The following is a 57,671-nucleotide window of genomic DNA, read 5'->3' on the forward strand; positions in this document are numbered from 1 at the left end:
TTATCTTCATCCTTCAGGTGACTGGAATAATAAGGAAAAAAACGGCTGATAGTAGGCACAGAACTCAGGGTACAGACAGGTACCAGGATCATGGCAATTTCAGGTAACAGACGGGTCAGTGCAAACTGTTCCTCACTGAATAAATGGGGAAATAAGAAAACAATATTAATACCGCCCACCGCAAACCCAATGTAAATCAGCAATGTCGAATTTATACTCTGTTGTTTTATGACTCCCATTTATATATAAATAAAATTAACTATTCCCTAATGTGCAATATTACACCAAATGGGAACATGATTCAACATTTTAAGTACCTTTGCGCCCGATGATCCAGTATTTCACAAATATAGATTCCAAAACTGTAGAAATAAAACAGCCGGAAAACGGTGTATGGGTAAATATTACCCCTCCCCTTAAACAGGCCGAATTTGAACAGTTATCAGAGGAGTTGGATATTCCCCTCGACTTCCTCACGGATTCCCTGGATATTGACGAAAAATCAAGGTTTGAGCTGGAAGACAATGTAAAGCTCATTGTACTGAAAACCCCCACCGAAAACAATTCGATCAACGAAAGTGAAGCCTTCTATATCACCATTCCGATTGTGATTATCCTGACCCATCACCAGATCATCACAGTCAATTCTTTCGATAATACCGCTATCAAAAAATTCCTGAACACCTTTCATAACCGCTCTCCGGAGAAAAGGAATATGATGGTACTGAAAATATTTGAAAAGGTAGTTATCAACTTCCTGGATTATCTGAAAGAAATTAACCAGCGCAGAAACATGCTGGAAGCTAAACTCTACGATTCCAACCGGAACGAAGAGCTGCTGGGTATTATGCGTATCCAGAAAAGCCTCGTATACTTCGTTACTGCCCTCCGCAGTAATGAACTCCTGCTCATGAAACTGGAACGTACCAATTTCCTCGGCCTCAACGAAGATGAAAAGGAATTCCTGCAGGATCTGATTGTAGATACTTCACAGGCACTGGAAATGGCCAACGTATATACCAACATTCTGAGTAGTACCATGGATGCCTTTGCCAGCATCATTTCCAATAACCTGAATGTGGTGATGAAGCGTTTGACCTCCATTACCATTATCCTTACATTTCCCATGCTGGTGGCCAGTATCTATGGCATGAACGTAGATATTCCCTATCAGCATACCATGCACGCTTTTTATATACCGGTCATTCTTTCTATCGCTATTTCCGTAGTGATCAGCTGGTATTTTATGAAGAAAAAATGGTTCTAACCCTCATCTATACTTGAATATGCAAACAGGATTTAACGTAAGAGTATACGGCATCATGATCAACGATCAGCAACAGGTGCTGGTGAGTGATGAGTATATCCGTGGCGGTTACTATACCAAATTCCCCGGCGGCGGATTGGAATTTGGAGAAGGTACTCTCGAATGTATTGTAAGAGAGTGGCAGGAAGAACTGGGACAGGATGTAAAAGTAGTAGAGCACATCTATACAACAGACTTCTTCCAGATTTCTGCTTTTGATAATGAAACACAGATCATCTCTATCTATTACCTGGTAACGCCCACCTCACCTTTTACCGCAAATGTAAGTACCGTTCCATTCGATTTTACCATACCGGAAGGTGTCGAAGAAGTAGAGCGCGCCCGCTGGATAGACTGGAATGAGTTTTCTGCAGCAGCCGTTACTTTACCTATTGATAAAGTAGTAGCGGATATTGTTAAAGAAAGATATTGATTAGAGCGAAAAGCTTTCAGCTTTTCGCTCTAATCATTCGTCATCGGATCCTCATAAGGATGTTCTTTCCCCATGGCGGCTGCCTTCATTTTCTTCGCTACATCATGTCCCAGGTACCGTTCTATCTGATGTTCCAGTAAATAGATCAACGGTGTAAGTGCCACGGCCAATACAAATTTATAGCTGTAGTTCACCATACAAATAGCCAGTACCCGCTGCCAGCTCCAGTTATTACCCAGCTTAAACGCAATGAATAACACAATGAAACTGTCTACCAGCTGTGATACAATCGTAGATCCGGTAGCTCTCAGCCAAACATGCTTGTCTCCCGTACGTTTTTTAATGCGGTGAAATACCGTTACATCCACAATCTGGCTCACCAGGAAAGCCGTTAAGCTACCCAGAATGATCCACATACCTTGTCCGAAAATACTGGTGAATGCCGTTTGCATATTCGGAACACCATCAGCAGCCTTACTCCCCAGCCACCAACTGTCTGCCGGCACACTCATGGCCACCAGGAACATAATGAAAGCATAGGAAATCAACGCTACTGCGATATAAGAAATACGTCGCACCGCTTTAGGCCCAAAATATTCATTCACAATATCTGTCATCACAAATTCTAACGGCCATAATAATACCCCTGCGGTTAAGGTGTAGGACAACCCACTTTCTCCAAACAAAGAGAACTTATGTGGCGTTAATCCAAATAATTGCTCCAGCGAAAACAGTTTACCGCCAATACATTCCGCGATGAGCGCGTTGGCCACAAAAAAACTGGTAAATATGACGAACAGTTTAGTGGGCTTGTCGTTTAACAGATTCCTGATCATTTAATAATTAACTATAAGTTGAAATATAAAAATGGCAATGTTGAGCAAATATAACCAGGGAGGCAATGTCTTCCATTGTATTTTTTTTAACAACAACAGCAAGCCTGTCAGCACACATACCAGCCCATTCAACGGGAAAGCTATCCCCACACCCAATACCAGCACGTGATTCACGATCGAATCTAACGCATGATCATATAAGGTAATACGCAGAATTTCACTGATCAGAAAGCACAGATTGCATATAAATGTAAATTTTAAGAGGAACCGGATCCAGCGCATATTGAAATTTCGGATAAATTACAGTTATTTTTGTTTCTTTAAAACTAAATCCAAAATATCCGATGAAGCAAAACTGGCTAAAAGCCATTCTTCCACACCTTGCAGCAATAGGTATCTTCCTCCTGCTGGCATTTGTGTATTGTTCTCCCGTCCTGGAAGGCAAAGTTGTAAACCAGGCCGACATGAAGAATGTGGAGGGAATGGCGAAAGAGGCAAAGGACTACTATGAAGCAACCGGTGAGCGCCCTTTATGGACCAACAGCATGTTCTCTGGTATGCCTTCCTATGTGATTTACACCGGTCCGGGTACCAACAAAATAGGAGCCATGAACTGGGTGATCACGTTGAAGACACCCTTCCCTGTTAATATGTTGTTCCTGGCCATGATGAGCATGTATCTGCTCTTATGCATACTGGACTTTAAATACTGGATCCGCGTCATGGGCGCCATTGCCTTTGCATTTTGCTCCTACAATGTCATCATCATAGACGTAGGTCACATCACCAAAATGTTCGACATTGCCCTGATGCCTGCTGTACTGGCTGGTATCATCCTCACCTACCGGGGCAAACTGCTCACCGGCGCGGCATTAACCGCATTGGCTACGGGCATGCTCATCTACAATAATCACCTGCAGATCATCTACTATACACTGATCATGGTGGTCTGTCTTGCTATAGGTGCCTTTATTCATGCCTTTAGGGAGAAGCAACTGCCACAGTTCTTTAAAGCATCCGGTCTGCTGGCCATTGCCGGCGCACTGGCTATCCTTACTTCCATGGATAGCCTGTTGATGCTCCGCGAGTATACCGACTATACAATGCGTGGCAGCAAATCAGAACTCACCCTGGACCAGGGCGATGTGGCTCAAAAAAAATCTACCGGCCTGGATATCGACTACGCATATGACTGGAGCTACGGTAAAGCGGAATCAGGCACCTTCCTCATTCCTGGTTATGTTGGTAACTCCTCTGCCCAGAAATTAAGCAGCAGCTCCAATTTCGGCCAGCAAATGATCAGTCTCGGAGTACCTGCTGCCCAGGTAGATCAGTTCCTGGAACAACAGAAATTACCGGTTTACTATGGCGCACAATCCAAAGGTACTTCCGGCCCTGTTTATGTAGGCGCTATCATCTGCTTCCTTTTCGTATTGTCTTTACTGTTAGTAAAGAGCTGGCATAAATGGTGGCTTCTTGCTGTCACTGTCATCGGCTTTATACTGGCATGGGGTAAAAACATGGCGTTCATCAACGATTTCCTGTTCTATCATCTCCCCCTCTACAATAAGTTCCGTGCACCTGCGCAGGCATTGGTGCTGCCTTCACTCACCTTTGTGATCCTGGGATGCTGGGGTCTGCAGGAAGTGGCAGCCAGCCAACTGACCAAAGAGGCCTTACTGAAAAAACTGAAAGAAGCATTACTGATCACCGGTGGTATACTGGTAGGCTTTGTGCTGATCAGCAATTTCTTTACAGGATTCAGCAGCGCCAGCGATGCCAGCATGCTCAACTACTTCGCTCAAATGATGGGAGGCGAGGAAAATGGTAAACTCCTGATCCGCGCCCTGGAAAAAGATCGCAGCAGCCTGCTGTTGAAAGATGCTTTCCGCTCCGTGATATTCATCCTCATCGCAGCAGCCGCCATCTGGGCTTTCCTGAAAACAAAAATAAAATGGCAGACAGCTGCACTGATTATCACCGCTGCTGTTGCCATTGACCTGTTACAGGTAGATAAAAATTATCTGAACAACGACAGCTTTGTAGATGATATGAGCTATATGCAGGTAATGCAACCTTCCGCTGCTGATCAGCAGATCAAACAGGATCCGGATCCGTACTACCGTGTATTCAATCTCACTACCTCACCGTTCGATGATGCATCTCCTTCCTATTTCCACAAAAACATCGGCGGCTACAGCCCTGCGAAATTGTGGGTCTACCAGGATCTCATCACCCATCAGATCTCCAAACAAAATATGCACGTGCTGAACATGCTCAACACGAAGTATTTTATTGTACCTGATCAGAAAAGCGGGCAACCGGTAGCACAACGCAATCCGGGCGCTTATGGAAACGCATGGTTTGTAAAAGATATCATCTGGGCACCGGATGCCAATACAGAAATGAAAACGCTGGATTACCTGAACTCCCGCGACTCTGCTGTTATTGATAAACGATTTGCCGCACAGCTGGGCAACTTCAAACCAAGCGCAGATAGCAGTGCTACCATCATGCTCACCAAATATGGTCTGAATAAACTGCAATATGTGTCACATAACCCACAGGAAGGTTTTGGGGTGTTCTCTGAAATATACTACCCTGCAGGCTGGAAAGCGTTCATCGATGGCAATCCTACTGACATCATCCGCACCGACTATGCACTGCGCGGCTTGAAAATACCCGCTGGTGATCATAAAATTGAAATGCGGTTTGAACCAACTGTAGTATTCACCGGTCTGAAGCTTTCCGGCATTTTTTCTATTTCGTTACTGTTACTGGTGATTGCCATCTTTGGATGGGAATTCTATCAGTACATCAAAAGTGACAAACAAAAAACAGCATAAAACAGGAAACTATAAAATGGAAGGCCTGAGCAAATCTGCTCAGGCCTTCCATTTTATAGCAAACGTTCGCTGCATTTCCTAAAAGCTAATAGCTAAAAGCTAACAGCTAAATCAATATCTCTTCGAAAAAATATAACGCAAGCCTATAAACAGATGATGGGCAAAATTGGGAATATGTCCATAATACCGGCTCAGTATTTTATACCGTTCCTTCCAGGCCAGCTGCTGATGCTGCTTGGAAGTGCCTCCCACCCTGAACCGCGCCACTACCTCATGTGTATTGCATATGTTGCGGGATGCTTTCAATGTACGGATCATCCAGTCTATATCTGCACAAACCTTATACTGCAAATCATATAACGGGCTTAAACTACGCCGAATCACATAGGCCTGATGCGACACTACCATGCCATGTTTTAAACTTTTCCACGTAAGCTGATCCGGCACTTTATGAGGTGTTTGCTCAGATCGCAAACCGATATCTGCGCCGTTTTCATCCATAAACATGGCCTCACCGTAATACACATCTGCATCGGCACAGGTAGCAAACATTTTATGGATCACCTCTTCATTTGCCAGTACATCGTCTGCATTCAGAAACAACAGGTAATCCCCGGTAGCCAGCTGCATACCCTTATTCATGGCATCATACAAGCCTTTGTCTTTTTCAGAAACAACAGTAGCAATACGGGAACGGTATTTCTCCACCACGCCCATGGTATTATCTCTGGAGGCTCCATCCACAATAATGTATTCGATATGCGGATACGTTTGTGACAGCACACTTTGTATGGTGCTTTCTATAAATTTCTCTGCATTAAAACATACGGTGATAATGCTCAATGCCGGGTTAGCTGCTTTGCTCATGTAAATAATTATAGTGGTTCCTTTACCACGGATTGAAACAACTCATAATATTGTGCAGCTACTACCTTCATGCCGAAACGCTGTTCCACATAGGTTCTGGCCGATTTACCAAATTGCCGGCAGGTGGCCGGATCATTCAGCAAAGACAAGGTATGCGCAGCAAACTGCTGCTGGTTGCCCGGTGCAATCACATATCCTGTTTCCCCATCCTTTACGATCTCTCTGCAACCGCCTACATCAAAGGTAATACAGGCCGTTTCACAACTACCAGCTTCTATCAGTACGTTCGGCAGGTTATCTGCTTTGGTAGGATAAAAGAAAATATCGCTGGCACTATAGCACTGCATCATTTTCTGCGTGTCCTTCACATAACCGGTATACACACATTCCAGGTGTTTAAATGTGCCAGGCAAACGATCCTTGCCTATCATGAGCAGATATACCTTGCGATCCAGCTGCTCATCCAGCAGGTGTAAAATGTTCAATAGTTCTGCTCCTCCTTTAAACTCACTGTTAAACAGGCGTTCAGACACAAAGGTAATTACCTGCGCGTCGGCGGGCAATCCCAGTGCCTGCCTGGAAGCTGCCTTGTCCTGAGGCCGGAAATAATCCGTGTCTATTGGATTCGGAATATGATACAGCGGTTCTTCTCTTGTCAGTGGACTTTCCATCGTCATATCATATAACCATTCTGAGGGAGATACAATATGAAGATCGCTGGCGGCGTACAGGCGCTGCTTTCTGCGCATCAGGTAGTTGCCATTGGGCAATCCCATAGATGGTGAATGCTTATGCTCCGATTTGCCAGCTCTGCCTGATTTCCAGGCCGTATCACCAAAGGTATGGGCCGCATTACCGGTCAATGCCCACATATCATGCAGGGTCCATACAATAGGCGCTACCACGGATAAACGCGGCAATAACGTGGCATCAAAATAGCCGCCGTGTATATTATGTAAACTGATTACATCCGGCTTAAATGCATGTGCTGCACGCATGATGGCCGGAGATGAAAAAGGGAAATATAGGTATTGTAATCCAACCTTATTGCTGAGTACATTGAGGCCTCTTTCTATCACATTGCGTATCATACCCGGACGGGTTACCGTTACATCCGGAGATGCCTGATGGGTGCCTACTACAAAATGATTCTCGGTATGGTAATACTGCGAGAGTCCTTCCGCAATCCGTTGTGCTGCTATTGCCGCACCACCGCTGTTCTCATATTTATTGATAAAAAGTATTTTCACCCGCTAGTATTTAAAGAACTGTTGCATATGCCTCCGAAACACGTCAATGGGCCAGTCACGCACCAGGATGCGGGGCAATGCATAAGGATTACTCCAGGTATGCACCTGTCCGTAGTAATTGGCCGTTACCAGCTGTAAACCCAGTGCCTTACAGGCTTTTATACTGTCTGCGTTATAGTAGCGTTTGGTCCCCAGGAATTTCCTGCCACCAAAAGGATAGGAAAAATGCACCTGTGGAGTACCCAGCACACCTTCCAGTATTTCTTTGGACATGCCTATTTCGGTATACTGCTCTTCATAGCTGAGCATGCCTACAGCAGGATGCCGGTGCGTATGGCAGCCAATAGTAGCATAAGCAGCATTACCCATTGCCTTCAATTCCTCCCAGCTCATGAGCCGGTGAGAAGGCCGCCCGATAGCATTTTTGCCGGACCACTCATACAGTTGTTCCAGGGCTGATTCTATCACGGCCGGCTTGCAGAAACGCAGCACCTGTTGCAGAGCATAATAGGTTTCCCGTATAGCCATGAGCGTGCCGGTAGCATATTGCCACGATTGGCCGTTGATATTAATACGCAGTTCCGGTGGCAGATTTCCGTTGGTCAGCAGTATGCGTTCCAGGTCATCCCACCATAACTCGTATTCCGTATTAATTTTTGAAGTAGTAATATAAAACAAGGCGGGTACCTGTCGTTGGGTCAGTATGGGCAATGCTTCATGATAGTTATCTGCATAACCATCGTCAAACGTAACAAATACTGATCTTTCGGGGAAAGCCTTTTTATTTTTTACATGGTATAAAAAACGATCGGCATCCAATACATGGTAATCAGACGCCAGATGGGTGAGCTGTGCATTGAAGTTGGCGGGTGTAACAGACAGTTCCTGTGGGTCCTGCTGCAGGGTGGTTACCCGGTGATACAATAAAATAACTGCCGGACGCTGCACTTTGTTGGCCACATAGTGCATAGCTGAAAATACTTTTTGACTCACGTTTCCCATCAGATAGTGCTACATTTTATCGTGTTATGCCTTTTTGGCCCTCACTGCAATGATAATCGGATACACCGGATCCTGATAATTCAATTCTTCCGGTAATAATTCTTCGGCGGAAATTCCCTGTAGGATAGCCGTACAGGTGAGTACATTACCGTAAGAAATGATCTCTATATTTTCTTCTCCAAAAATTTCACCAAATACTTTAGCGGCAGATTGTGCGGTAAAGCGCCAATAGTCGCCCCAACGCTGCTGATCGTAAGCCGATATCTGGGTGGCGCCGGCCAGTGTAGCCAGCAGTACACCGCCTGGTTTTAACAGGTGATGCGCCCCTTCTATAGCCGTTTTAAAATCGTAAATGAAGTTAAAGGTCTGTGTACAGATAAAGCAATCAATTTTATCGGCAGGTAAAGACGCCTTGTCTGTCAGGTCTCCGATAATGGTAACATTTGCGCCTGCCTGCACATGCAGTACTTCAAAACTGCTGACCTGCGAACCAAATTGTTTTGAATAACTGCTTTCCGCTATTTCCAGTACATGACCATGAATATCGGCGCGGTGCGCATCCAGGAAGGTGCTGATATAATGACGATCTACCGGTGTCCCCCTGCTCCATCCAAAAGCCGGAGATACAGGTTGCAGCTTTCTTAAATTATCCCAGGAAACCGGCGAAATCACATCCCGCTTTATTTTTCTGAATATGTTACGCATTACCTTAAGCATGGCCGGTTATTTTTTTCCAGTATTGTTTAAGCTTGTTTTTAATCTTCGCTTGAATGGTCATGCCTGCATTTGCACGCAGGAATTTTGCAAACTCTTTTTCCATGGGCAGGTTATTCTCCACCGGAATATCTCCTACCGGCACAGGTGCCTGGTATATCTCTGTATATAACCAATCTTCTTCTTTATAATGATGAGTAGCAGCAGCTACGTTCCCATCATGCCTTACGAGTGATTTCACCGGGTACAGTGTGAGCATATCATGCAGATAGGCGGTAGCTCTCCAGCGAATAGCCCAGGAGCTTACTTTACCATTCTTATGCTGATGCAGCATTCTGAAAAAAGGATAAGCTCCCCAGAAATCAAATGCCCGCTTCAGTTCCTTCAATTTTATCAGCTCAATTACTTTATGGGTATCCGGCTCAAATTTCTTCCAGGCCCTGCTCCAGGTCCCCCATCCGAGGCTCCCCGGATCATGTACCAGGAAAGTAGAAGCCGTATAATCTGCCGGCACCTTAAATGGATACAGATAACCGTGCACCGCCAATAACTTTTCTTCCTGCGCATATTTAGTAAGCGCATCATTCATAAATTTCAGGAAGAAGGGCGATACGGTGAGGTCATCTTCCAATACAATTATTTTACCATGCTTACCGATGACTTCCGTTACCCCATCAATCACTGCAGTGGCCAGGCCTTTGTTCTTTTCCGCTTCCAGGATCACCACCTTGCCACACCATTGCCGGCTGTGTACTATTTCCCGCACCTGTTTTATCAGCTGCAGCTGTTCCGGAGAAGCACCGGCTTTAGGACCGTCACAATATACATATAAGGTACTTTCTTTCGCTTCCTCATTCCTGCTCAGATACTCTAAGGTGTTGAGCGTCAGATCTGGCCGGTTGTATACAAATAATACGATGGGAGCAAATTCCATGATATGAAAAGGTCCTGCGCAAGGCAGGTGATTAAGTTAAAAGGGTAAAAATCGTATAAAATTAACAATAAAACAAATGTGTAGAGCGGGTTAAAGTCGTCCTCCACCGGCGAAATACCTCTTCCAGTAAGGCTCTTTGAGATCACTGATCATCACCCCTGCACTGGTAGATGCATGTACAAATTTATCATTCTCAAGGTAGATGCCTACATGAGAAATTCGCTTCTTGTGAATCCTGAAAAATACCAGGTCACCTTCATGCAAATCACGTACGGGTAATCTTTTTACCTGTGTAAAAAGATCCGTAGAATTTCCGGAGAGTCCCAGCTGAAACACTGCATTCATCAGTGTATTCACAAATCCGGAACAATCAATACCGGCTCTTGTTTTTCCTCCTAAGCGATAAGGAGTGCCCCACCATTCTTCAATAAAGCTATACAACTTCTGATTTAATACATCTTCTACAGGAACATCCAGTAACTGTGCATATTTAAACTGCCAGCTCTGCGCATTTTCCAGATTGGCGCTGCCCCTGGAAATATTTTTGCTGATACTGACGTCTTTGCTGTTATAATTACTGTTGTTACGGGGATGACGGTTGGTGGCTATGCCATCTATAAATTCAACAGGTCTGTTGTTGGCTGTAGCAGGTGTGGTGGAGGGTTTCTTACTGGTAGTACTTTTTTTAAGTGAAGCGCAGGAACTAAGTGACAATGCACAAATCGATAACTTCACAAATAGATGTCCCTTTACTCTGATCATAAGCGTCTGGCTAAATTTTCGCTAAAATACAAAAGTACAAGCAGAAAGCAGAAAGCAAAAAGCTATTGAAGCAAATAATCAATTTTGTTATTCGCTTCAAACACCCGCTCCTATTGCTTTTTGCTTTTTGCTTTCTGCTTTCTGCTTTTTCCCGTACTTTTGCCCTTTGACGAAACAGATTAGCAGATGAATTTCTCCCACCTTCACGTACATACGCAATACTCATTACTGGATGGCGCCGCCGACATCAAATCGCTGTATAAAAAGGCGATGTCTTCTAATCAGCCTGCACTGGCGATTACAGACCATGGTAATATGTTTGGCGCATTTCAGTTTGTGGCAGAAGCATATAATAATAAATTAAATCCGGGTGATCCGAAAGATAAAAGACTGAAAGTAAAACCTATTGTAGGCTGCGAATTTTATGTCGTGGAAAACCGCCATAAACGTGCGTTTACAAGGGAAGAAAAAGATGTGCGTTATCACCAGGTATTGCTGGCCAAAGATGATGAAGGTTATCGCAATCTCATCAAGCTCTGTTCCCTGGGATATATGGAAGGCCTCTATGGTAAATATCCACGTATCGATAAGGAATTAGTACTGCAATATCACAAAGGACTGATTGCTACTACCTGCTGCCTCGGTGCTTCTGTTCCCCGCATCATTCTTCGCAAAGGAGAAGAGGAAGGAGAAAAAGAATTCCGTTGGTGGCTGGATATTTTCGGAGAAGATTTTTATGTAGAACTACAACGTCACGGTATTCCGGAACAGGAACAGGTAAACGCCGTATTACTGCGCTTTGCAGAAAAATACAATGTAAAGGTAATTGCCTCCAATGATTCCCACTACGTGGATCAGGCAGATGCCAACGCCCACGACATCCTGCTTTGTATCAACACCGGTGAAAAGAAAAGCACCCCTACCAATAAAGATTTTTCGGACGATGATTCTGCCGGCCCGAAGAACAGGCGCTTCGCTTTTTATAACGACCAGTTCTATTTCAAGACTACGGAAGAAATGACCAAACTGTTTCATGATCTTCCACAGGCCATTGATAATACCAACGAAATTGTAGATAAAGTACAGCTGCTGGATCTCAAAAGAGATATCCTGCTGCCCAACTTCCCTATTCCAAAAGAATTTATCACCCAGGACCAGTACCTGCGGCACATCACCTATGAAGGCGCCCGCAACCGGTACATGGAAATGAACGCCGATATTGAAGAACGTATCAACTTTGAGTTACAGGTAATCGAAAACATGGGTTTTGCCGGTTACTTCCTCATTGTGGCCGACTTCATCAAGGCCGGCCGTGAACTGGGCGTATTCATCGGCCCGGGACGTGGTTCCGCTGCAGGATCTGCAGTGGCCTACTGTATAGGCATCACCAATATAGATCCCATTAAGTATAATTTGCTGTTTGAGCGTTTTCTGAATCCGGAACGTAAGAGCATGCCCGATATTGATACGGACTTCGATGATGAAGGCCGTCAGAAAGTAATTGACTATGTAGTACAGAAATACGGCCGTAACCAGGTGGCACAAATTATCACCTATGGTACCATGGCAGCCAAAATGAGTATCAAGGATGTGGCCCGTGTAATGGACCTCCCGCTCGTGGAATCAAACATCCTCGCTAAAATGGTACCGGACAAGCCGGGTATCCAGCTGGATCGTATCTTCAACGCGCCCTTGGAAGGAGAAAAAAGCCTGGCCGATAAAGAAGGTCTCGCTGGTGAAGACATTGAAAATGTGAAAAAGCTGCGGGAACTCATCAAAGGTGATGACCTGCAGGGAGAAGTACTCCGCGAAGCCTGCGTACTGGAAGGGTCGGTTCGTAACACCGGTATCCACGCGGCAGGTATCATCATTGCCCCGCAGGACCTGTACGACCTCATTCCCGTATCTACTGCAAAAGACTCCGACCTGCTGGTAACCCAGTTTGAAGGAAGCATTATTGAGTCTGCCGGCGTTATCAAGATGGACTTTTTGGGGCTGAAAACCCTTACCATCATCAAAGGTGCGCTGGAACTGATCCGCCAGAACCATGGCATCACCATCGAAATAGATAATATTCCGCTGGACGATGCCAAAACATATGACCTTTACCAGAAGGGCGAAACCAACGCTACGTTCCAGTTCGAGTCGCCCGGTATGCAGAAGTACCTGCGTGAGCTGAAACCGGATAGGTTCGATGACCTTATCGCGATGAACGCCTTGTACCGTCCGGGACCACTGGAGTACATTCCTTCCTTTATCCGCCGTAAACACGGCCTGGAGCCGGTACAATACGATATTGCCGAAATGGAGGAATACCTCAATGATACCTACGGTATCACGGTATACCAGGAACAGGTGATGTTGCTGAGCCAGAAACTGGCAGGCTTCTCCAAAGGTGATGCGGATGTACTCCGTAAAGCCATGGGTAAAAAGCAGATCGCGGTACTGAACAAGATGAAGGCGCAATTCATGGAAGGCTGCGCCAAAAATGGCCACGATCCTAAAGTATGCGAAAAAGTATGGACCGACTGGGAAGCCTTCGCCTCTTACGCCTTCAATAAGTCGCACTCCACCTGTTATGCTTTCGTAGCCTACCAGACTGCTTACCTGAAAGCCCACTACCCTTCTGAATATATGGCTGCCGTACTGAACTGCGCCAGCAATATTGAAAAGATCACCTTCTTCATGGAAGAATCCAAACGCATGGGCATCGATGTATTGCCGCCCGATGTGAATGAATCTTTCAAAGGTTTTGCTGTTAACAAACAAGGCCAGGTTCGCTTCGGACTCGGCGGACTGAAAGGTGTGGGTGAGGCCGCTATTGAAAACCTGCTGGAAGAACGGAAAAAAGAAGGTCCTTTCAAAAACATATTCGACTTTATCAAACGCGTAAATCAACGCGCCGTCAATAAAAAATCTCTCGAAGCCATGGTGATGTCCGGCGCTTTTGACAGCTTCCCGGAACTGCATCGTGCACAATACTTCCACAAGCCGGAAGGAGAAACCCTCACCGGCCTGGATAAAATCGTGAAATTCGGTCAGCAGGTAACAGCAGGCTCCTCCAATATGGGCAGCCTCTTCGGTGCCGATGACATGCCGGATGTGGAACCGCCAAAAATACCTGCCTGCGATGTGTGGCCACTGATCATGAAGCTGAACAACGAAAAGGATATCACCGGTATCTACATCTCCGGACATCCACTCGATGACTATCGCTTTGAAATGAAACACTACCACATGAACTCCGTACAGGAGCTGGTAGAATACCAGACCGAAATAGCCCAGCCCGGAGGCAGCGGAGGCCGCTCCAGGGAACGCAATTTCAGGCTGGCAGTGTATATCACCAACGCCCAGGAAAGGATTTCCCGCAACAACCGGCAGTTTGGAGTAATGACTATTGAAGATTATACCGGCAAATTTGAATTCGCCCTCTGGAGTGAAGATTTTATCCGCTTCGCCCCTTACCTGAAACCAGGGTTATGCCTCTTTATCAATGGTGGCTTCAAATCCAAGCGTTTCAATGATAATGAATATGAGTTTAAGGTAAGTGGTATACAACTGCTGCAGGAAGTAAAGAAAACACATACCAAACAGGTGTATCTGAATACCATGCCCAAATACATCAACAAACAAACCGTTGATTTCCTGGTAGACAATGTAAACCGATTCCCCGGCAACAGTATCCTGCACGTACACCTGACCGACCGGGATGATCAGACACAGGCAAAACTGCATACTTTTAACCGGAATATTGAGATGAATGACGAGTTGGCGGGTTTCCTGCATAAACAGCCGGATATTGATGTGTACATAGAGATTATCAATAAGTAGGATGCCAAAAATGCAGTAATTTGCACTCGGATCAAGATTTGATCATAATATAACACGAATCAGAAAATCAAAACAATCGTTAAATAAAACTTTTTAAATCACAGAATATGGCTTTAGAAATCACTGATGCGAACTTTGAAACGGAAGTTCTGAATTCCGATAAATTAACTGTTATTGACTTCTGGGCAGAATGGTGTGGCCCTTGTCGCGCTATCGGTCCGGTAATTGAAGAACTGTCTAAAGATTACGCAGGTAAAGTAAATATCGGAAAAGTTAACGTGGATCAGAATCCGCAACTGTCTGTAAATTACGGTATCACCAGCATTCCAGCTATCCTTTTCGTTAAAGGTGGCCAGGTAGTTGACAAACAAGTAGGCGCTGTGCCTAAATCCGTGCTGGATAAAAAAATACAGGCCAATATGTAATTTTTATAAAAACTGAGTTTAGGAGCGTTCCGGTTTATTCCGGAGCGCTTTTTTTTGTCTTATGCTGAGCCGGAAAAAATCCGCAGCTTTCCCGTATCTTCATTTCAAATTCTACTTTTTTGCGCCATTACTTTATTATCCTTCTTACCTTTTTCTCTTGCGCTACTGCTATGGCACAGCGTAAATGCGGTACCGCGGAAGCCTTGCAACAACGGGTAAAAGAAATCCCCCATCTACAGGAGCTCCTGCAGAAAAATGAAGCCCTCATGCGACAGGGACAAATCCTGCGGCGGCTCAACGCACGCACAGAAGATATTCCGCAAACGGTATCTATACCAGTAGTAGTGCATGTGGTACTTGACGATACCGCCGCTGTTACGTATGCACAGATTCAATCTCAACTGGATGTGTTGAACCGCGACTATAACGCCGGCAATACAGATATTTCCCTGGTGCCTGCTGTCTGGAAACCGCTGATCGGTAACACAAAAATCAATTTCTGTCTGGCGCAACGAACACCAGGCGATGAACCAACAAATGGGGTGGTGAAAGTGAAGACCGCACCCAGGCAAAGTTTTTCAATCAACAACGGCGCAGCGGATGTAAAATATCAATCAACCGGTGGTTCCGACGCCTGGGATCATTCCAAATACCTGAACATATGGGTAACACGCCTGTCTGGTAATTACCTGGGGGTTGCTGCTCCTCCCGGCACCGGCTACCCGGTAGAGCAGGAAGGCGTAGCAGTACAATACACCGCCTTTGGTACCACCGGCAGCGTAACGGGGGTGTATAACCTGGGCAGAACAGCTACTCATGAAATTGGTCATTATTTTGGTTTAAAACATGTTTGGGGAGATGATAACGGCAGCTGCAGTATCGATGATGGAATCGCCGATACGCCGTTTCAGGGTGATAATACCTATGGTTGCCCCACTTTCCCTAAACTGGATAACTGTACCAGCACCGCACCGGGTATTATGTTCATGAACTACATGGATTATACCGATGATGCCTGTATGCACCTCTTTACCGCCGGACAGGTAGATCGTATGCGCTTTGTACTGGAGAACATCATTCCCAGTCTGATGACCTCCAATGGCTGCGTCCCCCCCTTACTGGTCAATAACGATGCGTCCCTGACAAGCATCACCGCTCCCGATGGCAAAATATGCGACAATCATATTGCGCCGATAGTGATCCTGCGCAACCGTGGCAGCAATGCGCTGAACAACGTCACCATCTGGTATCAGCTGAACAGCGGACCACTCACGTCCTATAAATGGACCGGCAACCTGGGCAGTCTGCAACAAACAACCGTTACCCTGCCGGGCGCCGATGTGACTATTAACAGCTATAACCTGAAAGCCTATACGCAATTACCAAACGGACAACCGGATGCTAATCTTTCCAACGATACTGCGAATATCCGTTTCCGTTATGATGCAGAAGTAACACTGCCTTTTACGCAGGGCTTTGAAGATGACAGCTTCCCCCCTCCGGGCTGGGACCTCTATAATCCTGACCACAGCTTTACCTGGGAGCGCTCCCGTGATGTAGGCAAAGGCAGCCAGGCCTCCGCCCTGATCCGCAACCTCGGTTATAATACCAACGATCAGACAGATGACCTCATTACGCCGGTGATCGATCCCCAGGGACATGACTCCGTATTCCTGTTTTTTGATGTGGCCGCCGCCGTGTTTTCCGACCCGGCTACGACCGGCATCTCCTGGGATACCCTGCAGGTGATCGTCACCTCCGACTGCCGCCAAACGGGCACGATGCTCTATGCTAAATGGGGAGCTAACCTTATTACCCGCACCAAATCCATACAAACAGAGTTCGTTCCCCTTGCCAGTGAATGGCGCCGCGACTCTGTCGATTTAACCGCCATTTCACATAAAGGTAAATTTCAAGTAGCATTTAGAAACATTTCAAATTCAGAGAATAATATCTATATTGATAATATAAATATTGTAACGAAAGATGTCAACMCATTACTTCGGGAAAAGGGCGTTTTAGTCAATCCTAACCCCACTACCGGTATCTTTTGGGTAACATTTTACCAGGTACCGGAAGACCTGGTACAGGTATCCATTTACAACGCAGCAGGGCAGTTTATGATGAGTAAACMGGCAGCAGATATCAGCGCTGGCAACAGGCTGACCTTTAATTTGGTAAATGAGCCAAATGGTGTTTATTTTGTAAAATTAATTTACAGGAACAGGGCCAACACCATCAAATTAATGAAAGTAAGATGACGACGAGAAAAGATAATCCGGCTGTTCAAACGCTTCTTCAACAAGCCAACCTGGACGCAGAATTGAAGCGCATTGCAGAAAAGATCCTTCAACAGGAAAGAATTACGCCCGATGAAGGGCTGATCTTATTTGAGAAAGGCGATATCGGCCTTCTGGGCGCTTTAGCCAATCATGTACGAGAGCGCATGCACGGTGACAAGACTTACTTCAACCGTAATTTTCATATAGAACCTACCAACGTCTGCATATTTACCTGTCACTTCTGCTCCTATTCCCGCTTGTATAAAAACAGGGAAGACGGATGGGAACTGAGTATAGATCAGATGATGGACATCGTTAAAAAATACGATAACCAACCCGTTACCGAAGTACATATCGTTGGCGGCGTACATCCTAAAATGCAGCTGGACTTTTTCGTGGAGCTGATCAAACAAATCAAAGCCCATCGTCCGAACCTGCACATCAAAGGCTTTACCGCTGTAGAACTGGATTATATGTTCCGCAAAGCCAAAGTAAGTGTAGATGAAGGTATGCGCATTCTCAATGAAGCCGGCCTGCAATCTATGCCTGGTGGTGGTGCAGAAATCTTTGCACCGGAAGTACGTGCTAAAATATGCCATGATAAAGTAGATGCTGATGGATGGCTTGCCATTCATAAAGCAGCCCACCTCCGTGGTATGCACACCAACGCTACCATGCTGTACGGCCATGTAGAATCTTTTGCAGACCGTATCGATCATATGGAACGCTTACGCTCCCTGCAGGACGAAACCGGTGGCTTCAACACGTTCATTCCACTGAAATTCCGCAATAAAGGCAATGATATGTCTCATATTGCAGAAAGCTCTATCGTGGAAGATCTCAGACTGTACGCGATTGCCCGTTTATACATGGATAACTTCCCTCACCTGAAAGCCTACTGGCCTATGCTGGGAAGAAATACCGCACAACTGACACTTTCCTTCGGTGTGAATGACCTCGATGGCACCATAGATGATACCACCAAAATATACTCTATGGCCGGATCAGAAGAACAAAATCCGTCTATGAACACTGCCCAGCTGGCCATGCTGATTAAGAAAGCCGGCAGAAGACCAGTAGAAAGAGACACCGTTTACAACGAAATAAAAGATTATACTGAAGTAGTTTTTTCTGATGAAGAACTACTGACCAAATAGTACTTCTGTCTTATGCAATTACATCTGAAGTGTATATTAATCGCCAGTTTATACATCGCCGGCTGTCACCAGAATACAGGCAACAGTAACAACAATGGAGTTGATACCGCTACGGCGGCGCCAACAACAACGGCAGTTACAGAAACCTCCAATGGCAGCGCTTTTAAAAAGCAGGCTACCCTGGCTTTTCTGTCAAAATCCGGTGCAGATACCCTGCGTAAAATTGATATACAGCTGGCGCAAACCGATGAACAGCGCGCCGATGGACTGATGTACCGCAAAACGATGACAGACGATCAGGGCATGCTCTTTATTTTCCCGGATATGGAAGAACGTGCCTTCTGGATGAAAAACACCTACATCTCCCTGGATATTATCTATATAGCAGATAACATGGAGATTGTATCCGTTCAGAAATATGCCACTCCTTTATCAGAAGAGAGCTTACCTTCTTACAAGAAAGCGAAATATGTGCTGGAAGTAAATGGAGGTTTCTGCGATAAATATCACATTGCATACGGAGATAAGATAGCATACCAATAGAAAGCCCAAGGCATAAAGCATAAAGCAAAAAGCTATTGAAGCGAATGATTAAAGCGGGAAATAATGTTCGCTTAGTTCATTCACTTCAATAGCTTTTTGCTTTATGCTTTACACCTCCTGCTCCCCAACCATCGCCTGCCCCACGCTCAAAATATGCAGCTGCGTTTTTCCTGCCGGTACTTCCCAGTCAATCACATCCCCGGTGCTATAGCCAAGTAAGGCTGTGCCTATGGGCGACAGGATCGATAATTTGCCTTCCTGTAAGTTGCTCATCGCTGGTAATACCAGCTGTACACTTCGTACGGTCCCGCTACGTTCATCTCTGAATTGCAGCGTTGAATTTACCTGTACTACATGTTCTGGGACCTTTCCTTTTTTAACCACTGCCCGCTCCAGCTCTTCTTTCAGCTTATCGGTGGCAGGCGCCTCGTAGCAAAGGGTTTTAAGTATTTCGTAATCATGTAGGGACACAATAATCTGTTTCTTTTTCATGATAACCGGGTTTTAAATCAATTATAAATGGCTTTTAGCTTTTAGCGGCTAACAGCTGATGGCTAAGTGCTAAAAGCTGTTTCGGTGCGTATATTTCTTCATAAGATCGTATATCCGTTCTCGTTACTCTCCTGTATAAGGCCGCAGGACTCACCTTCTCTGCCGAAGCAAAACCACACGCACCCATCAGCTCTGCCAGTGCTGCAATGGTATTACGATGATAATTGGCCACACGTACCCGTTTGTCGGCTACATTCACTCCCTGATAAAGCGTAGGATCCTGTGTAGCCACCCCTACAGGGCAACTGCCACTATCACATTGCAATGCCTGGATACAGCCTAAAGCCAGCATCATACCGCGGGCACTGTAACACGCGTCTGCACCCATTGCCAGTACTTTCATGATATCAAAGCCGGTAATGATTTTACCACTGGCCATAATACGGATATGCTGTTTCAGTTTATAGTGACGCAGCAGGTTGATCACCAGTGCCAGCGCATCATACAACGGCATCCCGATGGAGTCGGTAAACTCCAGCGGCGCTGCACCGGTACCACCTTCTGCACCATCTACGGTAATAAAGTCAGGATAAATACCAGTGTTTACCATAGCGGTGCAAATACGCTCAAACTCATCAGCACGGCCCACACACAGCTTAAACCCTACCGGCTTGCCGCCGGAAAGTTTACGTAACTGCTGTATAAAAGCCAGCATCTCATATTCATTGGAGAAGGCGGTATGCGCAGCGGGCGACAATACACTGATACCTGCTTTTACTTTACGGATGGCTGCAATTTCAGGTGTATTTTTAGCGGCAGGCAACACTCCACCTTTACCGGGTTTGGCGCCCTGGCTCAGTTTCAGCTCAATCATTTTCAACGCAGGTTCCGCTGCTGCAATCGCAAATATCTCCGGAGAGAAATTGCCTTTTTCATCCCGGCAACCAAAATAACCGGTACCAATTTGCCAGATCAGGTGGCCGCCATGTTGCAGGTGATAAGGGCTAATCCCTCCCTCTCCGGTGTTATGGGCAAAGCCTCCGAGCTGCGCACCGCCGTTCAGGGAAGCAATGGCTGTTTTACTTAATGCACCATAACTCATGGCACTTACGTTCAGTAAACTGGCATTATATGGCTGGTCACATTGTGCATTGCCAATGTTCACCCTTAAATCTTCCGGTTTTACTTTCATTGGAAATGCTGTATGGGCAGCCCATTCATAGCCCGGCTCATACATGTTATCCAGTGCACCGAAGGCTACAGTTTGTTTTACATCTTTGGCTCTCTGATACACTACCGCACGCTGACGGCGACTGAATGGCCTGCCATCCGTATCCGATTCAAAAAAGTACTGACGCATTTCCGGCCTGATCTGCTCCAGCAGGTAACGCAAACGACCCAGTAACGGGTAGTTGCGCAACAAAGCATGTTTTCCTTGCAGCCGGTCATATATAGTCAACAGGCTGATACCTACTGCCACGGGCAATAGGAACCATCCGGTTAAATATCCACGATAAAGGCTCGCAGCGACGCTCACATCCAGCAACAGGCATAAAAAGTAAACTGCCCATCGTGCTATCCGATGATTCATAAAACTGATTTTATAAGATTGTTTTGGAAAAATACTAGCGGAATAAAACTACATAGGTAGTCATCCCCCCGGGTACAACACTTTATAAACTAAAAGTTGCCCGGGATTAAGTGTTGAAGTCTTTAGGACAGGATAAGAACGGCAACAGGAACCCGCAGGTACGTTTGATCGTACGGGGTGTGTTTTGAAAGAGTAATATGGTAGTTGCCGGATTCAATTAATAATTAATTGTAATCCGGCAAATATAAGGCTTTTATTTACAACAAACTATCAATTCGCTAATTCACCGGCCGTGAAAGGCTTCTGACGGCCCGTATTCAACTTACGCACCTGCTGTATATCAGCAGCCGTGACTTTGTCTGCTTTGTTTTTCCAGGCACTGCGCAGGAAGGTCAGTAACTGTGCAATATCCGCATCGCTGAATTCATCGCTGCCACCAATTCCCGGCATGTCACCATTTATTTCAGGCGCTTTATACATTTTTCCATGTACTTCTACCGGCCCTGTCAGGCCGTATAATACAATAGAAATAAATGCTTTCTTGTTACCATTTACCCAGTTACTTTCATTGAGAGGTGGTGCCATAGAAGCGATCCCCTCCCCGCTTTTACCATGACAGGTCTGGCAAACGGTGTTGAATATTTTATAGCCACGGGGCAACGATTTTCTCAATTCGTCCATCTTTTTAGCATTGGCTTTGCTGTCCATGTTTTTCAACACGGCTTCCAACTGCCGCCGCAATACCAGCGTAGTATCAGGATTCCAGGCAATCACCTGTTTCAGTAATGCCGCTTCTCTGTTCACTGCATTATTCACCAGGGCTGCTGCAACATAACGGTTAGGCGCATACGCTTTTATCATTTTATCTTCCAGCTTGCTGGCATTTACTTTATCAAACTTCGCAACCGTTGGCAACAGGTAGACTACTGCCGGCGCCAGGTAAGGATTATCAGATAAGCTATCCAGTGCCGCCACCATCGCTTTTACGTTGCTGCCGCTTAGTACGGCTGGCAATGCGGCCAATGCCTCCATTTTCAGTGCTGCATTGTTCTCCTTCCATATACCACTGAGATCATCGGCTGTCAGTTGATGCAACCCTTCCAGGGTCCACAGCGCGTGTATCTGGCTTAACGGATCTTTCAGCAGGTTCCGTAAATCAGGCGCAGCTGCTACCAACTGCTGATCAATGATGAGTTGCTGCGCTTTATCCCGTAGCACGCCATTGGGTGACTGTAACTGGTTGACTAACCCCTGCGCTCCATACATTTTAGGAGGCATTGGTTCATGCGTACCTGCAGGCACAATACGATAAATACGCCCACCATTCAGCGGCTGCGTCAGGCTCCGCATTTTCACCTCGTTTTTTAAGTACTCGGTGATATAAGTTTTATGTTGCAGGATGCCCCGGTACATATCCGCGATATAGATAGCGCCGTCAGGTCCTGTTTTCAAGTCTACCGGCCGGAAACGCTCATCGGTACTGGCGAGAAACTCTTTATGCTGATAGGCTTGTACACCTTTCACCACATAACTGCTATCTGATAAAATATTTCTTTTGATCAGGTTAGCGGAGGGCTCCGCCACAAAGGCGTTGCCGTGATACTCTGCGGGCAGTAAGTCTGCGCGATAGATCATAGGCCCACAGGCGGCGGTCATGTTCACCAGGCGCAGACTATCATCCAGCGTACCTTTCTGGTATCCCCTGTTTACGCCCGGCGTTGGATGAATAGGATAAGTACGGTTGTCCGGCACTATTTTCTGATCAAAGCCGGCAGCATTTTGTTGTGCCGGATTGATGCCACCTAAGCCTGGCGGGAAATAGTCGCCCAACAGGTTCTCTGAGTTGTTGTTATAATAAAGGCGTCCCTGGTTGTCCTGGGTAATACCCCATTGACCACGGAAATGCGTGGTTTCTTTCAACCATTTATTACCCACCTTACGGTAACGCCTATCCGATTTTGCATTATAGATCCAGTTGTCCATAGCACGGAGCAGTCCATTGGGCTGATGCTCTACGTTACCACCGGCTGCGTATTGATCATCTACCAGGGTTCTTTTACCGGGTTTATCTTTATTGTTTTCGATGAACCAGAGTTGTGGTGGGGTGGCCACCAATACGCCGTTCTCTACTAAACATACCGCCCTGGGCAATACCAGGGAATCCAGGAATACGGTTCTTTTGTCCATCACCCCGTCGCCGGTGGTATCTTCCAGAATCACAATTTTGCCATCGGGCTTATCTTCTCCGGTACCAACGGTATCGGGCATGAAGCCGGTCATTTCCACCACCCACATTCTGCCGCGTTCATCAAAGGTCATCGCCACAGGTGCTACCACCATGGGTTCGGCTGCTACCAACTGTACTTCCAGTCCTTTATCGAACTGCATATGACTGATGGCCGTTTTCCCATCGAGTACCGGTGATGTGGCAAACTGCTCCCGCATTGCCAGAGAATCCGTTTCGTGTTTGTTTCCCTTCTTGTGCTGATCCCCTTGTCCACAGGCAAATAAAGCAAGAGATAACGTGGCGGTAATAAGATAGTGAATACGCTGCATTGTTATTATTCGGTTGCGAAAAAGTAAAAATACATTTCTGAATATATTTTTTTTGAAAAATTATATGAGATAACAGTTTCGCGTCTGAGCGACCCCAAAAAAACTTATCTTCGTCGCTTCATTGCATACATTTTACGATTTATTTGCATTTATGGAACGCTTTCAGGGCATTATAGGCATTGTTCTTATTTTGGGTATCGCCTTTTTGTTTTCTAACAACAAGAAAAAGATCAACTACAGGTTGGTATTGAGTGGCATTGGTTTGCAGGTAGCGATTGGTCTTTTGGTATTTAAGGTACCCCCTATTACATGGTTTTTCCAACGGGTGGGAGATGCAATGGGGAAGCTGGAAGCCTTTGCCCGCAAAGGTGCCGCCTTTGTATATGGCGGCATTGGTATTACACAACATGATGGTAGCGTAAAAGATTATGCCGGTGGTGGTTTTGTATTTGCCTTTAATGTTACTGCCACCATCATCCTGGTATGTGTGTTGGTAGCCGTTTTATATCACTATGGTATTATGCAGCGGGTAGTAGCGGTTATTGCGCGCGCCATGAATTTTGTGATGCGGGTAAGTGGTGCGGAAGCATTGAGCAACGTGGCCAGCGCTTTTGTGGGACAGGTAGAAGCACAGGTAATGATCCGTCCCTACTTATCGAGCATGACCAAAAGTGAAATCCTCGCATCTATGAGTGGGAGTCTTGCCTGTATCGCAGGTGGTATCCTGGTAGTATACGTAAACATGGGCTTACAGGCGGGTTTACATATTGCACCATTCCTCATTACTGCCAGTCTCATGGCGGCTCCGGGGGCATTAGTGATTTCCAAGATTGTATTTCCGGAAACAGAGGAAAGCGTGACCATGGGTCGTGTGAAGATGGAAGTGAAGAGTAATTACACCAACGTTATTGATGCCATCTCACATGGTGCCGGCGATGGTTTTAAAATAGCCATGAACGTGATCGCCATGCTGATAGGTTTTATCGCCTTCATCGCATTGATCGACTGGTGCCTGGTACATATCGGACATATTTTCAATCCTGACTTTAACCTGAGTCTCGATTGGATTTTCGGAAAACTGTTTATGCCAATGGCCTGGGCTATAGGTGTACCACAAACCGATGTTCAAAGCGTAGCTACGTTGCTGGGACAGAAATTAACCATCAATGAATTTGTGGCCTTTAAGAGCATGACCGATAAAACGGTGCCTGTGTTAACTTCCAAAGGTATTGCCATTGTAACCATCGCCATTGCTGGTTTTGCAAACTTCAGCAGTGTGGGTATGCAGATTGGTGGTATCGGGGAACTGGCGCCGGACAGAAGAGCGGATCTTGCCAAACTGGGGCTGAAAGCCTTGCTTTGTGGTACGCTGGCGTCTTACATGTCTGCCGCCATTGCGGGGATATTAATTTAGGGAGATAAATACTTCAACGATATTTCAAAGGGCTGATCTTACTGATCGGTCCTTTTTTTGTGCAGGGTGCTGACAGGAGCTTCGTTACTGATAAAATACCGCAGTACTCATCTTCCTAAAACAGAAAAACAGCGGACAGCCAACAGGTAATTACCTGCGTTGCTATCCGCTGTAGAAATAATATGGTGGAAAACAGATTTTATCTACATAAAAATCCGCGCGAACAATACCGTGGTAAAACAATCGCCTACCCCCGGTTTGTATAAACCTGTTGAAAATTAATCCAAACGCTTAATCAGGCCCGCCTGCACTGCAGCCCAGGCTTCACCCTGACCAGCATCTTCCCAGTAATTCTTCATTTCAGAAGATGCTACAATTTTATTAACTGCAGCAATCGCCTGATTTCTGAGTGCACGGGTACCGATGAGGTTCAGTACATCCAGCTGATCAAGCGGATCTTCCGGGAAGTCCTCACTAGGACGGCCCACCAACGCTGAAACCAGTTCAGCAGCTGCCAGCGCCTCTTCGCAATCCGGTACTTCCAGTGTTTCGATGTTATTGATGATACGTGCTAACGTATCCGCAACTAATCCACCGTCTTTGTTTTCAATCAGGTCAAATATCCAATCCTGTGATCCATCATTTTCAAAATTCCTGGTGCCCCATGCGCCCATAGTGTTTACGTTTTTTTATTTTTTTAGAATAAAGAATAAAAGTAATCGAATCTCTTTACAACAACTAAACTAACCGACTAGTTCAAACTTCTGAAATCTACCGGTACCAGCTTACTGACTCCCGGTTCCTGCATGGTTACGCCATAGATCACGTCTACAGCTGCCATGGTTTGCTTGTTGTGTGTTACAATAATAAATTGTGAATTATCTGAAAACTTCCTGATCATGTTGGTAAACTTGCCCACATTGGCATCATCCAGTGGCGCATCTACCTCATCAAGGATACAGAAAGGTGCTGGCTTAATCAGGTAAATGGCAAACAACAACGCGGTAGCGGTGAGTGTTTTTTCTCCTCCGGACAGCTGTGTAATAGCTGCCGGGCGTTTACCTTTCGGTTTGGCGATGATTTCAATACCGGTATCGGCCAGGTTAGCCGGATCGCTCAGGATCATATCACACTGATCTTCCTCTGTAAACAGGGCTTTAAATACCCGGATGAAATTCTCTTTTACCGCATTGAAAGTATCCAGGAACTTCTGGTTAGCAGTAGACTCCACCTCCTGGATAGTTGCCAGCAGGGAATCTTTCGCATTTACCAGGTCAGTTTTCTGTTCCAGGATAAACTCATATCTTTTTTTCATTTCCTGATAAGCTTCAATGGCGGTAGGGTTGATTTCTCCCATATTCTCCATTCGCTTTTTCAGTCTTTCCGCACTTCCCTGTAACTCTTCTACTGGTAGTTCGGAGCTGCGTTGTTCATCAATGATTTCATCCAGGTTCACTTTGAACTCCACGCTGAGCCTTTCCTTCATGGTGGTCAGTTGTAGCTTCAGCTCATTCACTTTATCCTTGATGGTATTGAGTTGTTGTTCCAGTTGCTCTCTGGCGCGCTGTTTTGTTCTCAGCGTGCTTTCCAGCTCCTGCAGGTGGTTACGGAAATTATAGTATTCCTGGTCTTTTTCGTTGAGTGCTTTTTCTTCTTCTTCGCGCTGACGGAACAGTTCTACCAGTCCATCATCTGCGTGGCTCAGTTTTTCTACGGCCGCCGCAATATGGCCTACCGCATCTTCCAACTGTGTTTTATTACTGGTGATCTGTACATGCAGGTCAGACAGTTGCTTGCGTTTAAACTCCAGCTCCTGTTTGAGTGCCTGTACCTTGCTCTGCTGGCGGGTATGTTGCAGGTTCTGGTTATTGAACTGCACAGTGGCCATGTTAAACTGCTGTTCTGATTCCTGGGCCGTCCTGTCGGCGTCCACGATGCTTTCCTGCAATTCGGTCACCCTGTCGTTGAGGCCTTCCAGTTCATCTTTCACGCCGGAAATGCTTTCCTGGTTGGTTTCCAGGGATTGCTGCATTTCTTCCAGGCGTTTATCACCAGCTTCAATGAGGTGGTGGAAGTTTTCAATCCTGTTCTGGAGGCCAAACAACTGATTGCTCAACTGGTTTACCCTTTCCCTGGCAGCATTGATATTATTTTCATTCAACTGGCTGTTATAGCCTAATACTTCATCATGTTTGCTTTGCAGGGCTACTTTCAACTGACCTACTACCCTTTCGAGATCTTTGATCTCTACTTCCAGCTTTTCCAGGTTTTTGGCCCGGCCCAGCTTCTTGCCTTCAAATAACCCTACAGATCCACCGCTGATATTGTATTTACCACGGTGCATGCGGCCGGATTTCTCCACCAGCAGCATCCTTTCATCAGCCAGTTGGCTGAATTCCAGGCGGGTGAGGTCTTCCCCTATAAATACTTTGCCCAACAGGTGCTGACCAAGGCCCTTATACTTTTCTTCAATTTCCACTACATCCAGTGCCGGAATGGTGCCCGGAGGCGCAAGCAGTGGGGCATTATCGGAGCGGAACTGGTCCAGTATAAAGAAGTTGGCCTTTCCTTTTTTATTGTTATCCAGCAATTGTATGGCCTGTACCGCTTCGTGTACATTGTTGACCACATAGTAGCTCAGATACGGTTCCAGCAGGTTTTCCACGCAGGTGCGGTATTCTTCCTTACAAAAGAATATATCACTAAGAATGGGGGCATTATTATTCCAATCGGGATTTTTCTTCAAAAACTTGATACTCTCCGGGTAACCTTCCAGGCTGTCTACCAGTGATTTGAGGAGGTCGAACTCGTTCTTTTTGGAATCGAGGGTACGGTTTTCATCCACCAGTTTATCCCGCAGGCCTTCGATATCGGATTGGGTAGCGAGGATTTTACCTTTGGTTTCTTCCTGGAACTGCACCATAGCTTCCAGTTCTGTTTTACTGCCGCTCAGCGTTTGTTGCAGTGCCTCTTTTTCTGTTTCCAGCTGGGCGATCTGCTGTTGGCGGTTGGCCTTTTCCTCCTGCAGCTGCTGCATACTGCGTTGCAGGTTTTGTACAGAGGTATCGGCTACGGCTACTTTCTTTTCTGCCTCAAACTGTTGGCGTTGCCAGCGTTGCTGGTCGTTACGCAATGTTTCGAGGGCTTGTTTTTTCTGCTGGAAACGTTCTTTCTTCTCCTCCACCATGTCGCGGAGGGTTTCCAGTTCGTCTGCCATGGTTTCAAATACTTCTCCTTCTTCTTCAACCTGTTTCTCGGTAAATTCAATGGAGGTAGTCAATCCCTGCAGTTGTCCTTCCGCGTTGTTGAGGAAGTCGTTGATATTTTTTTCGCGTTCACGCAGATACGTCAGTTGCTGGGTGGCGAGGTTTTTATCGTTTTCTTTGGTGCGGATGGTAGAAACGAGTTCATTGAAAGATTTCTGCATGGTTTGCAGTTCTCTTTCTTTGGCTACGAAGTGTAGCTTATCCTGTTCTACGGCGGCTTCTGCTGTCAGGATTTCTGTTTCCAGGGCCAGTTTACGGTCACTTTCCGATTGCTGGGTATCTGACAGTTCTTTGAAGGTAACGTTAAAGCCTTCCAGTGCGGCTTTCGCCAGTTCTATACTTATTTCGCGGTATTCTTTCTTTACTTCATAGAAGCGTTCGGCTTTGCGGGCCTGGCTTTCCAGTGTTTTGAGGTTGTTATTGATTTCAAACAACAGGTCCTCAATACGGTTAAGGTCACCTTCTGTGGCGTCCAGCTTGGATTTAGCTTCTTTTTTGCGGGTTTTGTATATGGAGATGCCCGCCGCTTGTTCCAGCATTCTGCGACGGCTGTTTTCCTTATCCTTGATGATATCGTCTACCATTCCCAGCTCTATAATGGCGTAGGAATCGGTGCTCACCCCTGTATCCATGAACAGGTTGTGAATATCTTTCAGACGGCAGGCTACGTCATTGAGACGGTATTCACTGTCGCCGTTTTTATAAAATTTGCGTGTAATCGTCACCGTAGTAAATTCGGTGGGCAGTACGTTCTTGGTATTTTCAAAGGTAAGGCTAACTTCTGCCATACCGCTTGCAGAGCGGCTTTTGGAGCCATTGAACACCAATCCGGCCTGGTTATCAGAGCGAAGGTTGCTGATCTTATGCTCGCCGATTACCCAGCGAATGGAGTCGATGATATTACTTTTGCCGCAACCGTTTGGCCCAATCACGCCGGTGATGCCCTCGTCGAAGTTCAAAACGGTTTTATCTGCAAAACTTTTAAAGCCTTTAATTTCTAGTGTTTTTAAGCGCACGTCGTACTCCGAGGTTTTTTAAGGCGTCAAAGATATAATTTTACCCGAATCAAAAAGTAATTTAAGTGAGATGCAATTATATTACCTAATTATTTATACACAATTAGGGCTCATTTGCTCTCGCTCGCAGCACGCTTCAAAACTATAATAGACTGGTTATAAATATAGTAAAAAGAACAATTACAATTAAATTTGGTGTGAGAAAAAAGCAGAAAGCAAAAAGGATAAAGCAAAAAGCCCATCAAAGCTACTGATCGATGCGGATAAAAAACATAATATATCCGGAAGATCAATAAGAAAAATTATCTGTGCCAATCAGGTGCTTCGATGGGCTTTTTGCTTTATCCTTTCTGCTTTTTGCTATCTTCGCGCCATCAAAAACCTATTTACGTTTGCGTACAGAACAGCGGATCAATAACATCAAAAATTTCCTTTACAGTTATCATTTCAGCAACGGTATGCGTACTACCATCAGTGTGGTGGTGCCTTCCCTTGTATTTGCCTGGTTCGGACAACTGGGCCTCGGCATCGCGATGTCTATGGGCGCATTATGTACTGCCCTCAGCGATGTTCCCGGCACGATTATCCATAAACGGAACGGCCTGATCATCAGCACCATCCTGATCTTTTTCACGGCGCTGGGCACCGGGCTGCTCATCCCTTATACCATCCCCATGGCGATCTGGATAGCTGCCTGCTGCTTTATGTTTGCCATGTTACTGGTATATGGCAACCGGGGTGGTAATATCGGCACGGGCTGTTTGCTGGTGCTGGTGTCCATACTGGGTGAAACACAGTTAACGCCCTCCCTCACGCTGCTGCATTCTTCCATGGTGCTACTGGGTAGTATCTGGTACGCCATACTGGCTCTCACCCTCTGGCAGATACGTCCTTATCTCAACGTACAGCAGGCTTTGGGCGACTGTATCATTCAAACCGCCCGCTACCTGGAAGTAAGGGCCAATTTTTATACCCCCGGCGTAAATGTTACCGATAATTACAAGGCAGTACTGGAACAACAGGTCATCGTCAATGAAAAACAGGAAAATGTAAGGGAACTGCTCCTGAAAAGACGTTCTGACCAGCAAGGTACTACCAGCATCAACAAAAGCATGGTGTTAATATTCCTGGATATGGTAGATCTGCAGGAACAGATCATGGCTTCTCAAACGGACTATAACGCACTGCAGGCCGATTTCAAAGATGAAGACATCCTGGAAAAGTTCCACGCCCTCATCCTGGAATTCACAGAAGAACTCCGGAATATTGGAATGGCCGTAGCATCCGGACAACGCTCCCTCCCCAAAACCAACCTGAAGTTTGAAATGGAAAAGGTAAAGCAGGCCATCGCCAGCATTACCATGAAATTCCCTACTCTCAAGGAAAGAACACGCACTATTCCGCTGACCAACATTCTGCAAAACCTGCAGGATATGGCCCAGCGCATCTATAACTTACACCGGCTTACCCGCCTGGAAAGACTGAAAGATGAATCGATAGATCCTAAACTGGAGCTTTCCAAGTTTACTACCCGTCAGAAATACGATTTTGAAACCTTCCGGGACAACCTCACGTTCAAATCACATATCTTCCGCCATGCCATTCGTGTGAGCCTCGCTACTGTATTGGGTTACGGACTGGGTATGGTACTGCACCTCGACCGGGTGTACTGGATCCTCCTGACCATTGTGGTGATCCTTAAACCTGGCTTCGGGCTGACTAAATCACGCAGCATACAGCGTTTAATCGGTACCGTTACCGGTGCGTTATTTGCAGCCGGGCTGTTATATGTTACTCATAACAACACTGTTATTTTTATAGTGATGCTGTTATGTATCCTGGGCGCCTATAGTTTTATGAGCTTCCAGTATACGCTCAGCGTATTCTTTGTCACCCCGTTCATCATCTTCCTGTTGCATTTTCTACATCCATCGGATTTGTATAATGTTGCCCAGCGGGTACTCGATACCTTCATTGGCGGAAGCATTGCCTTCTTCGCCAATATGCTGCTGTGGCCTACCTGGGAGCATAATTTCCTGCCGGATTATATGAAAAAGATGATGGAGGCGAACCGTAAATACTTTGAACTGGTAATGCGGCCTTACTCTAATGAAAAAGTGTCTGTCACTGATTTTAAACTGGCCAGGAAAGATACCTACGTGGCTTCTGCCAACATGATGTCTGCTTTCCAGCGTATGCTCTCCGAACCAAAGAGCAAACAGAAAAACGGCTCACAGGTATATCACTACGTGGTACTGAATCATACGCTTACTTCGCATACCGCCACCCTGGCGGCTTACAATCTGCATCATGGCGTACAGTTTCCCCGGCCGGAATACCGGGAAATAACGGATTACCTGCTGCATTACATGGATCAACTCCTGCTGATGATGGATCCCGCTACCAGTGCCAGCGCCAACCCATCCCCACAGGTGCATGCGTTTGAACGGCTCGATAATCACCTGGAGGATCTCGTACACAAAAGACAACAGGAAATCAATGAAGGCCAGGGGCCTACCGCTACGAGGGATGAAATGCTGGAAACCAAACAGGTACATGATCAGCTGATGGCGATATTATCGCTTGTGAAAGACATKTGCAAAGCACTGACCCAGAAAGGATAAATAATTATTATAAACGAGGCAGGCGTTTTGTTGTTAGTCAACAAAACGCCTGCCTCGTTTATAATAGTTGCTATTCTGATTTCAAGCTCTTCACCGGATCCGCCAGGGCAGCCTTGACAGACTGAAAACTGATGGTCATAAATGTGATGGCTACAATCGCAACACCGGCTGCTATAAATACGCCGGGGCCCAGATGGATACTGTAAGCAAAACCTTTTAACCACTGGCTGGTCATCCACCCTGCTAACGGAAAGGCAATGAGCATAGCTATCCCCACCAGTTTCAGGAATTCCTTTGATAGCATCACCACGATGGTGCCTACTGTGGCTCCCAATACTTTGCGGATACCAATTTCTTTATTTCTGCGCTGGGCGGTGAAAGCAGCCAGTCCGAATAAGCCCAGACAAGATATCAGGATAGCCAGCCCCGCAAAGTACCTGGATAAAAGTGATACCTGGTTTTCTGCCGTGTATATGGTTTGGTAGTTCTGGTCGAGAAATTTATAATCAAAAGAAAAACCAGGATTAAACTGCTGATATAGCTGCTTCAATTGCGCAATGGCTGTTTTTTCTTTCCCTGTCTGCACTTTCACCATGAACCGGTAAGTTTCTGAAGGAGACAGTATAAAAAAAAGTGGTTTTACTTTTTCATGCAATGATTGGAAATGGAAATCTTTCACTACGCCGCCAATCTGCATATTAGTCCCCCATAACTCCACTCTCTTTCCAACGGGATCTTTCATGCCCATGAATTTGATGGCGGCTTCATTGAAGATGATCATGCTGGTATCTGAGCCATAGCTACGGGAAAAATCCCGGCCTTCTTTTATTTTTATGTCCAGCGTTTTCAGCATGTCATAATCTACTGATATGGCTTCGAATTCCGTTCTATCTTTCAAATCCTTTCCTTCCCAGTTAACGCCGGAAGTACCGCTGCTATGACCTGTCAAACCATGCGCTATACTGGAAGCACTTAATACGCCCGGTATGTTCCTTGCTTCGGCCAGGAAAGTTTGCTGCACCTGTTCCTCTTTTAGTTTACCTTCTTTGGAGAAAGTGATCACGTGATTTTTGTCGTAGCCGAGGTCTTTTGTTTGTATGAAGCTGATCTGTCTGTAAATCACCAGCACCGCTATAATCAATACAATAGAAAGGGTAAATTGAAATACGACCAATCCTTTTCTTACCACCAGCTCACCGGTGGACCCTTTGAGTTTTCCTTTCAATACCATGGCTGGTTTGAAAGCAGAAAGATAAAGGGCGGGATAGCTACCGGCCAACAAGCCGGTTAACAGGGTGATACCAAGTATGGAGCACATCAATGTGGTATCAAGATGAGAGAGCGACAGCTGTTTTCCGGTGATACCGTTGAAGGCAGAAAGTGAAATATATACCAGCACAATCGCCAGGAACAATGCGGTGAAGGACATCAGCATTGACTCTCCAAGAAACTGCATTACCAGTGCTCCACGACCGGCTCCCATCGCTTTTTTAATGCCTACCTCTTTTGCTCTTCCGGATGCTTTTGCCGTAGAGAGATTCATGAAATTAATACAGGCGATCACCAGTATAAAAATGGCAATGAGAGAGAATAGTCGTACATAATCTATTCTACCACCCACCAATATTCCGTTTTCATAGCGACCATGCAGGTAAACGGTGGAATATTGCTGAATGAAGGGTGTACGGTAAGTAATATCATTGTTTGTTTTCCGCTTAATAAAATCCGCAATTTTAGCATTGAACTTGGTGGGATCAGTACCGGGTTTCAGGGTGATGAAGGTATAATTCCCTGTATTGCCCCAGTTGTCGATATTTTGTCCTATCTCAGTCATGGCGAGAGCAGGCAATACAAAATCGAACTGGTCAGAGGAATGCTGACCAGGCGCTTTGAAAATGCCGGCAACAACGTACTGCTGCTCATGTTGCAGCTCTACTGTTTTGCCGATGACATTTTCGGTGCTACCAAATAATTTCGCTGCCATTACATCGGACAATACAATGGTATTCTTATCTACCAATACCTGGTTAGCGTTTCCCGCGATCAGGTCGTAGGAAAACATGTTAAAGAAATCCTTGCCGGCATATTTCCCTTTTGTCTTGATGTTTTTTTCATTATTAACGGAGAGTGTTACTTCTCTGGAAGGCATAGTCAGGGTAGCATATTCTACTTCCGGCATTTCTCTGGCCAGTGCGTCTGCTGTTGGTACAGATGAGGTTCGCGCGGTCCAGATGCCGCTTGCCTGAATACGGTTTTCCATTACCTGGTAAAGCGTTGCATCCTTTTTATGGAACCGGTCCATGCTCAGCTCATCATTTACCCATATATAAATCAACAGCGCACAAGCCAGGCCAGTGGATAAACCAATTAAATTAAGGAGGGCAAATCTGCGATCTTTTACGAGATTGCGCCAGGCAATCTTAAAGTAGTTTATAAGCATAGTAGTATGTTGCTCCTCTATTGAGACAAAGGAGATGCCATGGCCATGCCATATTACCCATCAGAATAATATATATTAAAAATATATCAAACTTGTTCGGTATTGTACGATGGGCGTTCGTATATGACACATGATTACAACTACATCTTATTCATTTTCATTGGGCACATCCAGTACCGTAAACTGATCTGTTACCGGTGTAATGGCCGCCAGTACCCGATCAAAAAAGGCGGGGCCTTCTGCAGCATACCAGGGCAGCAGGTTTTCCTTACGCTCCTGTAAAGAGCCTGCCGGGAACAGTTTATTCTTGATTTGCCTGATCTGATCTGTTTGCCAGGCAAATTTTTTCTTTTCGGCGCGGAGGAATTTGTGTTCCAGTTTACCAATAGACTTCAGTGCTTTCTTTCGTTCAGACCCGGTGGTGGCAACGAGAGTGATATCAATGCTGCGGGCTTTCTCTTCCAGCGCATCAAATAAATGCTCTATGGCAGCATATTCATCTTTCAACACCAGGGAAGCATTGGTATGTTGCTTCACATAATCGTTGACAATATCTTCGGTGGTCTTAAAAAGTTCTGCAGTAGTGATACCCAGTTTGTGCATTCTCTGGCGGGACACGTCATCTGTCAGCAGCAGGGAATTACGTAACAATAATATCGGGAAAGGAACTTTATAGTGTGCAAACAACTGCTGTAACTCCAGCCAGTAGGCTATTTCACCACCTCCACCAATAAAAGCAATATTAGGTAGAATGGTTTCCTGGAACATACCACGTAAAATCACATTCGGGCTGAATCTTTCCGGATGCGCTTCCAGCTCGGCTTCGAGGGAAGCGGCGTTGAAAGTCAACGAGGTGTGTAATACTTTCCACTGATCGCCTTCCTGTACAATGCGTTCCCGCATACCGTCCTGTAAATAAAAAAGATTTATTTCCCTGGGATTGGCCTGCATTTTATAGTGCGTGGTCAACTTTTCCAATGTATCATTTACGATGGCATGAGAAGCCTGATGAAACAATTCATCCTTTATAACGGGAAGGTATAAACGTTTTAATGCAGGGCTGTCTGGTACCAGCACCACCAGGCCAAAGCGGCCAAATAATGCATCTACAAGGTAGAGGGTCGCTTCCTGAATATTCTTATGTTCCAGGTAGGCCTTTTGCAGCAGCGCCATCAGCTCATCTGCATATGGGGCATAGCCCAGTCCTTTTTTAATTTCGGCCAGCATCACCTCCAGTCCTTCCGGGTGCATACGGCCTACAGCGCCCTGCTGGGGGGTGTTCCAGGTCAGTGTTTTACCATCCAGGTAAATGCTGCCCAGTTCTTCCAGGTCCGCATCCTCACTGCCCATATAGTATACCGGCACAAAGTTATGCTGCGGAAATTCCTGTTTCAGTGTGGTGCAAAGCTTTATTGTTTGCAGAATTTTATAAGCGAAATAAAGATAGCCGGTGAAGATGTTAGGCTGGTGCGCGGTGCACACCGTAAAGGTGGCAGGTTGCAGAAGTGCAGCAATATTATCCTTTACCGCTTTTACCGGTTCGAGTGCCGCATATTGTGCTTCCAGGGCAGCCACCAGTGCGGTTCTCGGTGTATCAAAGTTTTGTCTGGCCTGAATAGCCGCTGCAAAGTCCGGATGTACAGGAGAATAGGTATAAAATGGTCTTATCTGCGGATGCTCTGCTAAAAAATCTGTTACCAGCTGGTTAAAATAACCAGTTTTCCCATAAGGAATATACTCCAGCATATTAAGTTGCGAATTACAAATTACCAATTAAAAAAAAGATGCAGTGCCAATACATCGAAATTTTTGAATGTACGAAGTTAGGTAAATAGTTAATTGGTTGATCAGATTATTGGTTGGCCGGTATCCAATACGGCCGGAAGGTTTTCTTTGGCGCTTGTTTTGACAGTGGTAACGGGATGGATGGCCGTATGGCCACCTCTTTCATTCAAAAAGACTCAATATGAAGATAGCGATACTGGCACCGATAGCATGGCGCACTCCTCCCAGGCATTACGGCCCCTGGGAACAAATGGCCAGCAACCTGGCAGAAGGATTGGTGGCAAAAGGGGCAGATGTCACCCTTTTTGCGACAGCTGACTCTATTACATCAGGCAAACTATCGGCTATCTGTGCCAAAGGCTACGCAGAAGATCCACATGCCGACGCCAAAGTAAATGAGTGTATGCATATCAGTTACCTGATGGAACAAGCCCGGGATTTCGACATCATCCACAATCATTTCGATTTCCTGCCCCTCACCTATTCAAGATTGATTAAAACGCCCATGGTAACAACGATCCACGGCTTTTCTTCTCCCAAAATACTACCAGTATACCAGCGCTTCAACGATATTGTCAGATATGTATCTATCAGTAACTCGGATCGCCACCCTACACTACATTATGCGGCCACCATATATAATGGCATCCGTACCGCTGATTTTGCCTTTGAACCCAGCCCCGATAATTATCTCCTGTATTATGGCCGTATCCATCCGGATAAGGGTACCCATGAGGCGGTGCAGATAGCCCTCCACACCGGCCGGAAACTCATCATAGCAGGTATTATTCAGGATGAAGGATACTACAATGAAAAAGTAAAACCCTTTATTGACGAAGATCAGATCCGGTATATAGGCGCCGTAGGCGGCAAGAAACGCAGTGAGCTGCTGGGTAGTGCACAGGCATTACTGCATCCCATCAGTTTTAATGAGCCCTTTGGCCTGAGCGTGGCAGAGGCGATGCTTTGCGGCACACCGGTAATTGCCTTTAATAAAGGATCTATGCCCGAGCTGATCATAGACCGCAAAACTGGTTTCCTCGTAAATAACATACCCGAAGCAGCGGCCGCAGTGGAAGATCTCAGCCTGATCAACCGGCGGGACTGTTATTTACATGCCAGGGAAAAATTCAGTGCAGAAAAAATGGTGGAACAATATATGGCGTTGTACGACACGATGTAGCACCTATCTCTCCAGAAAATATCAGCAGACTGTCCTTATTATGGAAAATTGACCACACGGCAAAAATAGCGTCAATATTTGCCGGAATAATGGAATTTTTCCTCCTGCCAATTGCACTATATTTAGTTAGCAGGAAATATCTATGACGTCAATTTTAGAAGAGTCGTAATGGGATCGACTAAGGACTATAATGAACAAGCACTATTGTCAATGGTTGCATCGGGCAATGAATTGGCTTTCCTACAACTGTTTAATCACCACAAGGCTAAAGTTTACTCCGTTTTATTGGCGCTTACCCGTTCACAGGTAAGCGCGGAGGAGTTACTCCAGGATGTTTTCATTATTATATGGAAAAGGCGGGAGTATCTTCTGCAACTGGATTGTTTTGAATCATACCTGTTTATCATCGCGCGCAACAAATCGTATAAGGCGCTTAAGAAAACAGCGATAGAAAAAAAGAAGGCTGCCACCTTTCGCCCGGAGGAGCTGCATCACAATGATGCCATGGAATCCATACTTGTTTCAGAATACCAGCAATTACTTCACAAAGCCGTTAATCGATTGTCTCCTCAGCAGAAACAGGTATATCAACTGGTAAAAATAGAAGGCTTGTCAAGAGAACAGTCTGCCCACGTAATGCATATCCAGCCTGAAACCGTAAAGGCGCATCTCGCGAAAGCATTAAAATCTATCCGTGCTTATTGCAAGGCAAGCTTCAAAGCGTTTTTGATTTTTTGACTGCTGCTTTTTAGCGGAAAATATTTTTTTCTCCACTAACCCACCGTCCTCTGAGAGGTACTCTTTATTATCAGACTATTKGTTTAATAAAAATGACAGAGGAAAGATTAACATACCTGTTCTACCGCTACATACGTAAGGAAGCTGATGAGGAAGAAGAACGGGAGTTGATGGATACAGTACTTCAGGAGCAATATAAGCCGGTTCTGATGGCGATCCTGCATGAATATGTAAGGAATGCTCCGCCATTGGCTCATCCTTCAGATTCCCCGGAAAAAGCGCTGGTAGCATTTCTCCGGATGGATAGTCCGATAAAGAAGCCGTTTACCGGCAAGCGCCGGTGGCTGATGCCGGCGGCAGCGGTGTGTATGATGCTGATATTGGCAACCTCTGTTTTTTTTATAGAGCAGCGTATTCACCGCGCGCCTGTCAAACACTTAGCTGTGGCTGATGTGCCGCCTGGCCGTACCGGTGCGGTGCTCACGCTGGATAATGGAAAAGAGATTGTATTGAATGCCGCCGGGGACGGGGAGCTGGCCGAGCAAGGCAATGCGTTGATCCGCAAATCAGGAGATGTGGTCAGTTATGTACCCGTTGGAGGAGAGGCGCTTCCGGTGGTATATAATACCATGAGCACTCCAAAGGGACAGCAGATATCCCTGGTGCTGGCAGACGGCTCCCGGGTGTGGTTGAATGCTGCCAGCAGCATCCGGTTCCCTTCTGCATTTACAGGTGATATGCGTAAAGTGGAAGTGACAGGAGAAGTTTATTTTGAAGTAGCACATGCAAGTGATCCCCGGCGGAAACGGAGCATTCCTTTTACCGTTGTTGCTAATGGCACTACCGTAGAGGTGCTGGGAACACATTTTAACATCAACGCCTATACGGACGAACCATTTATTACCACCACGTTATTGGAAGGCGCCGTGAAGGTAAGGAAAGGCAGCCAGGAAGTACGATTGTCGCCGGGACAGCAATCAGTGCTCACGCCCGATGGTCAGCTAACTATAAATACACATGTGAACACAGAAGAGATAATGGCCTGGAAAGAAGGATATTTTCACTTCGAAAGCGCTTCGCTTGCTACAGTACTCCGCCAGTTTTCGAGATGGTATAATGTAGATATTGTTTTCGAAGGGAAAATGCCTGAAGAAAAGTTTTTTGCGATCGTAAAACGCAGCAGTAGTTTATCCACGGTTCTGAAAGTATTACAAGCCACAAATGTACATTTCAGCATTGAAGAAAAAGTAAACACCACCACGGGAAGAAAACTGATTATAAGATAGCTCCAGCAACAAACTATTGCCCAAAAAGAAGCCAGGAGTGGCCTTAACACTCCTGGCGGAATAAGGGCTTTTAAATACCGTCGAGAAACAGATTTATAAACCCAAACATTGCAAAACTATGCAATTAATTCCGATTGCCATTTTATCAAACCAAGAGGGCGGGAAGCTCATTCTAAAAGTTTTGAGGATCATGAAAGCGACTGCATTCGTAATGCTCTTTGCATGCCTGCAGTCCGTTGCCAGCACCAACGGACAGAGCATCACCTTAACTGTAAAGGATGTACCGGCCAGGGAAGTATTCCGGGAGATACAAAAGCAAACCGGGAAGAGCCTGGTAGTCAGCGAAGGGGTACTTTCCAGGATAGGGAAAATTACACTCGACGTCAAAGCCCAGCCCATCCAAAAGGTGCTGGATCTTTGTCTTCGGAAAGACCGTTTCACATACAACGATGTAGACGGTATCATTGTCATCACCGATAAATCGGAAGTGGTGCCTCCAAAGGTACCGGCACCTGCTTTAGATACCGCGGGATTTGTAGTCTCGGGCAGGATCGTTGATGCCGGAGGCGCCCCGCTTCCGGGGGCATCTGTATCAAGAGTGGGCACTAAAGAAGGTGCCGCTGCTGATGCCAGTGGTAATTTCAGATTGAAACTTCCAACCGGCGGGGCCACATTGCTGATATCTTATCTGGGGTATCAGCCGCTGCGCATGCAGGTTTCCAAAGCGGATTTCCTGACCATCGTATTAAAGCCTTCAGAGGCTAAAGTAGAAGAAGTAGTGGTAGTGGGCTATGGTACACAGAAAAAGGCCAGCCTTACTTCTGCCATCAGCAGTATCGATACCAAAGATATGATGAGTATTCCGGCCTCCAATCTTTCTAATGTGCTGGCAGGAAGAGCTTCCGGAACATTTGTGCAATCAGGCAGCGGCGTACCAGGCAAGTCATCTATTGTCCGTATCCGTTCCTCATCCTCGTGGAACAGTTCCGGGCCACTGATCGTGATTGATGGTGTTGCCCGTGACCAGGCGGCCTTTGATGCCCTTGACCCTAACCAGGTGCAGAATATTACCATCCTGAAAGATGCCGCATCAGCAGCGATCTATGGCTCCCGCTCATCAGACGGAGTGTTGCTGGTAACCACCAAAACCGGCAAGGCGGGCAAGGCAACGGTACAATTCAATTCCATATTCGGCGTTTACAGCAAACCGGAAATCGATGTGAAATACCTTAGCATGGACGAGAGCATGGATATGTACAACTCCACACACACAGGTGCAGCGGATTTCCGCTTCAATCAATACGACCGCGACTGGATACACAAGAACAACCCCGATGGTAACCTTCATTACGACGAGGCATACCAGCGGCCTTTTACCCAACGGCATTCACTGAACGTTTCCGGAGGTACGGATCGTGTCACTTACTTTATTGGCGGTACATTTTATGATGAAAAAGGATTCCTGCCACAACTGGCCTATCAGAAATATAGCTTGCGCAGCAACGTACAGGTGGCCATTACAAAAGACCTGACCTTAGGATTGAACCTGAGCTACAACAAGGGAGCGCGCAGCAGATTCTTTACCATTGAAGGAAAAGATGATGACCTGTCAGGATTTTATGAGAAGTTGAAATATATCATGCCACCTACTACATTCGCATATATAGATGGCAAGCCCATGGCGCCTACCTGGGTCACCAATCCCATCGAGATGATGAAAAACGGTGGCTATATGCATATCAACAGACAATACATAGATGGTATCATCAACCTGGAATACAAGGTGCCATTCATCAAAGGCCTTACGCTGAAAGGTGTGGCAGACCTGTATAACGGAAACGATTTCTCCAAAGCATATGCCATCCAGCCTTTATTATATCAATTCAAACTTGACCCGAAAAGTGGTATTCAACAGATATATACCAACGAAATTATMGGCACTAAGACCGCTACCTCTCCTGCCCAGCCTTTTATCGGAAATGAAAATGGCCGGACCAATTCCTACCAGGTGAATGCAATTGCCACCTATGAGAAGAACTTCGGAAATCATCACCTGAACATTGTTGGTGTGTATGAGCAGTCAGACGGTTATTATAATTATTCCAGCATCTATAAATACAATTTCCCCGTTTATACCAGGGACCAATTCCCTTTTGCCAGCCGCGCTTCCGGCGACACCAAAGCAGACGGATATGAAACCTACCTGGACGCACGCGTATCTTATGTTGGCAGAGTGAACTATGATTATCAGCATAAATACCTTTTATCAGCATCTGTACGTGCAGATGGCTCATCCAAGTTTGCGAAAGACAAACGATGGGGATACTTTCCCGCAGCATCCCTGGGTTGGGTGATGTCCGAAGAGGCTTTCCTCGCAGGACTGAAAAAAAGCGGTATTGATATGCTGAAACTCCGCCTGTCATACGGAGCCACCGGTAATGATAACATCCCGGCATGGCTTTTCAAGGAGCTCTACAATGCATCTGCCTCACCATTTTATCTCGGTGATCCGACATCATCAAAGTCGATACTGGCATATAACGGTATCGCACAAACGAACTATACCTGGGAGGGGGCTAAGTCGTACAATGCGGGTGTGGATCTGAACTTCAGACAGCATTGGAGTTTTGTGGCCGACGTATGGACCAAAAAAACCTTCAATATCCTTGGCCAGCGTATACTGGAAACGCCGGTGGAATTTGGTTCAAGTTACCCGATCGAGAACTATGGCAGGATGAATGCAAAAGGAATGGATATAGAGCTGGGGTATGTGTATGGCAAAATAGGAAAGGATTTTACATTTGATATAAAAGCCAACTTCGGACTGGCGACTACCCATGTACTGGTAAAAGACAAAGCGCTGGGCGCTACACAGGCAGATGATCCGGTAGGCAAACCGCTTAACTACCAGGCGGGATACGAGGCCGCCGGAATCCTGCGCACTGATGCAGATGTATCGGCGCTGCCGGCAGGATATACCATTTTCGGGGTAAAACCGGAAAAGGGCATGATGAACTTTACCGATGTAAACGGGCCTAATGGCAAGCCGGATGGCCTGATCGACAGCTACGACAAAGTAGTGTTGGCACAGTATTCCAATGCGGTAGTCCCGGGCAGCAACAATCAGTCGAACAATGCCCCTGTTTCCTATGGGCTGAGCATCAGTATGGCATACAAAAATTTCAGACTGAGTATGTTGCTGAGTGGTCTTGCCGGATATAAAGTTATTTACAACGATCCATGGGGACGTAACGGTGGCAATATTCCCTATCCTGCCTATTACGGAGACGCTTACTCCGAATCCAATCCCAACGGAAAATTCCCAAAACTGTACAATGCGAATGGCAACCAGCGTCAGGACTATTCTGTGGTATCAGCACTGAATACTTTCAACGGTGATTTCCTTCGATTGAAAAACGTGAACCTGTCGTACGATTTCTCACAAACATTGCTTAAAAAAGCAGGGCTGAGTGCTGCGCAGATATTTGCCGGCGCCACCAATCTCTTTTGCCTGAGAAAGTTCAAACTCTACGATCCTGAAGTGTATTCCTTTGGCAGCTATCCTATCATGACCAATGTTTCATTAGGCTTCAATGTTCAGTTCTAATTCTAAAAAGTGATTCCATGAAAAAAAGTTTTCTGAAATATATAATACCGGCGGCCTTTATTCTTATCTCTTTCATTAGCTGTCGCAAAATACTGGAGCGGGATCCGTTAAATGCCCTCACCAACACGCAGGTATGGGAGTCAGAACGGGCAGCTACCGCCTATCTGGACACGGTATATTATGACCTTATGCCCTGCTGGCCTTACGGAATGGCTAACCCTGGCGGATGTTCGCGGGTATACAACAATTGGTTCTGGGATAGTTGGGTAAAGAACTGGCAATTTGTGAATTTCGGCAATGGTAATGGCACCGATGAAGCCATTTCTCCGCACCGCTATTCCGACAAGGTGCTGTTGGGTACTGCTACCTACGACTGGCTGGAGAACTATGACAACGCCGCAGCAGGCGTAAAACTCAACTGGGCAGTAAACACCTATGGCGATATCCGCACCTGTAATAACATACTTGATAATATCGACAAGGCCACTTTTGAAAAGGCCGGGAAGGACCGTATCAAAGGACAGGCACTGTTCTGGCGCGCCTGGGCCTACTACAAACTGGTGAAAGATGTAGGCGGCGTGCCGCTCATTTTAAAAACACAGGATGCGGTAAGTGATGTGTCACAGATACAACTCCCCCGCAACAAAACATCTGAATGCGTAACGCAGATATTAAAAGATCTTGACGATGCAGTGGCATTGCTGCCTGATGCCTGGAAGGGCGCCGATCTTGGACGTATCGATAAAGGAGCTGCCATGGCTTTTAAAGGAAGGGTGTTGCTTTTCTTCGCAAGCCCGTTATTTCGTGGGCTGGGCGGGGTAGCCTCCTGGCAGAAAACTTACGAAGCCACCCTGGCGGCCAAAAATTTCCTCGCCGGCATGGGAAAAGGATTGTATCCGGTTTACGGAGATATCTGGAATGTAGAGCTGAATAAAGAACAGGTGATGTTCCGGCGCTTTACCTACCCGGATGCCTACTATGCCATGCCCGGGAATGCACCGTTGCGCTACTCGGCAGACGACTGGGATAATGATATGCCTTCACTTGAATTAGTGAACGCTTTCCCTATGAAAGACGGCAGTCGTTTTGTGCCAGCAGCTTCCAACTATCCTACGCTGTTTAAAAACAGGGATGACCGCTTCTATGCTTCCATCTACTACAACGGCGCACCGGTTCAGTTCACACCCAAAATGGTGGAGAAGAAAGAATACTATTGGACATATCTTACTAATCCCTCATTTACCTCAGCAGGAGGTGTTACCGGTACATTAAACGCCCTGGTGACAGATGGGAATTGGATCGGACAAGGTATGGGAGAATTGAACGGATTTTTCCTGAAGTTAAAAGGGGTGGACAGAGATGCATCTGTAGTTGAACAGTCAGATGTCGATTGGCMTGAGATCCGCTATGCAGAGGTATTAATGAATTATGGCGAAGCAGCCAATGAACTGGGTAAGACCGGCGAGGCATTGCAGGTATTGTATGATATCCGTCAGCGGGCCGGCATTTCAGCAGGAGCCGGCAACTATGGCATCACTGCCACAACTCAGGAAGACATCAGGAAAGCCTACCAGGACGAGCGCTTCGTGGAGTTTGCCTTCGAAGGCAAACGCTGGGATGACCTGCGCCGCTGGAAAAAGTTTGATCAGTTAAGAGGAACACAACGCCACAGCCTTGCCATTACTTTGAAGCCAGGTCAAACAGATCCTGTGCCTATGGATGATATCAATAAAGTATACAACAGGTTTGATTATACAGTGATCACTACTGATAAGTCAAACCTGGCTGTCCCTGACAAAATGTATATATACGGATTGCCTTTCAGCTTTCTGTCCAGGAATCCGAAACTGCAACAAAATATGATGTGGGGTGGCACTTTTGACCCCCTCCTCTAATTCTAATAGGTGATAACAAGGCAAATCTCACGGCCTCCCGTTCCCGGGGGGCCCTTATTTATTAATTCAACCCTCATGGCCTTATGTCCCTGAAAAAATTGTTGAGCAAAAAAAACGCTGGCATTTGTTAATATAACAGGTGTAAGCTGATTTCCTTTTTGCATATTATACGTTTAGCCGACCTATCAAATAGCAGGAAATTATATGAGCTGCTACATCCCGCGTGCAAAAAAAACATTGCAATTGATCAAATTAGAAGTAGGTAATAGGCGAATAATTACCAAATTTTATACTGTTAAAATATCGGAGCAGTGAAACTTCAGCAGGTAGAATTATCGTTCGCCTGACAATCAAAGAATGTAATACATCTATTTACTTCAACAAGGATATATTAAAGGAAACAAATACTAGGGATATTGATCATAACGCGGATCTTGATCTTCCTGCATGATTTATGATAATTCTTCAAAAAAAGGATTTACAAATTCCGGCTGTTCTTATGCTTAGAAAGTAATTGTGAAAGCGAAACGATTTCGATTCATATTCTGCGAATTTCGTTCGTACACAGATTTTACTACTTCCGTCCTGGCGGAATTCACAGTGTCAGATTATATTAAGGGACATAATTGACACTGATGAACTCACGTGGAATTATAAAATAGATTTCGCCGTTCCCGGCGAAATATTATAAAACCAACTTAGTTAAGATAGTACGCGACTTGCATTTACGTATGTGAATTGGCATTCTGCAAAAATAGCATCTGTAATAGTCAAATTAAGCTTTGTGTAGAGGGCTAGATAATTTGATCTTTAGGATAGAATTAAGACATCATCAACCAATCAAACAGTGAATTAGCATTCCGAAAATTTAATACTTAGGATAGAATATAAATTTCATCAACCAAACAGTATATCAGTCACACAGTGAATTAGCATTCCACAAAATTCAATACTTAAGATAGTAAAGAATCATTGTCAACAAGGTAGTAGATCTGTCAAACAGTGAATTAACATTCCACAAAATTTAATACTTAAAATAGTATAGAAACATTATCAACAAGGTAGTAGATCCGTCAAACAGTGAATTAGCATTCTACAAAATTTAATACTTAAGACAACATAGAAACATTACCAACAAGGTAGTAGATCAATCGAACAGTGAATTAGCATTCCGCAAAATTTGATACTTAGAATTAGCGTAGAAATTTCATCAACCAAACAGTATATCAGTCACACAGTGAATTAGGATTCTACAATTTACCACCTATTCAATTTTTTTTATGAGCCAAACCAAATCGTTACTATGGGCGATAGCGTTATTGTGCGTCATGCTACAATCCACGCGCATTTATTCCCAAAACAAGATGAACGTAAAAGGTGTAGTCACCGATTCCACGGGCGCACCGCTCCCTGGCGCAACCGTCAGTCAGGAAGGAAATTTAAAAAACGGTACCATCACCGGTCCGGAGGGCCGCTTTGAGTTAAACACCCCTGCCGGTAGCCGGCTAAAAATCACGATGACCGGGTTCCACACGGCTTTTGCGATGGCCGGCGCATCGCCACTTAATATTGCATTGCGCCAAACTACCACAGAATTAACAGACGTGGTAGTAGTGGGTTATGGTACACAGAAGCGGGCCAAAATGACTTCTGCTGTTTCCTCTATGAATGCAAAAGATATACAGCTTATTCCTGCCACCAATTTATCAAATGTATTGGCAGGACGTTTATCCGGTACATTTATCAGCTCCCCTACAGGTACGCCCGGTATTGGGTCAAACGTCAAAGTGCGGGCCCGATCTTCATTTAGTAATAGCGCTGTTGAACCATTATATGTTATTGATGGAATAGTAAGGGACAAAACCAGTTTCGATGCGTTAGATCCTAATGAAGTAGCAGATATTACGATATTGAAAGATGCATCCTCTGCGGCTATCTATGGCTCCCGCTCTTCTAACGGTGCCATTCTGGTAACAACAAAAACAGGCAAGAGTGGTACAGCAGTTGTAAATTTCAATGCTACCTACAACACACAACGCGTGGGTAAGCTACCCGAATACATGCCCGTTAAAGATGGGTTGAATTTAAGCAAAGCAGTTAACGGAGGTTTAAGCGATGAGGAAATTAACTGGGTGCTGAAAAATAATCCTAACGGCGATAACTATTACAAAGCTGCTTATAGCAACCCTTCCAGTCAGCGTTACGCGCTAAGCGTTTCAGGAGGTGGTGAAAAGCTGAGAGGTTACATAGGAGGTTCTTATATTAAAGAAGACGGTTTTCTGCCGCAGGTGTCATATAAAAAATACAATCTGCGCGGAAACGTACAGGCCAATCTGGTAAAAAATCTTACACTTGGTTTAAACATGGCTACAAGTTATGGTAACCGTAGCCGCTTCAACTTTACCTATGATTATGGTTCCGATGACCTGAATAACCTTTGGGGCAAATTATTGTACTGGGATGTATTTGCAAGTCCGTACATAGATGGCAAACCTAATAACCCCGGTTGGCTGGGGAACCCTATCGAGATGATGAAAAACGGGGGCTATTGGCGTAATACCAACCAACAAATAGATGCGTTGGTTACTGCTGAATACAAAATACCCTTTGTAGAAGGTCTGAGCATAAAGGGCACCTACAGCAAAAATTTTGATAACAGTTACATAAAAACTTTTGCTAAAAAACAACAGCTGTATAACTTTAAGAAAACAGGCCCCAATGGCTTGATTTACACCGATACATTAGTGGGTGCTACTTTAAGTGGTGATCCCGGTACTCAGTATTTGGGCAATGAATATAATAAATCCAATACCTATCAGCTAAACGCACAGATTAATTACGACCGGACATTTGGAAAACATACTATTGGCGCGCTGGCTGTTTATGAGCAATATGAGGGATACACAAATTATTTCGGCATGTATCGATATAATTTCCCCCTCATTGCAACAGACCAGTTTTTATATACCAGCGCAAACAATGCTGACTGGTCTACAAGTGGTAGCGAAGGTCAGATTGGGAGGTTGTCTTACATCGGCAGGATTAATTATGATTATGATGCCAAATACCTTTTTAGCGCATCTGTTCGGAGAGACGGCTCTACCAACTTTGCGCCGGATAAACGCTGGGGGTGGTTTCCGTCAGTATCAGGAGGTTGGGTAATTTCAAGAGAAGGCTTTTTCCAATCATCCAAACTTGGCCAGGCGGTGGATTTCCTAAAGCTGAGAGCATCCTACGCTACCACCGGTAATGATATTCTTGACAAAGATGATCCCAACAGCAGATGGAGATGGATGGAGCAATATATTATCCAGGGTGGTACTTATTACATGGGAGCTTCCGGTACTCCTGCACCACGCCTCGCCTATGGCGGTTTGCCTAACAGCAATCTAACCTGGGAAAAATCAAACTCTGCAGGCATAGGTGTAGACGCCACACTTTTTAAAAACGTACGATTCAGCTTCGATTATTGGAAACGTCAATCCTATGATATATTAGGTAGCCGCATCCTCGCTATTCCGAACGAGTTTGGCGCATCCTTACCACCGGAAAACTATGGAAAAGTTAGTTCCAATGGTATTGAAATAGAGCTGGGCTATAATAATAACATCGGCAAAAATTTCAGCTATAATGTAAAAGGTGTGTTCACTTATGCTACCAATAAGGCCATAAAGAAAGACGTTGCGGCAAATACCCAGGACTATGCAAACCCGATCGGAAAAACGTTGGCATATGGACGCGGTTACCAGGCATTAGGTGTAATACACACACAGGACGATTTGAATAAACTACCGGCTGGTTATACCATCAATGGCGTTGCACCTGCTTTAGGCGATATGCTATTAGCAGATCTTAGTGGCCCGGATGGAAAGCCGGATAATAAAGTGGATAGTTACGATCAAATGGTGCTGGGCAACTATTTTGGAGCAGATAATGCCCCCATCGCCTATGGCTTGAATATTTCATTATCATATAAAGGCTTTACGGTAGAAGCATTATTTTCCGGCCTTACAGGATATAAAATAAGTTACAATGATGCCTGGGGCAGAAATTTTGGCGGAGGAGGAAAAGTTCCTCAATACCATGCTGATTCCTGGAGCACCGACAACCCCAATGGTACTACGCCTAAAATGTACCCATGGGGAGATCCCCACTCAGCAGGTTATACCTGGACTTCTACCTTCAACGTGTATAACGGCGGTTTTTTACGAATGAAATACCTGAACATCAATTATAAACTCCCAGATATAGTAATAAATAAATTAGCGATTAAAGATACCAGGATTTTTCTGGCAGGATCTAACCTGTTTAACATCACCAAATTTAAGCTGTATGATCCTGAAGTATCCCAATTTATGAGCTACCCTACCATGAGAACCTTTACCGCAGGAATTGACATAAAGTTGTAGAAAAGCGTGTTTAAATTAAAAACTAAGAAAAATGAAGAATAAGTTAAATATAGCAGTGCTCATCTTTTTCGTTCCTTTTTTATTGATGGGTTGCAGTAAGGTACTTGATAAAACGAATCTTTCTGCTGTTGGTCCGGATCAGGTATGGTCGGATGTAAATATGGCTACGGCCTATTTAAATCAGATCTATTCAAATCTGATGCCTGGCAATACGTCGGGGAGTGGAAACAACACAGATGAAGGCGTTCCTTATCAAAAGCAAACAAATGACTGGTTCAGAGGTACAGCCACCTTTGACTCACAAAATAGCTTTGGGGCATATAATAGTATACGAACCATTAATATTTTGTTGGCCAATATCGACAAAGCCAGTTTCGGCCAGGCAGATAAAGACAAAATTAAGGGACAGGCATTATTCTGGAGAGCCTGGGCATATCATAACCTGGTAAGTAATTATGGCGGCGTCCCCCTCATATTGGAAGCACAGCTGCCTAGTACAGATTTAACCACCCTGCAAAAGCCCCGCAATAAAACATCGGAATGCGTAACACAGATTTTAAAAGACATAGACAATGCGACTGCATTACTCCCCGATGCTTTTACAGATAATGATATGGGCAGAGTAGATAAAGGCGTTGCTATGGCTTTTAAAGGAAGAGTATTATTATTTTATGCCAGCCCTTTGTTTAATGGTTTGGGAGGAGTAGCTACCTGGCAAAAGGCATACGATGCCAATAAAGCGGCTAAAGAGTTTTTAGACGCCCGTGGTAAAGGGTTGTATAGCCCCTACAGTAAAATATGGGATGATGAGTTAAACAAAGAAGTGGTGATGGTTCGCCGGTTCAATTATCCACAGGCAACCTATTTTCAGGGAGGCTTAATTCCATTGGATTGGTCTAAGGATGATGTAGGGTATGACCGGCCCTCATTGGAACTGGTAAATACTTTTCCTATGAAAGATGGCTCCAGTTGGGAATCACAGACGAGAAGTTATGATACTTTGTTTTTTAACAGGGATGACCGGTTTTACGCCAATATTTATTATAACGGATCTCCCAACCAATATTTGAAAGGGATGCGTGATGGTAAAACCTATCTGTGGACCTATTTTACCAGCATAACAAATTATAATGGTAACACTGGTCTTGAAGGAGTGCATAATCCAATAACGCTGGATCCCTTATGGTCTAACTCAAGTTTTTACCGCATAAAAGCAATTGATAAAACGATTGATAAAGGCACTGTTTACAATGCAGGCGTTGATTGGGTTGAAATCCGTTATGCTGAAGTATTAATGAATTATGGTGAATGCGCCAATGAAACAGGCAACACTGCAGTAGCACTGGACATATTAAAACAAATCAGGGCCCGCGCTGGTGTGTTGCCAGGCATTGCCGGTAACTATGGTATTACAGCTGTGCTGCAGCCTGATGTACGCAAGGCGTATCAAAAAGAACGCTTTGTCGAGTTTTGTTTTGAAGGCAAACGTATGAATGATCTGCGCCGCTGGAAAATGTTTGATTACCTGAGAGGTCTTACCCAGCGCCATGGAATAGCGGTGTTGCTGAAACCCGGACAATCGGATGTAAGCCCTATGTCGGATATAAATACGGTGTGGAACAAATTTACTTCTACTGTTATTCCAACAGATGCGGTTAACATAGCCATCAAGGATCAATATTACATTTATGGTATTCCAAAATCCATTCTGGACAGGAATCCATTGTTCAAACAAAATAGCAACTGGGGCGGAGAATTCGATCCCCTGCAATAAATTTTCATTTAAGTGGTTTGACCGGTAGTTAGAAAAAAGGGGGTATCTCAAAGTAATTTTGAGATACCCCCCTTTTAATAAATAACGGTTATCTATACGCCGTCCGCTTTTATCTGCGACAGCAATTTCTCGAGGTTTACCGTAGCAAATCCGGAAGCATAATCGGACAAGCCATACGGAATAATGAGTTCATCGTTGTGGATCATAGACCCGCAGGAGTACAATACGTTGGGAACATATCCTTCACGTTCGTCCTTATTGGGCATCAGCAGTGGCTCACGTAAACGACCTATTTCTATCCCCGGATTTTCCAGGTCCAGGAGGCTGGCACCGATGCAATATGTACGCATAGGTCCTACTCCATGCGTAATCACCAACCACCCTTCCGGTGTTTCAATGGGAGAGCCGCAGTTACCTACCTGTACAAATTCCCACGCATATTTAGGTGTATGCAGTATTTGCGGGTTTTCCCAGATATTGATTTTATCAGAATACATGATATATCCATTGATACCATCAATACGGGAGATCATGACGTATTTGCCGTTTATTTTGCGTGGAAACAGCGCCAGGTTCTTGTTCTGTGCGCCTTCTCCATACAGGGGCATGATCTTGAAATTATAAAAGTCTTTCGTTTGCAGCAGCTTTGGCTGGATAGTAATTCCATCATAAGCGGTATACGTAGCATAGTAGGTGATACTACCGTTTTCGCTGGTATACTTCACAAAGCGGGCATCTTCTATCCCCCTGCTTTCTGCATCAGAGTAGGGAAAAATAACACGATCGGACAGATCTGTATCCAGAGAAAAATTCAGCTCATAATAAGAATCTGCCAACCATAAAATCCTTTCCAGTCCTTTTTTCAGCAGGTGATCTACCTGGAAACGCTGCTGCATTTCCCGGATCACTTTCTTGAGAGCGAGGTATTCAAACTGGTCGGGGAGGCTATTTTGTACTTCCTGCATAACTGAATCAGGCAACCTGATAGAAGCAGCGTTCTGGAAAAAAGTATTTTTCCGGTAGATAGAGTTGCGGATAATTTCCGCTTCATCTACGTAATTGCCCGGAGCTATCAGGGAAATTTCATTGTTCTTATCAATGATACCAGATCTGAAAGCAATGGAGGACACATGTCCTTCACCCACTGCGCGGAAGCTCATAATCACACGTTTCTGTCCTTCTTCCAAACCGCTCTGATCTACATCTTCGATGAGGGAGGGATTAAAAAAAGCAGCAGATTCAATAGAATATTCGTTGGTAAAATAGGAGCCTGTCAGTAATTTCCGTTTAAGCGACAGTCCTTCATAATCAATCTGCAAGCCGGGATACAGGTGTCGCAGCCGGTCTGCATGTCTTTCAAAAATTCGGGTAATATTCCTGTGGCGTCGGGAAAATTCTCTTAGTATAGGCATAATCGTTATGTCTACCTCCGGATCGCCCATAGCAGCTACCAATTGAATGATAGATTTAGCCCTGGCCTCTCCATTGAAAAAAAATCTCGCTACTACGCGCTTMAGATCAGGATAAATCTTTGTGGATTTCCGCTCTATTGACAATCGCATGTTTTTCGTTTTGTTAAATACTGAATCCGTCTTCCAGGACAACTCCCTTTTTAACAACAACAATGCCGTCTTTCACCGTATATTTCTCAAAGTCCCCATCAGCCAAGTGTTTCCCGCCATTTATATGTACGCCGTTTCCGATGCTGCAGTTTTTATCGATGATGGCGTTATTAATAATACAGTTCTCTCCAATGCCCATGGTAGGTCGTCCTTCCGCCCTGGCATTTTCAATTTCTTCCAGGGTCTGATAGTAGTCGCTACCCATAATATAGGCATTGCTGATTTCAGAGCCTTTACCGATCCGGGTACGTATCCCCACCACTACCCTTTCGAGGCGGTTTGCCATTATAATACAACCATCTGCAATCATTGTTTTCTCCATGGTACCGGAAATTTTTGCCGGAGGCAGCATTCTGGCCCTGGAGTAGATGGTTTGAGATTCGTCAAAGAGGTTAAATAAAGGGATTTCATCAGTCAGCCCGATATTGGCTTCGAAGAACGACTCGATATTACCGATATCTGTCCAATAGCCTTCGTACTGGTAGCTGAAGATCCTGCGTTTGGCTTCAATGGCCTGTGGAATAAGCTGTTTACCAAAGTCGGCAGCTTCCGGCTGGTCATTGAGCATATCAAAAAGTACCTGTCTGTTGAAGATATAGATCCCCATGCTGGCCAGGTATACACGGCCTTCTTTCTGCATTTCTTCACTTACTTCGGAAGCCCATGGTGGCAGAACAGCCTGAGAAGGCTTCTCTGTAAAGGAAACGATAGCGCCTTTGTCATCTTCCTTAAGAATACCAAAATCAGAAGCATCCCTGGCACTTACCGGAATGGTGGCAATAGAGATCTCTGCACGGGTGTCGATGTGGTGCCGGATCATCTTTTTAAAATCCATCTGGTACAACTGGTCACCCGATAAAATGAGTATGTATTCAAACTCAAAGTTCTCCATGTGATGAATACATTGTCTTACCGCATCCGCTGTGCCCTGGTACCAGGTAGGGTTATCGGGTGTTTGTTCAGCTGCCAGGATATCCACGAATCCCTTATCAAAATTGCTGAAGTGATAAGTGTTCTTGATATGTTTGTTCAGGGAGGCCGAATTAAACTGCGTCAATACAAAGATGCGGTTCAGTTCAGCATTCAAACAATTGGAGATGGGAATATCCACCAGTCTGTATTTACCGGCTAAAGGCACCGCTGGTTTTGAACGGCGACGGGTAAGCGGATACAGGCGGGTGCCGGCCCCTCCTCCGAGAATAATGGATATTACATCGTTAGTCATAATGGGAATTGGTTTTTAGAAAGTCATCATTCAATATTCTAAACTATTTCATACTGCTGTACATGTCAATGTAACGTTGTGCAGAACTGCCCCAGGAATGATCAATGTTCATGCCTCTCAAACGGACTTCCTCCAGATGTGTGGCATCATGATACAATTCTATCGCCCGTTTAACCGAGTAACAAACATCCCAGACACCTGCCTGGTTAAAGCGAATCCCCACCCCATCTTTATCTCCAAAGTCGGTGACGGTATCTTTCAATCCCCCGGTGCTGCGTACCATCGGAACCGTTCCATAACGCAGGGCATACATCTGATTCAGCCCGCAAGGCTCTACCCGTGAGGGCATCAGCAGAAAATCACTGCCCGCATAAATAAGATGGGATAAAGATTCATCATACCCGATATGTACATTGAAACCATAGCTCACCAACTGACGCGTTTGCTGCAATGACCACTCAATATGTGGTTCCCCACTCCCCAGAACGAGGAAGCTGACTTCTCCCGGTAGTTCGTGCAGCGAGCGCCCAATGATTTCAGGTAACAGGTCTGCCCCCTTATCTCCTACCAGTCTGCCTATAAAGGAGATCAGCGGCAAAGAGGCATCCAGTCCGAAGCGCTCACACAGCAATTGTTTATTTTCTTCTTTACCGGCTACAGCGGTATCAATATCAAAATTCCGGGCCAGCATATGGTCAGTGGCAGGATCCCATACCAGGGTATCAATTCCATTCAGAATCCCTACCATCTTCGCTTTTTCCTGGCTGATCAGGCTTTCGAGGCCGTTGGCATTATAAAACAGTTCTTCCAGGTAACCCGGCGAAACAGTGGTCACGCGCCAGGCACATTTGATAGCCGCTGCCAGCGGATTGATGGCGCCGCCCCAATCCAGTAAACCTGCCTTCCAAAGGTCAAAAGACGGGAGCAGGTATAGCTTATCCCATCCAAACTGGCCCTGGTATTGTGCATTATGAATAGTCAGTACTGAAGGAATATCTTTCAGCCGGGCATATTTGTAACAATAATTCAACAGAAAAGGGATTAACCCGGTATGATGATCGTGGCAATGGATTACATCCGGCTGATGCTGCCATTCGTTGATCCAGTCCAGCACCGCAACCTGGAAGGCCAGAAAGCGTTCTGTATCATTTGGGTAACCATATACACCAGGGGTATCGAGCAAACCGGGAATATCCACAAGGTACAGGTCGAAGCCCAGGTCGTTGCTGCGTTCTTTTAATACGTTGAAATGGTACCAGTCGTGCCCCAGCCACATGCCAGCCTGGTGTACCACATCAAATTCGTGGGTGTCATAATACTTTGTCCGGTAGGCGGGTACTACTACCTTGGCAAAATTTCCTAACTGGTGCTGATATTTGGGTAATGCCCCCACCACATCACCTAGTCCACCTACCTTGGCTACCGGGTAACATTCCGCGCTAATGTGTAAAATCTCCATGCTAAATAATTGATAATCTTTATTAAGTTACCTTGGAAAAATAAGAAAACAAAGGGGGAGACGGAATTTATTTTAACGTGAATTTTTCCCGCAACCAGTTAGACAGATTTTCAGGTTTGACCGGATTCTTTTTGATTTTGTATGATTTAAAAAGATGCAGAAAGACAACTATAAATATTTTATCATCTGACTTCGCTCCTCTTTATAATGGTTGATCCCATACCAGATAAAAAACCGGGGTTGTATATTTGTATTCGTTATTGTCATGTGTTCATCCTCTAAATGCGCCTGTTATGGATTTTGGTCGTGTTCCTACTCCCGAATTATCAGACATTGATTTTAAATTGCCTGCAGAACCTGCATTTAATAAGAAGGTATTGAAAGGCAAGCCAGTCAAAAAGCCGCTGGCCTACCTGGGCTGCGCCAAATGGGGCAGAAAGGAATGGATAGGGAAAATATACCCCAAAGGTACCAAAGAGGCCGATTTCCTCGGAGAATATGTAAAACACTTCAACAGCATAGAGCTCAACGCCACCCATTACCAGATATATGGACCAGCTACCATTTCCAAATGGGATGTGAAAGCCCAGGGCATGGATTTTAAGTTCTGTCCCAAAGTACCACAAAGCATCAGTCATTTCAGCAACCTGGTAAGCGCTGGCGACAAAACCACTTCTTTCCTGGAAGGCGTGCTGGCATTCGGTTCCCACCTGGGACCTGTTTTTTTACAATTGAGTGATAAATATGGCCCGGCCAAACGGGAATACCTATACGAATACCTCGCCTCCCTGCCGAAAGACCTGCAGTTTTTTGTAGAATTGCGGCATAAAGCCTGGTATGAAGATGAAGCCGTACGCCTGGAACTATTTGAAAAGCTCCGGGAACTCAATGTGGGCATCATTATTACCGACACCGCCGGCAGAAGGGATGTGGCACATATGTACCTGACCATCCCCAAAATATTTATCCGGTTTGTAGGCAATAGCCTGCACCCTACGGATTATACCCGGATCGATGACTGGGCGAACCGCATCAAATACTGGCTGGACAACGGTTTAAAGGAAGTATACTTTTTCATGCACATGCACGATGAGGCCAAATCCCCCGAACTGGCCGTATACCTGATTGATAAGCTGGAGGCGGTTTGCGGCCTACAAGTAAAAAAGCCCCAATTTGTAAAAGAATAGTGCTTTTTTTGACGAATACATTACAAGGCATGAAAAAGCCGGACTGAAATATTAATTTCGCCTTTTCAAAACCGGTACTAAAAATGATGCGCGACAAGCTAGAGCAATTGGCCCAGCAACTGAAAGGCAAGCTTTATACAGACGATACCATGCGAACACTTTATGCCACTGATGCATCGGCATACCGTGAAATGCCGCTGGCAGTAGCTATTCCGCAGCATATCGATGATCTGAAGACACTGATCAGCTTTGCGCGTGAAAATAAAACCTCCCTGATCCCACGTACAGCCGGTACCTCACTCGCCGGACAAGTAGTAGGCAACGGAATCATTACCGACGTATCCCGCACCTTTACCAACATACTGGAATTTAATAAAGAAGAAGGCTGGGTACGTGTACAGCCAGGCGTGATCCGCGATGAACTCAACATGTTCCTGAAACCACATGGCTTTTACTTTGGCCCGGAAACCTCCACGGCTAACCGCGCCATGATAGGCGGCATGGTAGGCAACAACTCCTGCGGCTCCAACTCCGTGGTATATGGCAGCACCCGTGAACACCTCCTMGAAGTAAAAGCCCTGCTGAGCAACGGCGAAGAAGTGACCTTCGGCAGCATGAACGCCGAAAGCTTCCACCAGAAATGCGAAGGCCCTGATACCCTGGAAACGAAGATCTATAAACAGATCCGTACCAGTCTGAGTAACCACAGCTACCAAACCGAGATCAGGAAAGAGTTCCCAAAGAAAAGTATTCCCCGCCGCAATACCGGCTACGCAGTAGACATGCTGCTGGACACCAGCCCCTTCACCGCCGGCACAGAAGATTTCAACTTCTGCAAGCTGATAGCAGGTTCTGAAGGTACCCTCGCTTTTCTGACAGAAATAAAACTACATGTAGATCCCCTGCCTCCCAAA

The 57,671-nt window shown here is 45.4% G+C and carries 38 protein-coding genes (2 of these 38 only partly in view); 20 read left to right on the forward strand and 18 right to left on the reverse strand.

Going from position 1 to position 57,671, the window contains the following annotated elements:
• On the reverse strand, positions 1-239 hold the 5' portion of the coding sequence (locus AC1DCV_RS16035) for a hypothetical protein (protein WP_477024079.1). It extends 1,249 nt beyond the left edge of the window; the window shows 239 of its 1,488 coding nt (coding positions 1-239); the start codon lies at positions 237-239; its stop codon lies beyond the left edge, outside the window.
• Positions 240-328: 89 nt separating this feature from the next.
• On the opposite strand from AC1DCV_RS16035, the gene AC1DCV_RS16040 reads away from it, so the two are divergent.
• Together AC1DCV_RS16040 and AC1DCV_RS16045 are read left to right on the forward strand one after the other, a co-directional pair.
• Complete coding sequence (locus AC1DCV_RS16040) at positions 329-1,267, forward strand: magnesium transporter CorA family protein (RefSeq protein WP_441576281.1); 939 nt, start codon at positions 329-331, stop codon at positions 1,265-1,267.
• Between the two features lie 19 nt (positions 1,268-1,286).
• Positions 1,287-1,739: an NUDIX domain-containing protein gene (locus AC1DCV_RS16045; protein ID WP_477024080.1), complete on the forward strand. Its 453-nt coding sequence runs from the start codon at positions 1,287-1,289 to the stop codon at positions 1,737-1,739.
• Between the two features lie 29 nt (positions 1,740-1,768).
• Here AC1DCV_RS16045 and AC1DCV_RS16050 read toward each other — a convergent pair whose 3' ends face one another.
• The gene (locus AC1DCV_RS16050) at positions 1,769-2,575 is read right to left on the reverse strand and encodes a queuosine precursor transporter (protein ID WP_477024081.1); all 807 of its coding nucleotides are present in this window, start codon (positions 2,573-2,575) and stop codon (positions 1,769-1,771) included.
• 37 nt (positions 2,576-2,612) lie between these two features.
• On the opposite strand from AC1DCV_RS16050, the gene AC1DCV_RS16055 reads away from it, so the two are divergent.
• Positions 2,613-2,744 carry a hypothetical protein gene (locus AC1DCV_RS16055; RefSeq protein WP_477024082.1) on the forward strand — a complete coding sequence of 44 codons (132 nt, stop codon included), beginning with the start codon at positions 2,613-2,615 and terminating at the stop codon, positions 2,742-2,744.
• A 175-nt stretch (positions 2,745-2,919) separates the two neighbouring features.
• Complete coding sequence (locus AC1DCV_RS16060) at positions 2,920-5,421, forward strand: YfhO family protein (protein WP_477024083.1); 2,502 nt, start codon at positions 2,920-2,922, stop codon at positions 5,419-5,421.
• A 111-nt stretch (positions 5,422-5,532) separates the two neighbouring features.
• Here the strand turns inward: AC1DCV_RS16060 and AC1DCV_RS16065 are convergent, their stop codons facing one another.
• The 6 genes from AC1DCV_RS16065 to AC1DCV_RS16090 all read right to left on the reverse strand — a co-directional run bounded on the left by AC1DCV_RS16065 (position 5,533) and on the right by AC1DCV_RS16090 (position 10,950).
• On the reverse strand, positions 5,533-6,288 hold the full coding sequence (locus tag AC1DCV_RS16065; RefSeq protein WP_477024084.1) for a glycosyltransferase family 2 protein: 756 nt from the start codon (positions 6,286-6,288) through the stop codon (positions 5,533-5,535).
• An 8-nt stretch (positions 6,289-6,296) separates the two neighbouring features.
• Positions 6,297-7,538: a glycosyltransferase gene (locus AC1DCV_RS16070; protein ID WP_477024085.1), complete on the reverse strand. Its 1,242-nt coding sequence runs from the start codon at positions 7,536-7,538 to the stop codon at positions 6,297-6,299.
• Between the two features lie 3 nt (positions 7,539-7,541).
• Positions 7,542-8,540 (reverse strand): polysaccharide deacetylase family protein, encoded by a 999-nt coding sequence (locus AC1DCV_RS16075; RefSeq protein ID WP_477024086.1) that lies wholly within the window; start codon positions 8,538-8,540, stop codon positions 7,542-7,544.
• 24 nt (positions 8,541-8,564) lie between these two features.
• Positions 8,565-9,257, reverse strand: coding sequence for a methyltransferase domain-containing protein (locus AC1DCV_RS16080; RefSeq protein ID WP_477024087.1), 693 nt, complete (start codon positions 9,255-9,257; stop codon positions 8,565-8,567).
• The gene (locus AC1DCV_RS16085; RefSeq protein WP_477024088.1) at positions 9,250-10,188 is read right to left on the reverse strand and encodes a hypothetical protein; all 939 of its coding nucleotides are present in this window, start codon (positions 10,186-10,188) and stop codon (positions 9,250-9,252) included. Before AC1DCV_RS16085 ends, AC1DCV_RS16080 begins: the two co-directional genes overlap by 8 nt.
• A 90-nt stretch (positions 10,189-10,278) precedes the next feature.
• Positions 10,279-10,950, reverse strand: a complete 672-nt coding sequence (locus tag AC1DCV_RS16090) for a C40 family peptidase (RefSeq protein ID WP_477024089.1) — start codon at positions 10,948-10,950, stop codon at positions 10,279-10,281.
• Between the two features lie 186 nt (positions 10,951-11,136).
• On the opposite strand from AC1DCV_RS16090, the gene dnaE reads away from it, so the two are divergent.
• From dnaE to AC1DCV_RS16115, 5 genes are all read left to right on the forward strand, one after another.
• Positions 11,137-14,781 carry a DNA polymerase III subunit alpha gene (gene dnaE / locus AC1DCV_RS16095; protein ID WP_477024090.1) on the forward strand — a complete coding sequence of 1,215 codons (3,645 nt, stop codon included), beginning with the start codon at positions 11,137-11,139 and terminating at the stop codon, positions 14,779-14,781.
• Positions 14,782-14,888: 107 nt separating this feature from the next.
• Positions 14,889-15,206, forward strand: coding sequence for a thioredoxin (gene trxA, locus AC1DCV_RS16100; RefSeq protein ID WP_079472839.1), 318 nt, complete (start codon positions 14,889-14,891; stop codon positions 15,204-15,206).
• Between the two features lie 119 nt (positions 15,207-15,325).
• On the forward strand, positions 15,326-17,467 hold the full coding sequence (locus AC1DCV_RS16105) for a M43 family zinc metalloprotease (protein WP_477024091.1): 2,142 nt from the start codon (positions 15,326-15,328) through the stop codon (positions 17,465-17,467).
• Positions 17,464-18,645, forward strand: a complete 1,182-nt coding sequence (gene mqnE, locus AC1DCV_RS16110) for an aminofutalosine synthase MqnE (RefSeq protein ID WP_477024092.1) — start codon at positions 17,464-17,466, stop codon at positions 18,643-18,645. Before AC1DCV_RS16105 ends, mqnE begins: the two co-directional genes overlap by 4 nt.
• Before the next feature lie 12 nt (positions 18,646-18,657).
• On the forward strand, positions 18,658-19,188 hold the full coding sequence (locus AC1DCV_RS16115) for a DUF192 domain-containing protein (protein ID WP_477024093.1): 531 nt from the start codon (positions 18,658-18,660) through the stop codon (positions 19,186-19,188).
• A gap of 108 nt (positions 19,189-19,296) precedes the next feature.
• Here AC1DCV_RS16115 and AC1DCV_RS16120 read toward each other — a convergent pair whose 3' ends face one another.
• The 3 genes from AC1DCV_RS16120 to AC1DCV_RS16130 all read right to left on the reverse strand — a co-directional run bounded on the left by AC1DCV_RS16120 (position 19,297) and on the right by AC1DCV_RS16130 (position 23,827).
• A complete protein-coding gene (locus AC1DCV_RS16120) occupies positions 19,297-19,680 on the reverse strand; it encodes a GreA/GreB family elongation factor (protein WP_477024094.1) in 384 nt (127 codons plus the stop codon).
• Positions 19,681-19,714: 34 nt separating this feature from the next.
• A complete protein-coding gene (locus tag AC1DCV_RS16125) occupies positions 19,715-21,271 on the reverse strand; it encodes an FMN-binding glutamate synthase family protein (protein ID WP_477024095.1) in 1,557 nt (518 codons plus the stop codon).
• A gap of 270 nt (positions 21,272-21,541) precedes the next feature.
• Positions 21,542-23,827: a DUF7133 domain-containing protein gene (locus AC1DCV_RS16130; protein ID WP_477024096.1), complete on the reverse strand. Its 2,286-nt coding sequence runs from the start codon at positions 23,825-23,827 to the stop codon at positions 21,542-21,544.
• Between the two features lie 151 nt (positions 23,828-23,978).
• Between AC1DCV_RS16130 and AC1DCV_RS16135 the strand changes: the two genes are divergently transcribed.
• Positions 23,979-25,241 carry a NupC/NupG family nucleoside CNT transporter gene (locus tag AC1DCV_RS16135; RefSeq protein ID WP_477024097.1) on the forward strand — a complete coding sequence of 421 codons (1,263 nt, stop codon included), beginning with the start codon at positions 23,979-23,981 and terminating at the stop codon, positions 25,239-25,241.
• A gap of 278 nt (positions 25,242-25,519) precedes the next feature.
• Here the strand turns inward: AC1DCV_RS16135 and AC1DCV_RS16140 are convergent, their stop codons facing one another.
• Positions 25,520-25,915 carry a DUF4259 domain-containing protein gene (locus AC1DCV_RS16140; RefSeq protein ID WP_331958673.1) on the reverse strand — a complete coding sequence of 132 codons (396 nt, stop codon included), beginning with the start codon at positions 25,913-25,915 and terminating at the stop codon, positions 25,520-25,522.
• A gap of 77 nt (positions 25,916-25,992) precedes the next feature.
• On the reverse strand, positions 25,993-29,523 hold the full coding sequence (smc, locus tag AC1DCV_RS16145; protein ID WP_441576261.1) for a chromosome segregation protein SMC: 3,531 nt from the start codon (positions 29,521-29,523) through the stop codon (positions 25,993-25,995).
• A 392-nt stretch (positions 29,524-29,915) separates the two neighbouring features.
• On the opposite strand from smc, the gene AC1DCV_RS16150 reads away from it, so the two are divergent.
• Entirely contained in the window at positions 29,916-32,147 is a 2,232-nt protein-coding gene (locus tag AC1DCV_RS16150; protein ID WP_477024098.1) for an FUSC family protein, read from the forward strand.
• Positions 32,148-32,217: 70 nt separating this feature from the next.
• Here AC1DCV_RS16150 and AC1DCV_RS16155 read toward each other — a convergent pair whose 3' ends face one another.
• Both AC1DCV_RS16155 and bshC read right to left on the reverse strand, forming a co-directional pair.
• Complete coding sequence (locus tag AC1DCV_RS16155) at positions 32,218-34,587, reverse strand: ABC transporter permease (RefSeq protein WP_477024099.1); 2,370 nt, start codon at positions 34,585-34,587, stop codon at positions 32,218-32,220.
• Positions 34,588-34,734: 147 nt separating this feature from the next.
• Positions 34,735-36,333, reverse strand: coding sequence for a bacillithiol biosynthesis cysteine-adding enzyme BshC (bshC, locus tag AC1DCV_RS16160; RefSeq protein WP_477024100.1), 1,599 nt, complete (start codon positions 36,331-36,333; stop codon positions 34,735-34,737).
• A 220-nt stretch (positions 36,334-36,553) separates the two neighbouring features.
• Between bshC and AC1DCV_RS16165 the strand changes: the two genes are divergently transcribed.
• The 7 genes from AC1DCV_RS16165 to AC1DCV_RS16195 all read left to right on the forward strand — a co-directional run bounded on the left by AC1DCV_RS16165 (position 36,554) and on the right by AC1DCV_RS16195 (position 51,264).
• Positions 36,554-37,555 (forward strand): glycosyltransferase family 4 protein, encoded by a 1,002-nt coding sequence (locus AC1DCV_RS16165; RefSeq protein ID WP_477024101.1) that lies wholly within the window; start codon positions 36,554-36,556, stop codon positions 37,553-37,555.
• Positions 37,556-37,723: 168 nt separating this feature from the next.
• The gene (locus AC1DCV_RS16170) at positions 37,724-38,293 is read left to right on the forward strand and encodes an RNA polymerase sigma factor (RefSeq protein ID WP_477024102.1); all 570 of its coding nucleotides are present in this window, start codon (positions 37,724-37,726) and stop codon (positions 38,291-38,293) included.
• Positions 38,294-38,385: 92 nt separating this feature from the next.
• On the forward strand, positions 38,386-39,579 hold the full coding sequence (locus tag AC1DCV_RS16175; protein WP_477024103.1) for a FecR family protein: 1,194 nt from the start codon (positions 38,386-38,388) through the stop codon (positions 39,577-39,579).
• Positions 39,580-39,769: 190 nt separating this feature from the next.
• Positions 39,770-43,186 carry a SusC/RagA family TonB-linked outer membrane protein gene (locus AC1DCV_RS16180; RefSeq protein WP_477024104.1) on the forward strand — a complete coding sequence of 1,139 codons (3,417 nt, stop codon included), beginning with the start codon at positions 39,770-39,772 and terminating at the stop codon, positions 43,184-43,186.
• 17 nt (positions 43,187-43,203) lie between these two features.
• Entirely contained in the window at positions 43,204-45,081 is a 1,878-nt protein-coding gene (locus AC1DCV_RS16185) for a RagB/SusD family nutrient uptake outer membrane protein (RefSeq protein ID WP_477024105.1), read from the forward strand.
• Positions 45,082-46,361: 1,280 nt separating this feature from the next.
• Positions 46,362-49,490: a SusC/RagA family TonB-linked outer membrane protein gene (locus AC1DCV_RS16190; RefSeq protein ID WP_477024106.1), complete on the forward strand. Its 3,129-nt coding sequence runs from the start codon at positions 46,362-46,364 to the stop codon at positions 49,488-49,490.
• Positions 49,491-49,521: 31 nt separating this feature from the next.
• Positions 49,522-51,264 carry a RagB/SusD family nutrient uptake outer membrane protein gene (locus tag AC1DCV_RS16195; RefSeq protein WP_477024107.1) on the forward strand — a complete coding sequence of 581 codons (1,743 nt, stop codon included), beginning with the start codon at positions 49,522-49,524 and terminating at the stop codon, positions 51,262-51,264.
• Positions 51,265-51,356: 92 nt separating this feature from the next.
• On the opposite strand, the gene AC1DCV_RS16200 is transcribed toward AC1DCV_RS16195, so the two are convergent.
• From AC1DCV_RS16200 to AC1DCV_RS16210, 3 genes are read right to left on the reverse strand one after another with little or no spacing between them, the layout of a single operon-like run.
• On the reverse strand, positions 51,357-52,826 hold the full coding sequence (locus AC1DCV_RS16200) for a glycoside hydrolase family 130 protein (RefSeq protein ID WP_441576250.1): 1,470 nt from the start codon (positions 52,824-52,826) through the stop codon (positions 51,357-51,359).
• A 13-nt stretch (positions 52,827-52,839) separates the two neighbouring features.
• Positions 52,840-54,111 (reverse strand): glucose-1-phosphate adenylyltransferase, encoded by a 1,272-nt coding sequence (locus tag AC1DCV_RS16205; RefSeq protein ID WP_441576249.1) that lies wholly within the window; start codon positions 54,109-54,111, stop codon positions 52,840-52,842.
• A gap of 43 nt (positions 54,112-54,154) precedes the next feature.
• Positions 54,155-55,570, reverse strand: a complete 1,416-nt coding sequence (locus tag AC1DCV_RS16210) for a glycogen synthase (RefSeq protein ID WP_477024108.1) — start codon at positions 55,568-55,570, stop codon at positions 54,155-54,157.
• 293 nt (positions 55,571-55,863) lie between these two features.
• Between AC1DCV_RS16210 and AC1DCV_RS16215 the strand changes: the two genes are divergently transcribed.
• Together AC1DCV_RS16215 and AC1DCV_RS16220 are read left to right on the forward strand one after the other, a co-directional pair.
• Entirely contained in the window at positions 55,864-56,757 is an 894-nt protein-coding gene (locus AC1DCV_RS16215; RefSeq protein WP_477024109.1) for a DUF72 domain-containing protein, read from the forward strand.
• An 83-nt stretch (positions 56,758-56,840) separates the two neighbouring features.
• Positions 56,841-57,671 carry the 5' portion of an FAD-binding and (Fe-S)-binding domain-containing protein gene (locus tag AC1DCV_RS16220; RefSeq protein WP_477024110.1) on the forward strand. The gene runs 2,097 nt beyond the window's last position, so 831 of the gene's 2,928 nt are visible here — the first part of the coding sequence; it begins with the start codon at positions 56,841-56,843; its stop codon lies off the right edge, out of view.

This window comes from Chitinophaga sp. 10T418 (genome assembly GCF_056394125.1).

Coding starts and splice junctions, on each gene's coding strand:
- AC1DCV_RS16085 (WP_477024088.1), bottom strand. CDS start 10,188: ATGGAATTTGCTCCCATCGTATTATTTGTATACAACCGGCCAGATCTG.
- mqnE (WP_477024092.1), top strand. CDS start 17,464: ATGACGACGAGAAAAGATAATCCGGCTGTTCAAACGCTTCTTCAACAA.
- AC1DCV_RS16205 (WP_441576249.1), bottom strand. CDS start 54,111: ATGACTAACGATGTAATATCCATTATTCTCGGAGGAGGGGCCGGCACC.
- AC1DCV_RS16055 (WP_477024082.1), top strand. CDS start 2,613: ATGTTGAGCAAATATAACCAGGGAGGCAATGTCTTCCATTGTATTTTT.
- AC1DCV_RS16135 (WP_477024097.1), top strand. CDS start 23,979: ATGGAACGCTTTCAGGGCATTATAGGCATTGTTCTTATTTTGGGTATC.
- AC1DCV_RS16060 (WP_477024083.1), top strand. CDS start 2,920: ATGAAGCAAAACTGGCTAAAAGCCATTCTTCCACACCTTGCAGCAATA.
- AC1DCV_RS16210 (WP_477024108.1), bottom strand. CDS start 55,570: ATGGAGATTTTACACATTAGCGCGGAATGTTACCCGGTAGCCAAGGTA.
- dnaE (WP_477024090.1), top strand. CDS start 11,137: ATGAATTTCTCCCACCTTCACGTACATACGCAATACTCATTACTGGAT.
- AC1DCV_RS16045 (WP_477024080.1), top strand. CDS start 1,287: ATGCAAACAGGATTTAACGTAAGAGTATACGGCATCATGATCAACGAT.
- AC1DCV_RS16165 (WP_477024101.1), top strand. CDS start 36,554: ATGAAGATAGCGATACTGGCACCGATAGCATGGCGCACTCCTCCCAGG.
- AC1DCV_RS16155 (WP_477024099.1), bottom strand. CDS start 34,587: ATGCTTATAAACTACTTTAAGATTGCCTGGCGCAATCTCGTAAAAGAT.
- bshC (WP_477024100.1), bottom strand. CDS start 36,333: ATGCTGGAGTATATTCCTTATGGGAAAACTGGTTATTTTAACCAGCTG.
- AC1DCV_RS16065 (WP_477024084.1), bottom strand. CDS start 6,288: ATGAGCAAAGCAGCTAACCCGGCATTGAGCATTATCACCGTATGTTTT.
- AC1DCV_RS16050 (WP_477024081.1), bottom strand. CDS start 2,575: ATGATCAGGAATCTGTTAAACGACAAGCCCACTAAACTGTTCGTCATA.
- AC1DCV_RS16195 (WP_477024107.1), top strand. CDS start 49,522: ATGAAGAATAAGTTAAATATAGCAGTGCTCATCTTTTTCGTTCCTTTT.
- AC1DCV_RS16115 (WP_477024093.1), top strand. CDS start 18,658: ATGCAATTACATCTGAAGTGTATATTAATCGCCAGTTTATACATCGCC.
- AC1DCV_RS16120 (WP_477024094.1), bottom strand. CDS start 19,680: ATGAAAAAGAAACAGATTATTGTGTCCCTACATGATTACGAAATACTT.
- AC1DCV_RS16075 (WP_477024086.1), bottom strand. CDS start 8,540: ATGGGAAACGTGAGTCAAAAAGTATTTTCAGCTATGCACTATGTGGCC.
- AC1DCV_RS16080 (WP_477024087.1), bottom strand. CDS start 9,257: ATGCTTAAGGTAATGCGTAACATATTCAGAAAAATAAAGCGGGATGTG.
- AC1DCV_RS16170 (WP_477024102.1), top strand. CDS start 37,724: ATGGGATCGACTAAGGACTATAATGAACAAGCACTATTGTCAATGGTT.
- AC1DCV_RS16190 (WP_477024106.1), top strand. CDS start 46,362: ATGAGCCAAACCAAATCGTTACTATGGGCGATAGCGTTATTGTGCGTC.
- AC1DCV_RS16140 (WP_331958673.1), bottom strand. CDS start 25,915: ATGGGCGCATGGGGCACCAGGAATTTTGAAAATGATGGATCACAGGAT.
- AC1DCV_RS16090 (WP_477024089.1), bottom strand. CDS start 10,950: ATGATCAGAGTAAAGGGACATCTATTTGTGAAGTTATCGATTTGTGCA.
- trxA (WP_079472839.1), top strand. CDS start 14,889: ATGGCTTTAGAAATCACTGATGCGAACTTTGAAACGGAAGTTCTGAAT.
- AC1DCV_RS16215 (WP_477024109.1), top strand. CDS start 55,864: ATGGATTTTGGTCGTGTTCCTACTCCCGAATTATCAGACATTGATTTT.
- AC1DCV_RS16175 (WP_477024103.1), top strand. CDS start 38,386: ATGACAGAGGAAAGATTAACATACCTGTTCTACCGCTACATACGTAAG.
- AC1DCV_RS16125 (WP_477024095.1), bottom strand. CDS start 21,271: ATGAATCATCGGATAGCACGATGGGCAGTTTACTTTTTATGCCTGTTG.
- AC1DCV_RS16040 (WP_441576281.1), top strand. CDS start 329: ATGATCCAGTATTTCACAAATATAGATTCCAAAACTGTAGAAATAAAA.
- AC1DCV_RS16130 (WP_477024096.1), bottom strand. CDS start 23,827: ATGCAGCGTATTCACTATCTTATTACCGCCACGTTATCTCTTGCTTTA.